Consider the following 57,318-nt stretch of genomic DNA (forward strand, 5'->3'; position numbering starts at 1 on the left):
CCCCCCCCCCCCCCCCCCCCCCCCCCCCCCCCCCCCCCCCCCCCCCCCCCCCCCCCCCCCCCCCCCCCCCCCCCCCCCCCCCCCCCCCCCCCCGCGTCCGGGCGGGCAGACTGGCCGCATGACACGGACGGAGCACGTGAGGGCGGACGACGGCGCGCGCCTGTGGGCGTCCCGGTCGGGCGAGGGCACCCCCGTGGTGCTGTGCCACGGCGGCCCCGGCCTGTGGGACATGTTCACCGACGTCGCCGCGCTGCTCGCCGACCGGGCCACGGCGATCCGCTGGGACCAGCGCGGCTGCGGCCGCTCCGAACGGTGCGACGGGCCGTGGACGAGCGAGCGGTTCGTCGCCGATCTCGACGCCGTACGCCACCACTTCGGCCTGAAGCGCATGACACTGCTCGGTCACTCCTGGGGCGCACAACTGGCGTTGAGCTACACGCTGGCCCACCCCGAGCGGGTCGACACGCTCATCTACGTCTCCGGGACCGGCATCGGCCCGGACGCCGACTGGAACCCCGCGTACCACGCGAACCTCCGCGCCCGGCTCGGCGAACACCCCGAACGCCTCGGCCGCTGGCAGGAGTTGACCGACCGTCCCACACTGACCGAGCCCGAGGAACGGGAACGCGCGGTCCTCCAGTGGTCCCTCGAGTTCGAGGACCGCGAACGGGCCCTGGACCATGCCGCCCACATGGCCGACCCCTGGCTCGGCATCAACGCCGAGTGCAACACGACCCTCAACGCCGAGCGCCGGCGAGCCTGGGGCACCCCCGAACTGTCCGCCGCCTGCCAAGCCCTCGACGTGCCCGTGCTGATCGTCGACGGCGCCCGCGACATCCGCCCACGCTCGGCGGTGGACTCGCTGGAGCGGGCCCTGCCCCGGGGGCGACGGGTGATCCTGCCGGACGCCGGCCACCTGCCCTGGGTCGACGACCCCAAGGGCTTCCGCGAGGCGGTGGCGCGGGCACTGTGACGGCATACCGGCCGCGCCGACCGGCCGGTGATACTTGGCCCATGGCCCTCGACCTGCGCACCGCCCACACCGCCGACCTCACTCCCGCCGAACTCGGCTCCGTGCGCAGCCTGTTGTACGACGCCTTCGACGCCGACTTCGGCGACGAGGACTGGGACCACACCCTGGGCGGCGTACACGCCCTCGCGTACGACGAGCGCGGGCTCGCCGGGCACGGCGCGGTCGTCATGCGGCGCGTGCGGTACCGGACCCGATGGCTGCGCGTCGGCTACGTCGAGGGAGTCGCCGTCCGCCGGGACGTCCGGCGCGCCGGGGTCGGCGGCCGGATCATGGGCGCCCTCGAAGGAGTCGTCACCCGTGCCTACGCCCTCGGGGCGCTCTCGGCGAGCGACGAGGGTGCCCTGCTGTACACCTCCCGCGGCTGGCGGACCTGGGCCGGACGGATCTGCGCGCTCGGCCCCGACGGCGTGGTCCGGCTGCCCGAGGAGGAGGGCAGCACCTTCGTGTGGCCCGGACCGGCCGACGTGGACGACCCCGAGGCCGAGCTGGTCTTCGACTGGCGTGACGGGGACGTACTCTGACACCACGTCAGACCGGGGCGCAGCGGCTCACCGGCGTCCCGGCCACCCTCCGGATCACAGACCCCGACCCCGAGCGCCCCACCCGTCACGTGGGTTACGTGACCACACCGGAACCCGCCTCGACTGCGGCTGTACGGGCCCTCGTCAGGGAGCTGAGGACGACAGTAAAAGGCCAGGTCAGCCCGGTGCGACTCGATTCACCGTCTCATATAGTAGGAAGCCCAAGTAATTGTGGAGACAGGCTCGCTCTCCTCGCTTATTTTTGTAGAAGCCGAACGTCTCGCTCGACCAAGCGAATGGCGGTCGTGAGCCGGGCACCGCGCAGGCAACCCCTGCGGCCCGAAGCTCCCCGCCCCTTCCGGCGTCTCTTGTCCGCCTTCCGGGTTTTCGAAGGAGTCGATCCCCCATGGCCGAGACGACCGTCCGCCGCCGAGTCCGCCACGTCTCCCGTACGAGCGAGTCCGACCGCAGGAACGCCGCCGCCGCCCTCCAGCGGGCCCTCGACCGCCGCGACAACGGCGGCGAGACCGGCCACTGAGCCCAGCCCGCCCGGGCCGCACCACGACGGGAGCCGCACCCGCGCGGGGTGCGGCGCGGTCTCACCGGCCGCGCCGCACCTCGAAGTGGTCGACACGCCGACCGGTGTCGGTGAACGCCGACACCTTCAGCAGGGGATCGGACCCACCTCGCGCCTCCACGGACAGCACGGAGAAGCCCCGGTAGCGCACCCGCGACCACTCCACGGTCTCCGGACTGCTCTGTCGTGACTTCGTCCAGTGGAAGGTGTCGACGGACTCCCGCTCGCCGACGTGCCCCTCGTAGCTCTCCTGCACGCCCGCCGGGAAGCCGTACAGGTCCTTGCCGCCCCCGCCGGCCGTGACGTACACGATCCCGTCCCGGGTCGGGTCAGTGGAGCCGCCGATCGGCACCGGCCTGCCCACCTCGCCGTTCTTCACGGCGTCGGTCCGCTCGTAGACGTGGTTGTGCCCGTTGATCACCAGGTCCACCTGGTGCCGGGCGAACAGTGGCAGCCACTCCGCGCGGACACCGCCGTCGGAGGCGTGGGCGGAGGTCGAGTAGGCGCAGTGGTGGAAGAAGACCACGACGAAGTCGACCCCCTTCGCCGCCCGCAGCTCACCCAGCTCGGTGTCCAGCCACGCCGTCTGCTTGCCCTCCGAGTAGCCGAAGTTGGCGGGAATCTCGTACGACACGTCGTTCGCGTCCAGCGCCACGACACCGACGTTGCCGTACGTGAACGCGTACACGCCCGGTGCCGTGCGAGGGTCGAAGCCGCTGTCCGGGAGGGAGAAGCGGGCCAGCTGGCCGCCGTAGCCGTCGGGTGAGTACCAGGCCTCCATGTCGTGGTTGCCGGTCGTCACCATCCACGGCACCGACTTGGCCACCGGCTCGGTCTGCTTCAGGAACAGGTCCCAGAAGCGGGCGTCGTAGCCGTCCGACTCCTTGCCGGTGCCGTTGGTGTTCGCGTAGCAGATGTCGCCCGCGTGCAGATGGAAGGCGGGCTTCTCCCGCAGCAGCACCTGATCGTTGGCGGCCGCCGCCTTCCCGACGCCCTGGTCGCCGAACGCGGTGAACACGAACGTCTCCGGGTTCGCGGGCGCCGTACGGAACGAGGCGATGGCGGAGCGGTGCTCCGGGGCGGCCGGGTCGAAGCCGTCGTGGCCGACGCCGTAGTAGTACGTCGTGCCGGGCAGCAGGTCGTCCAGGGCCGCGTGCAGGTAGTACTGCTCGACGGCGGGCCGCACGCCCCCGACCCCCGGGGTGTGCAGGTCGCGCACCTCCGCCTCGATCCTGCGGCCCAGGTCGTCCGGGCGCGCCCCGACGCGCACGTAGGGCTTCTTGACGGTGGCCGGCACCTGCCAGGAGATCCGCATCTGCGTCCTGGGGTCGGCGCCGAACGCGAGATGGCGGCCGAAGGGGGTGACGGCGGAACCGGGGGCCTTGTCCAGGGACGAGGCCGAGAGGGTGGGAGTCGCCCCGGCGGACGGTTTCGACCCTCCCGAGCAGCCGGTCAGCAGCCCGCCCGCCACCGCGCCCGCCGTCACCAGCGTGCGGCGCCGGGACAGCTTGGTGCGCAGGTACTCGTACTGTTCCGCCATGCTCATCCGGCTCGCGAGCCTGGGCGGGATGCCGAAGTCCGGGGTCTCCATGAGGGTGAACTTCCCAGCAAACCCCAACACCCGTCCAACGCACGGGTGAACGCAACCCGACGGGATGAAGCCGTCCCCCGCGCGCATGTCCGGATGGCGGACACCCTGTGTCATCCCATGGGACGAGGAGTAGGGTGCCCGCATGTCTCGCAGCCTCAATCTCGCAGTGATCCCCGGTGACGGCATCGGCCAGGAGGTCGTGGCCGAAGGTCTGAAGGTGCTCTCCGCCGTCCTTCCGCAGGATGTGAAGCTGGAGACCAAGGAGTACGACTTCGGCGCCCGGCGCTACCACGCCACCGGTGAGACCCTCACCGACGCCGACCTCGACGCGCTGAAGAAGCACGACGCCATCCTGCTGGGCGCCATCGGCGACCCGTCGGTGCCGTCCGGCGTCCTGGAGCGCGGCTTCCTGCTCAAGCTCCGCTTCGCCTTCGACCACCACGTCAACCTGCGCCCGTCGAGGCTCCTGCCCGGTGTCGCCACCCCGCTGGCCGGCGAGCCGAGCATCGACTTCGTCGTGGTCCGTGAGGGCACCGAGGGCCCGTACACCGGCAACGGCGGCACGATCCGCAAGGGCACCGAGCACGAGGTCGCCACCGAGGTCTCCGTCAACACCGCGTTCGGTGTCGAGCGCGTGGTCCGTGACGCCTTCGCCCGCGCCCAGGCCCGCCCGCGCAAGAAGCTCGCACTGATCCACAAGAACAACGTGCTGACCTTCGCCGGTCACCTGTGGACCAACATCTTCAACAAGGTGGCCGCGGAGTTCCCCGACGTCACCACCGAGTACATGCACGTCGACGCGGCCACCATCTACCTGGTGACCCAGCCCGAGCGGTTCGACGTCATCGTCACCGACAACCTGTTCGGCGACATCATCACCGACCTCGCCGCGGCCGTCTCCGGCGGCATCGGCGTCGCCGCGAGCGGGAACATCAACCCCTCCGGCGCGTTCCCCTCGATGTTCGAGCCCGTCCACGGCTCGGCCCCGGACATCGCCGGCCAGGGCAAGGCCGACCCCACCGCCACGGTCCTGTCCGTCGCCCTCCTCCTGCGCCACCTCGGCTACGACGCCGAGGCCGCCCGCATCGACGAGGCCGTCTCCGCCGACCTCGCGGAGCGCACCGGCAAGCCCGCCCGCTCCACTTCGGAGATCGGCGACGCCCTCTCCGTACGAGTAGCCGGCTGACCCGCCGAGTCACTCGAAACCTTTCGAAGCCGCCGGGTCGCATCCGCACCCGGCGGCTTTTCGTATGCCTCGCCGGGTGCCACCATCATCCCCTGGGCCGAGTTCACCCCGTTTTCTTCCGCCGCCAGGCTCGCGAGATAATCGAACGCGGAGCCGCGGTGTGAGGGAATGCTCGGACGCCCTAGCACTGACGACTGGCAGTACAGGCGTGAGCGCGGCCCGTCACTACAACCGGTGAAGGACAACCACTCATGACGACGCCCACGATCGAGCTCAAGCCGTCCGCCCACCCGCTCTCCGCCACGGAGCGCGAGGCGATCCTGGACAATCCCGGGTTCGGCCGCCACTTCACCGACCACATGGTGACGATCAAGTGGACCGAGGGCCGCGGCTGGCACGACGGCCAGCTCGTTCCGTACGCGCCGATCCCGCTCGACCCGGCGACCAACGTCCTGCACTACGCCCAGGAGATCTTCGAGGGCCTCAAGGCCTACCGCCGCCCCGACGGCTCCGTCGCCACCTTCCGCCCCGACAAGAATGCCAAGCGCTTCCAGGCCTCCGCCCGGCGCCTCGCCATGCCCGAGCTGCCGGTCGAGACGTTCATCGAGGCGTGCGACGCCCTGGTGGGACAGGACAAGGACTGGGTCCCCGCCCACGGCGGCGAGGAGTCCCTCTACCTGCGCCCCTTCATGATCGCGACCGAGGTCGGCCTGGGTGTGAAGCCCGCCAACGAGTACCTCTTCATCGTCATCGCCTCCCCGGCCGGCGCCTACTTCCCCGGCGGCGTCCAGCCCGTCTCCATCTGGGTCTCCGAGGACCACGTCCGCGCCGTGCCCGGCGGCATGGGCGACGCCAAGACCGGCGGCAACTACGCGGCCTCCCTGCTCGCCCAGGCCGAGGCCGCCGCCCAGGGCTGCGCCCAGGTCTGCTACCTGGACGCGGTCGAGCGCAAATGGGTCGAGGAACTCGGCGGGATGAACCTGTACTTCGTCTACGGAAACAAGATCATCACCCCCTCCCTCACCGGCTCCATCCTGGAGGGCGTCACCCGTGACAGCCTCCTGGCCGTCGCCCGTGACCTCGGCTACGAGGCCGAGGAGGGCCGCGTCTCCGTCGACCAGTGGCAGCGGGACTCCGCCGACGGCACGCTGACCGAGGTCTTCGCCTGCGGCACCGCCGCGGTCATCACCCCCGTCGGCACCGTCAAGCGCACCGGCGCCGAGTGGCAGCAGTCGGGCGGCGAGCCCGGCAAGGTCACCCTCGAGCTGCGCCGGGCCCTGCTGGACATCCAGCGCGGCACGGCCGAGGACAAGCACGGCTGGATGCACGAGCTGGGCTGACCCGCACCGTAGGGGCCGCTTCGGACTCGGGTCCGGAGCGGCCCGTTATTCAGCGGCGGCCCAGGGTGCAGGCCGTATAGAACGTACGAGTGAACGTACTGCTCTGCGCCGCCTGTGGGCGCCAGTTGACCGAGCCCGTCCGGCAGCTCGGCGAGATGCCCCCGTATCCCGGCTGGGACGGCCTTCCCGGTCCGGACGGCCGGCGGCACGGCCCCCCGAGCGTCCCGCGCGGGACGTACGTCGTCGATCCGCTTCCCTTCGGGGCGCCGTTCGAGCCGGTCGGGGCCGACGCGGAGGACGAGTACGACGGCATCGTGCCCGGTGGCATGTGGATGTCCGACGAGCGGGGCCTGCTCGTCTCGGCGGGCCCGCGCGGCACCTACGTCCTGCATCCGGACGACGTCGTGGACCTCGCCTTCCACCCGGACACCTCCCGCCTGGGCGGCTGCTGCGGTGCCGACCCCCACCGCGGCGTCAACCGGGTCTGTTCCTGCGGGGCCGAGGTCGCCATCGAGGGCAGCGATTGCTCGGGCGGCTACGAGACGCGACTCGTCCCGGACGCCGTCCGTGTGGAGGCGGCCGTGTGACCACCCGTAGTGCGGGCCGAGACGGCCCATGCCTCGCCGGCGCGGCCCAGCCCCGGCCGGCGCAAGTCCTCCCGGCCAACAACCCGTCCGTCAACGTCGGCCACAACGCCGTCACCGTCGCCTTCGACTCCGCCTCCCCGGACCTCGTCCCGGGCGACACGAACGACACCGTGGACCTATTCGTACGAAAACTGCTCGCATCCTGAGACGGGCGTGAGACGGGGGCAGGGCTGTGCCAGACTGCCTCCGTGCTCTCGTTCGCCACGATTATTGGCAGCAGGCGCGCCGGTCCGCAGTGACCGCCACGTACGACCAGGTACGGGCGGCCATCGTGTCCTCGACCCGCGCGCAGACCTCTCGCACCCGCGAGAGGTTTTTCGTTTTCCTGGCCCACCTTCAGCCGGGAAGGGAGCGCGAGGGACCAGGGGGGACGGTGGAGCCGGTCATTCCGGTAGACCGAGATTTCATACAGGAGCCTTGACACCATGACGGAAACCAGCGAGCTCGACGACTCCTTCCACGTCTTCGACACCACCCTCCGCGACGGCGCCCAGCGTGAGGGCATCAACCTCACCGTCGCCGACAAGCTGGCCATCGCACGGCACCTGGACGACTTCGGCGTGGGCTTCATCGAGGGCGGCTGGCCCGGCGCCAACCCCCGCGACACCGAGTTCTTCGCCCGCGCCCAGCAGGAGATCGAGTTCCGGCACGCCCAGCTGGTGGCGTTCGGCTCCACCCGCCGCGCCGGCGCCAAGGCGTCCGAAGACCCCCAGGTCAAGGCACTCCTGGACTCGGGCGCCCCGGTGATCACCCTCGTCGCCAAGTCCCACGACCGGCACGTGGAACTCGCCCTGCGCACCACGCTCGACGAGAACCTGGAGATGGTCCGCGACACAGTGTCCTACCTGCGCGAGCAGGGCCGCCGCGTCTTCGTCGACTGCGAGCACTTCTTCGACGGCTACCGCGCCAACCCCGAGTACGCGAAGGCGGTCGTCCGCACCGCCTCCGAGGCCGGCGCGGCCGTCGTCATCCTCTGCGACACCAACGGCGGCATGCTCCCCGCCCAGATCCAGGCCGTCGTCTCCACGGTCCTGGCCGACACCGGCGCCCGCCTCGGCATCCACGCCCAGGACGACACGGGCTGCGCGGTCGCAAACACCCTGGCCGCCGTGGACGCCGGCGTGACCCACGTCCAGTGCACCGCCAACGGCTACGGCGAGCGCGTCGGCAACGCCAACCTCTTTCCGGTCGTCGCCGCCCTGGAACTCAAGTACGGCAAGAAGGTCCTCCCCGACGGCCGCCTGCGCGAGATGACCCGCATCTCCCACGCCATCGCCGAGGTCGTCAACCTCACCCCCTCCACCCACCAGCCCTACGTCGGCGTCTCCGCCTTCGCCCACAAGGCGGGCCTGCATGCCTCCGCCATCAAGGTCGACCCCGACCTGTACCAGCACATCGACCCCGAACGCGTCGGCAACACCATGCGGATGCTGGTCTCCGACATGGCCGGCCGCGCCTCCATCGAGCTCAAGGGCAAGGAACTCGGCATCGACCTCGGCGACGACCGCGAACTGGTCGGCCGGGTCGTCGAGCGGGTCAAGGAACGCGAGCTCAAGGGCTACACGTACGAGGCGGCCGACGCGAGCTTCGAGTTGCTCCTGCGCACGGAGGTCGACGGCAGGCCGTTCAAGTACTTCGATGTCGAGTCCTGGCGCGCCATCGTCGAGGACCGCCCCGACGGCACCCACGCCAACGAGGCCACGGTCAAGCTCTGGGCCAAGGGCGAGCGCATCGTCGCCACCGCCGAGGGCAACGGCCCGGTCAACGCCCTCGACCGCGCCCTGCGCGTCGGCCTCGAGAAGATCTACCCCCAGCTGGCCAAGCTCGACCTGGTCGACTACAAGGTCCGCATCCTGGAGGGCGTCCACGGCACCCAGTCCACGACCCGCGTCCTGATCTCCACCACGGACGGCTCGGGCGAGTGGTCCACGGTGGGCGTCGCCGAGAACGTCATCGCGGCGTCGTGGCAGGCCCTGGAGGACGCGTACACGTACGGTCTGCTGCGGGCGGGCGTGACACCGGCGGAGTGAGCCGGGTGGGGTGACTCGGGTGGGGTTTCCCGGGCGGGATGCGCGTTGAACCCTGGACCACCCTGGACCAAGAATCGCCCCACATGTCTGATATTGGGGTACTTCGGGTAGCTTCGAAGTATGAAGGTCGTGACACCGACCCGAGGCCTCGCCGGACTGCTGATCGCGCTGGCGCTCGCCGCCCTGACCCTGTTGTCGGCGGGCGCCCCGCGTGCCGGTGCTGTCACGAGCGTCTCGACGATCGCCGCGGCCCTCCGCGAGAGCCCGGTCTACGTCGACCCCGCCGCCTCCGGCCAGCTGTCGCGGGCGGACGCGAACGCCTTGGAGAAGCAGATCAAGGACGCGGACAAACCGCTGTTCATCGCGGTGCTGCCCGAGAGCTACCCGAAGCAAAACCTCTTCACGGACCTGCGCACGGCCACCGGCGTCACCGGCCTGTACGCGATCCGCCTCGGCGACGAGTTCAGCGCCCGCGCCGACTCCGCCGTCCTGTCCAACGCGGCCGTGCGCAACCTCGTCAACAGCGTCAGCGATGAGCCGAACGCCAAGACCCAGCTGGACGACTTCACCGACCGCGCCCTGGTCAACATGGGCGGCTCGGCCCCGACCGGCTGGGGCTCCACCGGCGGCAACGGCGGAGTCTCGACCACCGGCCTGATCGCCGCGGGCGCGATCCTGGTCGCGGGCAGCGCGGGCGCGTACACCCTCGTACGCCGCAACCGCCGCCGCCACGAGAACGAACAGCGGGCCGCCCTGGAGCGACTGCGCGTGGTCGTGGACGAGGACATCACGGCCTTCGGTGAGGAACTGGACCGCCTGGACTTCCATCCGGCCGAGACGGGCGCCGACGACGCGATGCGCGCGGACTACGAACGCGCGCTGGACGCCTACGACAAGGCGAAGACGCAGATGGGGGAGGCCCGCAGACCGGAGGACGTCCGCGAGGTCACCCAGGCCCTGGAGGACGGCCGCTTCTCGCTCGCGCAGCTCGCCGCCCGACGCGAGCACCGACCCCTGCCGGAACGTCGTCCGCCCTGCTTCTTCGACCCCCGTCACGGCCCGTCGGTGGCCGACGCCACCTGGACGCCGCCCGGCGGCGCCTTGCGCGAGGTCCCGGTCTGCGCGGCCGACCGCACCCGCCTGGCCGACGGCCGCGACCCCGTCATCCGCGAGGTGGACAGCGACTACGGCCGCCGCCCCTACTGGGACGCCGGCCCGGCCTACGGCCCCTGGGCCGGCGGCTACTTCGGCGGCGGCCTCCTGCCCGGCCTGCTCGTCGGCACCCTGCTCGGCAGCATGATGGCGACCCCGTCCTACGCCGCCGACTACGGCTCCGGTTACGGCGACTTCGGGGGCGGCGGCTACGAGGGCGGCGACGTCTCCGGCGCGGACTTCGACTCGGGCGACTTCGGGGGGTTCGGCGGGGGAGGGGACTTCGGAGGGGGCGGGGACTTCGGTGGCGGGTTCTGAGGCCGGGTGGAGATGAGCTTGGGCAGGCGCACGGGCCCGGCGCGGGGAGCGCCGGGCCCGTGGACGTGATACGGGATGAGACCTCATACGGGATGAGATGGCGTGCTCGATGAGGCGGGTGCGTCGAGGCGGGTGCGTCGTCAGAGAGTGGACGCCGCCGAGGCGATGGCGGAGGCGAAGGTGGAGACCTCCGTGTAGACGCCGGGGGCGTTGGGCTGGGCGCAGCCGTCGCCCCAGCTGACTATGCCGACCTGGATCCAGGCGCCGGCGTTGTCCTTGCGGAACATCGGGCCGCCGGAGTCGCCCTGGCAGGTGTCGACGCCGCCCGCGGCGAAGCCGGCGCAGATCTCCTGGCTCGCGACGAGGCCGCTGTAGAGGCCGCCGTACGCCTTGCAGGTGGCGTCACTGATGAACGGCACCGTGGCCTTGAGCATGTAGCGCTGCTGGGCACCGCCCTCGCGCGCCGCTCCCCATCCGGCGACGGTGAAGTCACCGGTGTTGTACTGCGTGGAGGTGGCGATCTTCAGCGTCGGCAGGTTGATCGGCTGGGCGAGCTTGATGAGCGCCCAGTCCTTGCCGGTGCCGTTGTAGCCGGGTGCCTGCAGGACCTTGGTGGAGCGGACCTGGACGCGGCCGCTGCTGGACTGGAGGTCCACGACTCCGGCGGTGGCCGTGATGCTGGTGGTGGCGCCGGAGCCGTTCACACAGTGCGCGGCCGTCAGCACGATCTGCTGGGTGTAGAGCGCGCCGCCACACCCCATGGACAGCCGGACCATGAACGGGAACTCGCCCTGCGCGGCGCGGGTTCCGCCGACCACGGGCGAGGGGGCCGCCTGGGCGGCGGAAACGGGCTGAAGGCTGGCGATCGCGAGGGCGGCGGCGCCGATGGCAGCGCATCTCTTGAGGGCCGTGAGGAGCTTCTTCAACGTGATGCCTTCCGTGGGGGGCAGACATGAAGGGAATGACCTGTTCATGTCAAGGCAAGATCCGCAAACACTTGATCGCCTGCTGACATGGTCTGGTCAAATTCTGCTGCTGGATTATGAGAACGCCACAAGCGCCCGCACAAGGGGCGAGATCCAGCCACCCGCTGCCGCCGTGTCTCCTCCGTCACCGCAGTCGATGTGAACGACCTTGGCGCCTGCGCAGCCCACGGCGCCGACACGCCGAGCGCCCGCCCTCCCCAAGGCGGGGGAGTGGAGGGCGGGCGCGCTCAGGGGGCGTCAGTGCAGCGCCGTAGGGCGGAACCTCACGCGTTGCGGATCGCCGAGATGTCGAAGTTCAGCTTGATCTTGTCGGAGACCAGGACGCCGCCCGTCTCCAGCGCCGCGTTCCACGTCAGGCCCCACTCGGAGCGCAGGATCTCCGCCTGGCCCTCGAAGCCGACGCGCTCGTTGCCGAAGGGGTCCTTCGCAAAGCCGTTGAACTCGAGGTCGACGGTCAGGGGCTTGGTGACGCCGAGGATGGTGAGGTCGCCGGTGATGCGGTAGTCGTCGCCGCCCAGCGCCTGCGCCGAGGTCGAGCGGAAGGTCATCGTCGGGAACTCGTCCGTCTTGAAGAAGTCCGAGCTCTTGAGGTGGCCGTCGCGGTCGGCGGAGCCCGTGTCGATGCTCTCCATCTTGGCGTCGATGGACGCGGTGGACGCGGACGGGTCACTGCCGTCCAGGTGCAGCGAACCGGTGAAGTCGAGGAACTTGCCCTTGACGTTGGTGACCATCGCGTGGCGCGCTACGAAGCCGAGCGTGGAGTGCGCCGCGTCGATCGTGTAGTCGCCGGTCAGCGCGGCCAGCTCGGGGTTCACCGCGGCGGCGTCTGTGGCTGCGGCGGTCGTGTCGGGGGTGTTCTTGCGGCCGAAGATGCCCATGACGTGCTCCTGGGGGACGGGTCCTGAACGGGTCCAGAGCGGGTCCAGTAGGTTGCTGAACCCGTGTTGTTGAATCTTCAATCGATCCGACAGTCGTGACCCTAGACCCATTCTGTTCAATATTCAACATCATCCGCAGCGCATCGGCGGCACTACTTTCCGTTCCCATGCGTCGCTCCACGTGATAGACGCCGAAGCATGCCCCCTACCCGTCGCGCCCTCCTCCGCACCGCCCTCCTCGCCACCACCCCCGGCCTTCCGGACCCCACGCCCGACCCCCACACCCCCCTCCGCCACCGCTGGCTCACCCTCGCCCTCGGCGCCCGCCACGACTACGACCCCACCGCCGAGCCCTACGCCTCCCGCCTCTCCGACACCGGCCGACGCGCCCGTGCCCACCGCGCCGCCATGGCCCCCGCACTCACCTCCCTGTGGCCGGACCGCCCCTACGACCCCCCGTCCGGCCTCACCCACAGCTACAGCCGTCTGTGGACCATGACCCAGGCCTACGTCCAGCCCGCGACCGGCTCCACCGGCGACCCCGCCCTCCTCGCCGACATCCTCCGCGGCCTCGACCACCTCTCCGACACGGTCTACAACCCCTCCGCCACCCGCTACGGCAACTGGTGGGAATGGCAGATCGGCAGCCCCCGCCTCCTGATGGACATCACGGTCGCCCTCCACGACCACCTCACCGACGGACAACGAGCCGCCGCCTGCGCCGCAGTCGACCACTTCATCCCGGACGCGATGCTCACCGACTACTCCGGTACCTCGACCGGCGCCAACCGCGTCGACCTGTGCCGCTCCGTCGCCCTGCGCGGCATCGTCGGCCGGGCCGGAGACCGGATCGCCCTCGCCAGGGACGCGCTCTCGCCGGTCTTCCCGTACGTCACCCGGGGGGACGGGCTGTATGCCGACGGCTCGTTCGTCCAGCACAGCTGGGTCGCGTACTCGGGGACGTACGGCCAGGTCATGCTGGACGGGCTCGGCCGCCTCCTCGCCCTGCTCGCCGGATCCCCCTGGGAGGTGACCGACCCGAACCGGCGGATCGTGCTGGACAGTGTCGAGCGGGCCTACGCGCCGCTGATCCACGACGGGTTGGTGATGGACTGCGTCAACGGTCGGGCCATCAGCCGGGGGCATCTGAAGAGCGACGACCGGCAGGTGATGCGCAGTGACCACTTCCACGGGCAGGCGCTCATCGCCGCCCTCGCCCTGCTTGCCGAGGGGGCCGACCCGGGCGAGGGGGAGCGCGAGCGCTGGCACGGTCTGATCAAGGGGTGGATCGAACGGGACGATGTGAGCCCCCTCCTGACGGCGCCCCAGTTCGGTGTCGCCGACCTCGCGCGGCTGCACGCCGTCGCCGACTCCGCCGTACCGGCCGCCCGGGAGCCCGTCGGCCACCACCTGTTCGCGGCGATGGACCGCGCCGTCCACCGTCGTCCCGCCTTCACGGCGAGCATCTCCATGGCGAGCGACCGCATCGCCCACTACGAGTGCGGCAACGGCGAGAACCCGCGCGGCTGGCACACGGGAGCCGGGATGCTCTCCTGGTGGGCCGGGCGCACGGATCAGTACAGCGACTGGTTCTGGCCCACGGTCGACTGGTACCGGCTGCCCGGCACCACCGTCTCCACCCGGCGCCTCCCCGACCGCGCGGGCGGCGAGTGGGGCGAACCGAAGCCGGATGTGCGGTGGGTCGGCGGTACCACCGACGGGGAGTACGCGGCGATCGGGCAGCACCTCAAGGGGCTCGGTTCCACGCTCCAGGCCCGCAAGTCCTGGTTCTGCGTGGCCGACGCGGTGATCTGCCTCGGCGCGGACATCACCTGCGCCGACGGGGTGCCGGTGGAGACGGTCGTGGACAACCGGAACCTGGGTGAAGGCGGCACCCAGGCCTTCGTGCGGGGGCGGAACTGGGCGCACCTGGAGGGCCACGGCGGTTGGATCGTGCTGGACGGCGAGTTGCGGGCGCTGCGCGAGGACCGTGCCGGCGCCTGGGCCGACATCAACGTCGGCGGTACGACCGAGCGGCGCACCCGGCGCTGGCAGACGCTCTGGCTCGACCACGGCACGGACCCGGCCGGGGCCACCTACGCCTACCTCCTGCTCCCCGGTGCCTCCCGCCGGACGGTCACGGCCCGGGCAGCCGCGGGGGGCCGGCTGTCGGTCCTCGCCAACGACGGCGACCGGCAGGCGGTGACCGTGCCCTCGCTCGGTCTCACGGCGGCCAACTTCTGGCGGGGTGGCACGGCGGGCCCGCTGTCCGCCTCGGCGGGCGCGAGCGTGCTGGTCCGGCGCAGGGGGCGTACCGCTACGCTCTGCGTGAGTGAGCCGCTCCGGACGGGTGAGCCGCTGGAGATCCTCTGGGATCACCCCGTGGCCGGGGTGGTGCGGGCGGACCCGTCGGTCGACGTACGCTCGACGGGCCGCCGGACGAGACTCCGTGTCACTCCGGGGGCGGTATGCGCCACACATGTCTGTGAGCTGGCTCTCAGCCCCTGACTTTGTGTGACTCCTACAACGGGCAGGCCCTCTGAGCAGTCAGAAGGGCTGCATGGCGGTGTGGTTCTGTTCAGTGGTACCAGGAAAACGCGCCGGAGACTGTGAGGAGTCGACGGCCCGCTTTCCTTGCTTGTCTTCGTAAGGTCGCTACATGACCGTTTTGGAAGAGACGACGGGTGAGTCGACCGACGGGCCGACAGAGGAGCCGACGGACGCTCGCGGCCGCGTCGCCGAGTTGCACGGGATCCGTGCGCAGGCGCTGGCCGGGCCGAGCGAGAAGGCGACCCAGGCGCAGCACGCCAAGGGCAAGCTGACCGCCCGGGAGCGGATCGAGCTGCTGCTCGACGCCGGCTCCTTCCAGGAGGTCGAGCAGCTGCGCCGGCACCGGGCGACCGGGTTCGGTCTGGAGGCCAAGAAGCCGTACACGGACGGTGTCATCACCGGCTGGGGCACGGTGGAGGGCCGCACGGTCTTCGTCTACGCCCATGACTTCCGCATCTTCGGTGGTGCGCTGGGCGAGGCCCACGCCACCAAGATCCACAAGATCATGGACATGGCCATCGCGGCCGGTGCCCCGCTGGTGTCCCTGAACGACGGCGCCGGCGCCCGTATCCAGGAGGGCGTCTCCGCTCTCGCCGGGTACGGCGGCATCTTCCAGCGCAACACCAAGGCGTCCGGAGTCATCCCGCAGATCTCGGTGATGCTCGGCCCGTGCGCGGGCGGCGCGGCCTACAGCCCCGCCCTGACCGACTTCGTGTTCATGGTCCGCGAGACCTCGCAGATGTTCATCACCGGCCCTGACGTGGTCAAGGCGGTGACCGGCGAGGAGATCACCCAGAACGGCCTCGGCGGCGCCGACGTGCACGCCGAGACCTCCGGCGTCTGCCACTTCGCCTACGACGACGAGGAGACGTGCATCGCCGAGGTGCGCTACCTCCTCTCCCTCCTCCCGCAGAACAACCGCGAGAACCCGCCCCGCGTGGAGGCCACCGACCCGGCCGACCGTCGCGGCGACGTCCTGCTCGACCTCGTCCCGGCGGACGGCAACCGGCCGTACGACATGGTCAAGGTGATCGAGGAGATCGTCGACGACGGCGACTACCTGGAGGTCCACGAGCGCTGGGCGCGCAACATCATCTGCGCGCTGGCCCGCCTCGACGGCCAGGTCGTCGGCATCATCGCCAACCAGCCGCAGGTGCTGGCGGGTGTGCTGGACATCGAGGCGTCGGAGAAGGCCGCGCGCTTCGTCCAGATGTGCGACGCTTTCAACATCCCGATCGTCACCTTCCTGGACGTCCCCGGGTTCCTCCCCGGTGTCGACCAGGAGCACGGCGGCATCATCCGGCACGGCGCGAAGCTGCTGTACGCCTACTGCAACGCCACCGTGCCGCGCATCTCGCTGATCCTGCGCAAGGCCTACGGCGGTGCGTACATCGTCATGGACAGCCAGTCCATCGGCGCTGACCTCACGTACGCCTGGCCGACCAACGAGATCGCCGTGATGGGCGCGGAGGGCGCGGCCAACGTCATCTTCCGCCGCCAGATCGCCGACGCCGAGGACCCCGAGGCCATGCGTCAGAAGATGGTCAAGGAGTACAAGGCCGAACTGATGCACCCGTACTACGCGGCGGAGCGCGGCCTCGTCGACGACGTCATCGACCCGGCCGAGACCCGCGAGGTGCTGATCAAGTCCCTGGCGATGCTGCACACCAAGCACGCCGACCTGCCCTCGCGCAAGCACGGCAACCCCCCGCAGTAACCCGGCGGACAATTCCCGGTACTTCCGCGGAAACCTCTCTCACGGAGACTGACACCCATGGAAACCCCTGACATCCGCGTCGAGAAGGGCCACGCCGAGCCCGAGGAAGTCGCCGCCATCACGGCGATCCTCCTGGCCCGTGCGGCGGCCCGCACCTCCGAGCCCACCCCGACGCACCGCGGCCGCGCCAAGGCCGGCTGGCGCCGCCTGGAGCGCGAGGGCGGCTTCCGCGCCCCGCACAGCTGGCGTTAGGCTGCGCCGCTCAGCTGTTCCCCTGCACACCAAGAAGGGCCCCTCTTGCCAGAGGGGCCCTTCTTCGCGTCCCCAAGGGGCGCGGGGAACTACGCGACTGGCCACTGACCGCCCGCAGACGGCCTACGACCGTCCGGGGCAGCTCAGTGGCCGTCGGTTCGCTACCGAAGACGCGCCATCAGCGCGTGCTCCACGAGAGTGATCAGCGCCGACTTCGCGTCAGCCCTGTGCCGGGCGTCCGTCGTGATGATCGGGGTGTCCGGGCCGATCTGGAGCGCTTCGCGGACCTCGTCGGGGTTGTACGGCTGGTTGCCGTCGAAGCCGTTGAGGGCGATCACGAAGGGAAGGCCGCTGTTCTCGAAGTAGTCGACGGCCGGGAAGCAGTCGGCCAGGCGGCGGGTGTCCACGAGGACGATCGCGCCGATGGCGCCGCGCACCAGGTCGTCCCACATGAACCAGAAGCGGTCCTGGCCCGGCGTACCGAAGAGGTACAGGATCAGGTCCTGGTCCAGCGTGATGCGACCGAAGTCCATGGCCACCGTGGTGGTGGTCTTGTCTCCGGTGTGGGTGAGGTCGTCGATGCCTGCCGAAGCAGACGTCATGACGGCCTCGGTACGCAGCGGGTTGATCTCCGAGACGGCCCCGACGAACGTGGTCTTGCCCACGCCGAAGCCACCCGCCACCACGATCTTCGCTGAGGTGGTGGAGCGGGAAGGACCGCCGCTAGAGCTTGCGAAGTCCACTGAGCACCCTTTCGAGCAGTGTCACGTCTGGCTGGCCGCCGGCGTTCTCGTCGCCGCCGGGCTGATGGATGGCGACCAGGCCCGCCTCCGCCAAGTCGGCGACGAGGATCCTGGCCACGCCGAGAGGGATCGTCAGGAGCGCCGAGATCTCGGCCACCGACTTGATCTCGCGGCACAGGTTGCAGATCCGCTGATGCTCGGGCAGCTGGCCCTGCATCTGATGCGGCTGCGCGGTGGTGTGCACCAGCGCCTCGATGGCGAGCTGGTACCGAGGCCTGGTGCGGCCGCCCGTCATGGCGTACGGGCGCACCAGAGGGTTGTTCGACGCCCCGGCGGGCGCGGGCTCGGGGCCTCGGCGCTGCGGCTGCACGGGCTGGATGCGCGGCGCCGACGGCTGGTCGTACGGCGACGGCCCGGGGCCCTGGGGACCCTGGGGCGCGTACGGCTGCCGCCCGTGGCTGGGTGCGGAGGGGAAGTTGTACCGGTTCGCCGAGCCGTCGCCCTGGCCAGGGCCGTACGACCAATTGCCCGAAGACGAACCGCCTGGGGGTGTTGCCACTTTCTCTCCTCCTCCGACTGTGCCGGGCACCCATCGCTGTGGAAGCCGCGTCCCGAAACTTTACGGCCACGGGACGCCAAAACGCACCGTCCGATTGTTAGTTGAGCAGGCTCCCCTGGAGCTCCGCACGAAGGTCGGGCGTCAGGACCGAGCCGGCGCGGTCCACCAGAAGGGCCATCTCGTACCCAATGAGACCGATGTCCGCCTCGGGGTGGGCGAGAACCGCGAGCGAGGAACCGTCGGATACGGACATGATGAAGAGGAATCCCCGCTCCATCTCCACAACCGTCTGGTTCACGGCGCCCCCCTCGAAGATCCGCGAGGCGCCCGCCGTCAGTGACGTCAGACCGGATGCGACGGCCGCGAGCTGGTCGGCGCGGTCGCGGGGAAAGCCTTCGGACATCGCCAGAAGGAGTCCGTCGGCGGAGACCACCACCGTGTGGGACACCCCCGGGGTGTTGTCCACGAAGTTGGTGATCAACCAGTTCAGGTTCTGTGCCGCCTGGCTCATCGGGCTCACACTAACGCTCCTGGTTGTAGGTGCTGTCAGGACCGAAGCCCTGGCCGTTCGTTTCACTGCCTGCGCTGCGTCCGCGCTGGACGCCCCGACGCAGGTTGCTCAGCCTGCCCCGGACGTCCTCCGGGGCGCGGGAGATCTGTGGACCGCCCTGGGGGGTGGTCTCGGCGGCTCCCTCGACCAGGTTGGCCTTGGGCACCCGCCGCGGCAGACCGGACGAGGTGACCCCGCCTGCCTTGGGCTTCCGGAGCTGCGAGGCCTGCTGCCAGCGCGCGTCGTTCGCCGAACGCCAGTCGCCGTCGCCGTTGCTCTCCGACGTGGGGGCCGGGGCATCCTGGCGCGCGGGCCGCGTGCCGTTCGAACCACTCGTGTTCGAACCACTCGCGAAGGACCCGCGGCGAGGAAGCCCGGAGTCGGTCAGCTGGTGACCGGCGGAGGGGGCCGGTTCCGGACGGTCGAAGCCTACGCGGTCCTGCTCACCTGCGTCAGCGGCCTGCGTGGATTCCGCTTCCGGAGCGTACTGGTCCGGGTAGCCGTTCTGGAAACCGTTCTGCTGCGGCTGCTGAGGCCAGTCGTCCTGGTAGGGCTGCTCCTCGTAGGCCTGGTAGCCCTCCGGCGCTGAGGCGCGGGCCGACGCGGGCTCCTCCTGGGCCGGCTCCGGATAGGAGGGCTCAGGGTAGCCGCCGTTCGACGAGAAGGACTCACCGCCGTTCGGCGTGAAGGTGTCGCCCTGCGGCAGACCGCCGTTCGGCGCGAAGTACTGCTCGTCGTACGACGGGCGCTGTTGCTCCTCGTACGCGGTCTGCTGCTGCTCGTCGTACGCCGTCTGCTGGTCGTACGCGGTCGTCTGCTCCGGGTAGCCGCCGTGGCCGTTGTCGTAGGCGGGCTGCTGTGCCTCGAACTGGTCGGGGTATCCGGGTGTCTCGGGGGACTGCTGGCCCTGCGTCTGGGCCTCCAGGGCCGCGCGGCGCTCCTCGCGCATCAGGGAGCGGCCCACGGGGTCCAGCTCCCGGATGTCGTCCGGGACCTCGGTGTAGCGGCTGTCGTCGAAGCCGAGCTCCGCGGCCGTGCGCATGGGCGGCAGCTGGTTGAAGTTCTCGCCCTGGAAGGACTGCTGCTCCGGGATGATCTGCGAGACGGTGAACTCGTCGGAGCCCAGCGCGGTCTCGCCGCCACCGCCGTGCGTGATCGCGTCCGGCAGCATGACCAGCGAGGTGGTTCCGGCCTGCTCACCCGAGGGGCGCAGCTGGACGCGGATGCCGTGCCGGTCGGACAGCCGGCCGACCACGAAGAGGCCCATGCGCTGGGAGATCGCGGCGTCGACGGTCGGCGGGTTGGCCAGCTTGTGGTTGATGTCCGCGAAGTCCTCGGCCGTGAGGCCGATGCCCTTGTCGTGGATCTCGATCATGATGCGGCCGTCGGGGAGACGGGTCGCGGTCACGCGGACCTTGGTCTGCGGGGAGGAGAACGTCGTGGCGTTCTCCAGGAGCTCGGCGAGCAGGTGCACGAGGTCGGTCACGGCGCGGCCGTGGATCTCGGCCTCCGGGACGCCGGAGAGCTCGATGCGCTCGTACTGCTCCACCTCGGAGGAGGCGGCGCGCAGCACGTCGACCAGCGGGACCGGCTGGTCCCAGCGGCGTCCGGGCTCCTCGCCGGCGAGGACGAGGAGGTTCTCGCCGTTGCGGCGCATACGGGTCGCGAGGTGGTCCAGCTTGAAGAGGTTCTCCAGCTGGTCCGGGTCGGCCTCGTTGTTCTCCAGGTCGGTGATCAGGGTCAGCTGGCCCTCGATCAGCGACTGGTTGCGGCGCGAGAGGTTGGTGAAGATCGCGTTGATGTTGCCCCGCAGCAGCGCCTGCTCGGAGGCGAGCCGGACGGCCTCACGGTGGACCTGGTCGAAGGCGCGGGCGACCTCGCCGATCTCGTCCGTGGTGGTGATCGGGATGGCCTGTACGCGGGTGTCGACGCGGCCGGGGTCGGTGCGGGAGAGCTGGTCGACCAGCATCGGCAGACGCTGCTCGGCGATACCGAAGGCGGCGTTGCGCAGCTGGCGCATCGCGCGGCTCATCTGGCGGGCCATGAGACCGGCGATGATGAACGCGGCGAGCAGGGCGACGACGACGATGGCGCCGTTGATGTAGGCGTCGCGCTGGGCGTCGGAGGCGATCTGGCCGGCGTCGGTCACGGCCCGGTTGATGAGCTCGGTCTCGACCTGGTTGTAGCCCTCGAACTTCGCGGTCGCGGCCGCCATCCACGTGGAGGGGGTGATGCCCTGCTGTTGCAGCTGGGCGGGCGTGCGGCCGCTGCCGATCGCGGTGATCATCTCGGTCATCGAGGGCGGCGCCACGACCGTCTTGCCCGCAGCCTCCTCCTTGGCCTGGGCCGACGCGAACTGCTTCTTGGCCTCCTCGGTCTTCTGCTTCATGACCTCGGTGAGCCGGGCGGCGTCCTGCGTGGTGCCACCGGAGACGTACTCCTGGACGGCGACGTTCTCCAGGTAGGCGTACGAGGTGAAGGCGGTGACCTGCTGCCGGTAGATCTTCTGGTCGCTGCTGGGCCGGACCAGCAGGTGCATACCGATGGAGCGCTGCAGGGACTCGGCGCCCTTGGCGAGGGCGACCGCGTAGACCGTGCGGCCGTAAGCCGTGATGTTGCCGGTGCCGAGGCCGAGCTCGTTGGAGAACTCCATCAGCAGGTGCTCGACCGCGACGTAGCCCTCTTCGGTCTTCGTCGGGTCCATGGACTCGGTGTAGGCGGCCTGGCGGATCTGCTCCAGGGACGGCTCGGCCTTCTCCACCAGGTTCAGCCGGCGCTCCAGGCCCTGCCCGGCCGGCATGCCGACGACTTCCTTGTGGAAGGCGGCGGCCTTCTCGTCGGTGAGGGAGCGGGCGTCCTTGACGACCTGGCTGTTGCGGTCGCCGCTGAGGAGGGGCTGGGCGGAGACGTCCCGCTCGTTGAGGAGGGCCTCGGCGTACCCACCGGCGGCGGCCACGATCTTCGCGACCTTCTCGGCGTCGCGGGCTTCCTGCCAGGTGTCGATCGAGTTCTTCACCTGGAAGCCGCCCATGACCAGGCCGACCAGCACGGGTATGAGCAGGATCGCGTTCAGCCGGGTGGGCACCCGCCAGTTGCGCGGGGAGAGACGGCCGCCGCTCTTGGCTGGTGGGGCCGTCGGCTCCGAACCGGGCACAGGGGCGGGCGCCGCTCCGCGCGGCGGCGGGGTGAAGTTGCCCCGCGCCGCCGGCTCGGGACTGTTCTTGCTTCGCCTCACTCGACCAACAACCTCTCGGCGGTCGGCACCTTCGTCGTGCCGCAGTGTCTCAGAGCCCGGTCCGCCATCGACCAACCAGTACCTAGTACAAGTACGTCTTTGACTATTGGGCAGTTCAGGCATTCCAGCACGAGGGCCTGCGCTCTTCCAAACATGGGAAAGAGATGGTTCCGAGTGATGTAAGCCCCAGATAAAACGGTCATAAAGAACGAGCCCCGCCAAATGACGGGGCTTATGTGGACGCAGCGAGACCGGTTGAACGCGACGCGTGTCGGTACCACCCGATTCCTCTGCCGAAACGTTATGAACACCGGAGCCGACCGTGTCAAAGGCCACAGCCGACTCCGGAACGTCTACGACAACTGCCGTACCGCTCTGATCACTTGAGAGCTATCTCAGCCGTGCCATCAGGGCGTGTTCCACCAGCGTGATCAGCGCACTCTTGGCGTCCGCGCGGTGGCGGGCGTCCGTCGTGATGATCGGGGTGTCGGGCCCGATCTGCAGGGCCTCGCGCACCTCCTCCGGCGCGTAGGGCTGCTGCCCGTCGAACCCGTTGAGGGCGACGACGAACGGCAGGCCGCTGTTCTCGAAGTAGTCGACGGCCGGGAAGCAGTCGGCGAGACGGCGGGTGTCCACCAGGACCACCGCGCCGATGGCGCCGCGCACCAGGTCGTCCCACATGAACCAGAAGCGGTCCTGGCCCGGCGTACCGAAGAGGTACAGGATCAGGTCCTGGTCGAGCGTGATGCGGCCGAAGTCCATGGCGACCGTGGTGGTCGTCTTGTCCCCGGTGTGGGTGAGGTCGTCGATGCCCGCGCTCGCGGACGTCATGACGGCCTCCGTGCGCAGCGGGTTGATCTCGGAGACGGCGCCGACGAACGTGGTCTTGCCCACGCCGAAGCCGCCCGCCACCACGATCTTCGCGGAGGTGGTCGCCCGGCCCGCGTCAGAGCTTGCGAAGTCCACTGAGCACCCTTTCGAGCAGTGTCACGTCAGGTGCACCGCCGTTGTTCTCGTCGCCACCCGGCTGGTGGATGGCGACCAGGCCGGCCTCGGCGAGGTCGGCCACCAGGATCCGCGCCACACCGAGCGGCATGGCGAGCAGCGCCGAGACCTCGGCGACCGACTTCACCTCACGGCACAGGTGGCAGATCCGCTGGTGCTCGGGAAGCAGCCCCATGAGCGCTGCCGGGTCGGCCGTGGTGCTGATCAGCGCCTCGATGGCGAGCTGATAGCGCGGCCGGGTCCGCCCGCCGGTCATCGCATACGGACGTACCAGCGGCTGGTCGCCCTCGTCCCCGTACGGCTCCGCGTACGGATCATGAGAGGCGGTGGGCGGGGTCATGAATCCTCCGGGCGGGACAGCAAGTGGGTCAGTCAAGCCGTCTGACGAGGCCGGTGGGGGGATTGTGGCGGCCGGACGGTGATTTGGTGAGGTGGGTGGTGCCGGAACTGATCAGTGGAGCAGACTGCCCTGGAGCTCAGCGCGCAGGTCGGGCGTGAGCACGGCGCCCGCGCGGTCGACCAGAAGCGCCATCTCGTAGCCGACGAGGCCGATGTCGCACTCGGGGTGGGCGAGGACGGCCAGCGACGAACCGTCCGAGACGGACATCAGGAAGAGGAACCCGCGTTCCATCTCGACGACCGTCTGCGCCACGCTGCCACCCTCGAAGATCCGGGAAGCCCCGGCGGTCAGCGAGGTGAGCCCGGACGCCACCGCGGCGAGCTGGTCCGCGCGGTCGCGCGGGAAACCTTCGGACATCGCCAGAAGGAGACCGTCGGCGGACACGACGACGGTGTGGGACACACCCGGGGTGTTGTCCACGAAGTTGGTGATCAACCAGTTGAGGTTCTGTGCCGCTTGGCTCATCTGGCTCAACTAACGCTCCTGCTGGTGAGTGGGGCTCGGGAAGCTTCCGGTCTGGCCGTTGCCGGCTTGGCGACCCTGCGCGATACCCCGACGGAGATTGGTCAGCCGGCCGCGAACGTCGTCAGGCGCACGCGAGACCTGCGGACCGGTTTGGTGCTGTTGCTGCTGAGCCGTGCCCGGGACGAGGTTGGCCCGGGGTACTCGACGCGGCAGGCCGGAGGTGGTGATGCCACCCGCGGCGGGCTGCCGGACGCGTTCGGCTTGCCGGACGAGTTCGTCGTTCGGCGATGTCCGCCAGCCGGAGGGTGTGGCGGGACGTTGAGGTGCGGCGGGTGCCGGAGCGGGAGCGGCCGGGGCGGGCGGCTGCGGGGCCTGCGCCGAACCGTTGCCGTTGTCCGGCTGCTGCTGGCCGCGGAACCAGTTGGTCTCCAGCGTGTCGTACAGCGGCGTACGGCCGTCACCGGGACCCGAGGCCGGCGGCAGCGCCTCCGGCTCGGGGCGGGCGGCGGGCCGCTGTTGCGGCGCCGGCGGCTGCGGGTAGCCGTAGCCGCCGCGGGAGCCGTTGACCTGGGGCCGCTCGAACTGCCCGGTGGAGGCGGGGTTCTGGCGGCCGGGCAGGGAGTGCTGGCCGGTGGCGGAGGCGTCGTAGCCCGTCGCCTGCTGACCCGTGGACGAGTTGTCGCGGCCCGGCGCGGGGAACTGGCCCGTGGAGCCGTTGTCGTAGCCCTGCGAAGCCGGGAACTGGCCCGTGCCGCCCGAAGTCCCGAAGATGTCGTTGCGGACGAACTGGCCGCTGTCCTGCGAACCGTTCACCGCCGGACGCGGGGCGTCGGCGTCGGGGCGCGGGAACTGGCCCGTGCCCTGCGGCGCGCTCGTACCCGGGCGGTTGAAGTCCTGGCGGGCGTTGGGGCCCTGTCGGTCGTCGAGCCGGGGGACCGCGGGGAACTCGGAGGTCGCGCCCGGGCCCTGCCGGTCGTCGATGCGGGGCATCGGCGCGGTCTGCGAGACGTCCGGCTCCTCGTGGCCGCGCGGGGCGTCCAGCGAGGCGCGCGGCACCGGCGGCTGCGCGTTCTCGTCGCCCCAGCTGGGCGTGCGGGGCTGCTGCTGGTCGCCGCCCGGCAGCTCGGCGCGCGGCCCACCGCGGCCGGGGAGCTGCGGCCGACGGCGCGTACGGCCGCCCTGCTGCTGCTCGCCGTCGTTGCCGGGGCGCTGCGGGGAGACGGGGTTGCGGGGCGCGAAGGCGTCCTGGCCCGACCCACCGGTACCGGCCGCCTGCAGGCCCTGCGGCGCACCCGGCGCCTGGCCGAAGGCGCCCGTGCCGGCCGGAGCCGGACGGCCCTGCTGCGGCGGGGTCTGGGGTCCGCGCGGGGCGCCCGGACGGCCGCCCTGGCCCGCGCCGGGCAGCGCGGCCCGCGGGCCCTGACCGGCGCCGAGAAGACCACCGCCGGAGGCGGGAGCGCCACCGAGGGCACCGCCCGGCGCACCGCCGCCGAAGGCACCACCACCGGCCTGACCGGCCTGGCGACGGGCCGCGGCCGCGCCGGCGGCGGCCTGCGCAGCGGCCGGACCGCCGGACACGCCGCCCTGACCGGGCTTGGGCTGCGGCTTCTTGCCGCCCTGGGCGACGTCGACGGGCAGCATGACCAGCGCGGTCGTGCCACCGGAGTCGGACGGGCGCAGCTGGATGCGGATGCCGTGGCGCTGCGACAGACGACCGACCACGAAGAGGCCCATGCGTCGGGAGACGGAGACGTCCACGGTGGGCGGCGAGGCGAGCCGCTCGTTGATCGCCGCGAGGTCCTCGGGGGAGAGGCCGATACCGGTGTCGTGGATCTCGATCAGGACGCGGCCGTCGGGCAGCGCGTGACCGGTGACCTTGACCTTGGTCTGCGGCGAGGAGAAGGAGGTGGCGTTCTCGAGCAGCTCGGCGAGCAGGTGCACGAGGTCGTTGACGACCCGGCCGGCCACTTCGGTGGTCGGCACGGCGGCCAGCTCGATGCGCTCGTACTGCTCCACCTCGGACGCGGCGGCGCGGAGCACGTCGACCAGCGGGACCGGGCGGGTCCAGCGACGGCCGGGCTCTTCACCGGCGAGGACGAGGAGGTTCTCACCGTTACGGCGCATGCGGGTGGCGAGGTGGTCGAGCTTGAACAGCGAGGACAGCTGGTCCGGGTCGGCCTCGCGGGACTCCAGTTCGGAGATGAGCGACAGCTGACGCTGGATGAGGCCCTGTGAGCGGCGCGAGAGGTTGGTGAACATCGCGTTGACGTTGCCCCGCAGGAGGGCCTGCTCGGCGGCGAGGCGGACCGCCTCGCGGTGCACGTCGTCGAAGGCCGCGGCCACCTGGCCGATCTCGTCCCGGGAGTGCACACCGACGGACTCGACGGAGGTGTCCACGTCCTGCGGGTCCGACTCCGACAGCTGCTTGACCAGCTCGGGCAGACGGTCCTGGGCGACCTTGGTGGCGGTCTCCTGGAGGCGGCGCAGCGAGCGGATCATGGAGCGGGCCACGACGAACGCGCCGACCAGCGAGACGCCGAGCACGAGCAGGATCAGCGCACCGGAGATGATCGCTTCGCGCTCCGACTCGCTGCGCAGCTCGCGCGCCTTCTGCTCCATGTCGTCGAGCAGCGTGTGCTCGATCTTCTGCATCTCCTCGATCTTGGTCGAGGCGTCGTCGACCCAGTCCTTGTACGACCGCTTGTCCAGCGACTGCAGACCGCCCTGGGCGAAGGCACGGGTCGCGTAGGTGTCGGCGGCCTCGATGGTCGGGTTGCCGTCTTCGATGGGCTTGAGCAGTTCCTCGGCGCCGTCGTCGCCGTAGATGCTGCGGAAGCTGGAGAGCTCGGACTCCTCGCTCTCCAGGGCCGACTCGGCGTAGAGCCGGTCGTTGTCGGAGAGGTTGCCGTAGGTGGTGTTGCTGGCGGGCAGCGCCGCCGCGAGGACCGCGCGCTGGATGGACGCGTACTCCTTGGCGGAGGAGAACGCGGCCAGCGCACGCGTGCGGCTGATCATCTCCGGGTTGCTGGTGGCCTCGGCCATGTCCTGGGAGAGTTCCAGCAGGTGGGTGATGAGCCGGTGGTACGACTCGACCGTCTGCGTGGAGTTGCCCTTGGCCTGGTAGGCGGTGTTGCGGAACTTCGCGATGTCGCCGATCTCACCGACGAGGCCGACGAGGCTCTCGCGGACGCCCTGGAGGTTGCCGTCCTTGCTGGAGGCGTCGATCTCCTCGGAGGCGTTGATGAAGTTGTCGGCGGCCCGGTCGGTCTTGTCCCGGTACCCCTTGATCGTGTACTTCGTCGACGTCGAGCCGTGCGCCAGCGGACCGGCCGACTGGTCGCGCTCCTCCTGGAGCGCGGTGGCCAGTGCGGTGGCCTGCTTGGTCATGTCCGTCAGCAGCTTCATGTTGTCGAGCTGCTGGATGTCGTCCATGGACTGGTTGATGCGAATCGCGCCCAGGGTGGTCGCCGCGACCACGGGCAGCGTGAGCAGCGCCACCAGACGCGTGGAGATGCGCCAGTTGCGCAGAGCTATTCGCGAACCGGGGCCAGTCGGGCCCACGGGCGCCTTGACCGTCGGTGCCGAGGGGGTCGGTGACGTGGGCGCGCCGGAGCGACCCTTGCGCTCGCCGCTGTCACCGGTCGGGGCCGGACCCGGGTTCTGGGCGTGCTGGGGCGAGGAACCGCGGTCGGTCCCGCCATGCGGCTCCGGCTCCGCCGAAGCACTGCCATCCCTCTTGAAACGTCCCTGCACTAGCGTCGCAACCTCTGGACCAGGCGCCCCTCCGCGTGAACGGAAGGACGGGTGTCGGCGTGTTGGGGGGCGCCCTGAATGCGCTCCCCGGGTGGTCTTGAGTGACCGGCGCTGGCTCCCCCTATCTCGCCGCCACTCGGCGCTGCTGAGCGCCCCCTGCGCGCCGGCTCGATCCTGCGGCGGTCCGTGAGATTCCAGCACAGTGCAGGATCTCCAACAAGGCCAGTTGGCCAGGCTGTGACATCCGTGACACCGCGTGAGAGGTATGTTACGAACCGTAGAAGCCGATCTCGTCCATAAAGGACGTATGGCAGCATACCGACTCGACCCGGCGCGTGTCCCAGTCGCCATGATCAGGAGCGGAATGACGCATTCAGGGTGTCAATGTCCGTTTTGCAGTGGTCAGTTGAGGGCCTGATTTGACCGCTTTGGTCGAGGATTCGTGAGGAAACTCACATGCTGATCATGGGGCCGTCACGTCTTCCCGGGGAATCGCATGTTTAGCCTGAGGCTTTACAGAGATGGCAAATCCGACAACCCGCGCTGAAGCGAAGGTCCCTGGACCCTCCACGCGCCCGAACACGACAGGGTCATTACAACCGTGAAGACGACGACGATGTTCCGCACCATAGCCAACCCGCGACGCACGACGCTGGTCCACCTCGAGGACGCCGACGCGCTGCAGACGCCGGAACAGCCGGAGCACTCCGTCGACCTCCCCTCCCAGACCGCCAATCCCAGGCGCACCGTCCTCATGGAGGCCCCGGTCGCGGCCGCCTCCGCGCAGTAGTACGCACCCGGGCCGCCAAACGCTCAAGGCGGCCCGATACGGAGATCAAGGGCGCCCCCGACCGCGGGGGCGCCCTTCCTCCGTCCCGGGCACGCCCTCCCGCCGGGGAGGCACCCCCGTGTAATGCGCGGGGCACGGCCCCCCTGCCGCGTTAGCCTGGACCGTCAGACTCCAGCCAGCTCAGTCAAGGGGCCATACAACCCGTGCGCATCGCCAGGTTCTCCATCGACGGGAACGTCGCCTTCGGCGCGGTCGAGGGCGAAAAGCAGGACGAGCTCGTCCTCGACATCATCAAGGGCATCCCGTTCGCGGACCACGAGCTCTCCGGTACGAAGGTCCCGCTGAGCAAGGTCAGGCTCCTGCCGCCGGTGCTCCCCAACAAGGTCGTCGCCTTCGGCCGCAACTACGCCGAACACGCGCGGGAGCTGGGCAACGAGGTGCCCGACGCCCCGTTCGCCTTCTTCAAGCCCGCCACCTCGGTCATCGGCTCCGGTGACGAGATCCAGTACCCGTCCTTCTCCGAGGAGCTCCACCACGAGGCCGAGCTGGCCGTGGTCATCGGCCGCATGTGCCGCGAGGTCCCCCGCGAGCGCGTCAAGGACGTGATCTTCGGCTACACCTGCGCCAACGACGTCACCGCCCGCGACGTGCAGAAGCGCGAGAAGCAGTGGGCCAGAGCCAAGGGCTTCGACACCTCCTGCCCGCTCGGCCCGTGGGTGGAGACCGACCTGGACCCCTCGGACGTGACCATCCAGCTCACGGTCAACGGCCAGCAGCGTCAGCTCGGCCGCACCAGCGAGATGATCCACTCCATCGAGGACCTGATCGTCAACATCACCGAGGCCATGACGCTGCTCCCCGGCGACGTGATCCTCACGGGCACCCCGGCAGGGGTCGGCCCCCTCAACGTCGGCGACGAGGTCGCCGTCACCATCGAAGGCATCGGCACTCTCACCAACAAGGTTGTCAAGCGTGGCTAGCGCACCCGGCTCCCCCGTACGCGTCCGTTTCTGTCCGTCGCCCACCGGTAACCCCCACGTGGGCCTGGTCCGCACCGCCCTGTTCAACTGGGCGTTCGCCAAGCACCACCAGGGCAGCGGTGCTCAGTTCGTATTCCGCATCGAGGACACCGACGCGGCCCGCGACTCCGAGGAGTCCTACGAGCAGCTGCTCGACGCGATGCGCTGGCTGGGCTTCGACTGGGACGAGGGCCCGGAGGTGGGCGGCCCCCACGCGCCGTACCGCCAGTCGCAGCGCATGGACCTCTACAAGGACGTCGCCGCCAAGCTCCTGGACGGCGGGTACGCCTACCACTGCTACTGCTCCCAGGAGGAGCTGGACACCCGCCGCGAGGCCGCCCGTGCCGCCGGCAAGCCCTCCGGCTACGACGGCCACTGCCGCGACCTGAGCGCCGAGCAGGTCGAGGACTACCAGGCCCAGGGCCGCACGCCCATCGTCCGGTTCCGCATGCCCGACGAGACGATCACCTTCACGGACCTGGTCCGCGGCGAGCTGACCTTCACCCCGGAGAACGTCCCGGACTACGGGATCGTCCGCGCCAACGGCGCGCCTCTCTACACGCTCGTCAACCCGGTCGACGACGCCCTGATGGAGATCACCCACGTCCTGCGCGGCGAGGACCTGCTCTCCTCCACCCCCCGCCAGATCGCCCTGTACAAGGCGCTGACCGAGCTGGGCATCGCCAAGAGGACCCCGGAGTTCGGGCATCTGCCGTACGTGATGGGCGAGGGCAACAAGAAGCTGTCGAAGCGCGACCCGCAGTCGTCGCTGAACCTCTACCGGGAGCGCGGCTTCCTGCCGGAGGGCCTGCTCAACTACCTCTCGCTCCTTGGCTGGTCGCTCTCCGCCGACCAGGACATCTTCACGATGGACGAGATGGTCGCGGCCTTCGACATCAAGGACGTGAACCCCAACCCGGCCCGCTTCGATCTCAAGAAGTGCGAGGCGATCAACGCCGACCACATCCGGCTGCTCGATGTGAAGGACTTCACCGAGCGCTGCCGCCCGTGGCTGAAGGCCCCGTTCGCCACATGGGCGCCGGAGGACTTCGACGAGACCAAGTGGCAGGCGATCGCCCCGCACGCCCAGACCCGCCTGAAGGTCCTCGCCGAGATCACGGACAACGTCGACTTCCTGTTCCTGCCGGAGCCGGTGGAGGACGACGCGAGCTGGACGAAGGCCATGAAGGAAGGCTCGGACGCGCTCCTGCTCACGGCCCGCGAGAAGCTGGACGCGGCCGACTGGGCCTCCCCGGAGTCGCTGAAGGAGGCCGTCCTGGCCGCCGGTGAGGCACACGGTCTCAAGCTCGGCAAGGCCCAGGCCCCGGTCCGCGTGGCCGTCACCGGCCGCACGGTCGGTCTGCCCCTCTTCGAGTCCCTCGAGGTCCTGGGCAAGGAGAAGACGCTGGCGCGCATCGACGCGGCGCTGGCGAAGCTGGCCGCGTAGCGCGTTCACGCAAGGGCGGCGTCCGGTTCCGGCGCCGCCCTTCGCGTGTCCATCCAGCCGTCACCCGGAGTTCACCCCACCGGTCAACTGCCGCTTGCTGAGGGCATGTTGGATTCCCCCGTGCACATGAGGTGCGTGTGCAGCCACGAAGACTTGCCAAGGTGGCCCTCAGCGGGGCGGTGGCCCTGACGTGCGCCCTGCCGGTCGCGCCCGCGCAGGCCGCGGGATCGCCAGTGGGCACGATCCGGCTCAGCTCGGAGAAGCGGCAGGAGATCAGGTACACGTGGGCGGACGCGTCCGGATTCCGGTACGCCCCGGCCGTCGGCGGCACCACCACCTGGGTCGGCTACCCGGACTTCGTCCCGCCCGCACACCCCGGGCCGGACGACCTGGCCACCGGCACCGACGTCGTGACCACCGTGAGCGGTTCCACCGTCACGCAGAAACACCTCTCCACGGGCGTGACCGTCACCCTCACGATCCCGCCCGGCCATACCTACCGGGGCGCCGCAGGCTGGAGCGTGCTCACCCGGGACACCAGCAGTGCCCTGCACGTGCTGCGCGCCGCACCCAGACGGTCGCCACCGTCGCCACGGGCGCCGCCCGCACCCCGACCGACATCCAGGCCGTCAACACCTGGCTGTACTGGTCCTGCGGCTCCACCGCGGGCGTCTACGACCGGGCGACCAGCCGAAGGATCACGGTCCCGGCCGACAACGGCCCGGCCCGCCTCGCCGACGGCTTCCTGCTCCGCGAGAACCGCACCACCCACGAACTGCTGCTCACCGACTTCCACACCGGAACGGCGGCCACCCGCACGCTGGTCAAGCTGCCCACCGCGGACCAGAACACCGGAGGCAGCAACGGCCGCTGGGCCGTCGACCGCTTCGGCGGCCACATCGCCTACCTCAACGGCACGTACGGAGAGGTCTCGATCGTCCCCAGCGGCGTCCCCGCCTCGGCGCTCGCGCAGATGGAGTCCCAGACCGACGCCGTGCCGGGCGGCCCGACGAAGGCGAAACCCGGGCAGCCCGTCTGGCAGCTCAACAAGCCCGCCACCTGGACGCTCACCCTGAGCAACAGCGGCGGCACGGTGGCCCGCACCCTCACCGGCAGCACCAAGGGGGCCGCCGTCCGCGCCGCCTGGGACGGCTACGGGGGCGAGGCCGCCGCGTCACCGGCACGTACACCTGGAAACTGACCGCCGAGCCGCGCGACAACGAGGGTCCCGCCCTCACCACGACCGGCACGACCACGGTCAACTGACGGACAGGCTCCCGCCGTCCGGGTTACCGTCGGACCATGAGCATTCGGGCCGTGGTCTGGGACGTCGACGACACCCTTTTCGACTACACCACCGCGGACCGTGTGGGCATGCGCGCGCACCTGCTGGCCGAGGACCTGCTCGACGGGTACGACAGCGTCGAGCAGGCCATCGCGCGCTGGCGGGCGATCACCGACGCCCAGTGGGCGCGGTTCTCCGCGGGGGAGGCGACCTTCCAGGGACAGCGCCGCGACCGGGTGCGGGTGTTCCTCGGCGAGGAGCTGACCGACGCCGAGGCCGACGCCTGGTTCGAGCGGTACATCGGGCACTACGAGACCGCCTGGACCCTCTTCCCGGACGTCCTGCCGGTCCTGGACGCCCTCGCGGCCAGCCACCGGCACGCGGTGCTGTCCAACTCCAGCATCCACGTCCAGGACCGCAAGCTGCGCGTGCTCGGCGTGTACGACCGGTTCGAGGCCGTCCTGTGCGCGGCCGAGCTCGGCGTCTCCAAGCCGCAGGCCGGCGCCTTCCACGCCGCCTGCACCGCGCTGGAGCTCGCCCCGCACCAGGTGGCGTACGTCGGCGATCACCCGGAGATCGACGGGCGGGGTGCCGCGGAGGCCGGGCTGTTGTCGGTGTGGATCGACCGTGACGGCGCGTACACCTGCGTCGACGCCCCCGGCGGACCGCACCGGATCGCCACCCTCGCCGAACTCCCCGCGATCCTCGGCACGGATAGTCGTTTTGGAGCCCCGTCCACCTTCGGGTAATGTTCTTCCTGCGCCGCCGGAGAGCGGGCCGAAAGGCCGGGACCGGAGGTGCAAACTAGAACAAGATCCCCTCAGGGGCTTGCGTTCCAGTGGCCTATGGTGTAATTGGCAGCACGACTGATTCTGGTTCAGTTAGTCTTGGTTCGAGTCCAGGTAGGCCAGCTCGCAGAGCTCATCTGCACCCGCCCCCGTTGTGTAGCGGCCTAGCACGCTGCCCTCTCAAGGCAGTAGCGCCGGTTCGAATCCGGTCGGGGGTACTGATCTCGATCAACTCGGGATCGCTAGGGCCCCCGTTGTGTAGCGGCCTAGCACGCCGCCCTCTCAAGGCGGTAGCGCCGGTTCGAATCCGGTCGGGGGTACGACTGGTCTAAACCACATTGGTCTATGGTGTAATTGGCAGCACGACTGATTCTGGTTCAGTTAGTCTTGGTTCGAGTCCAGGTAGACCAGCTCGGACCTGCGGAAACGCAGAGTCCAGGCCCCCGTTGTGTAGCGGCCTAGCACGCCGCCCTCTCAAGGCGGTAGCGCCGGTTCGAATCCGGTCGGGGGTACGCACAGGGAAGGCCCTCCACTTCGGTGGAGGGCCTTCGCCGTTACTCGAAGCCGTATCTCCGCGCCGACTCCTCCTCCTGCGCCAGCCGGTGCAGCGACTGAAGCATCGGCTGGACGAGGACCGCTCCCAGAACCGCGATCTCGACCTTCTCGGCCTCCGTCGGAAACGTCTCCATGAAATCCAGGTCGAGAACGGCCGCCTGGTGCATCAACCGGGCGTAGGAGGAGAGGAGTTCGGGACTCCAGTCGTAGCCGAGCCGGCGCATCGCGGCCACCGCCACCACCAGCGAGCGGTAGGCGGGCGAGATGGTGACCAGCGCCTTGGCGTTCGACCAGCCCAGCGTCTCCAGCAGCTCCTCCGTCTCCTCGTGCGCGGTCCGGACGTACTCGTCCTCCGCGTCCGGCTCGGGAATCTGCGGCAACGCCCACAGCGCGGCGCCGAGGCGGACGGTACGGCCCAGGGAGTCGTCGTCGACGTGCCCGAGCACCTCGCGGACCGTCGCCACCGGGACCCGGCCGACCTGGATCATCGCGCGCACCAGACGGAGCCGGCGCAGATGCTCCTCGTCGTACTCGGCGGTGGTCGTGTTGATCTGGCGGCCGGGCGTCAACAGCCCTTCGCGCAGGTAGTACTTGATCGTCGCCGTGGACACCCCGCTGCGCTCACTCAGCTCCGCCAGCCGCATCTCTTGCGCCTCTCCTTGGGAAGTGCCACTATCCAAGCATCGCCTCAGAGGATAGTGCCGCTATCCGACAGGAACGGGGGACTGTCATGTTCGTGAAACCGGTGCTGGGTCGTACGACCGCGGCTGCCGAAGGGGATGTGGTGGTCCTGCTGATCGGGATGCGCGTCAACCACTTCTGGGCGGTGCACCAGTGGGTGCCGGTCTTCCTGGCGATGTTCCGCATGCTGGCGGAACTCGCGCGGGACCCGGACCGGGGGCTGCTGGGGCGCGTACTGCTCACGGCTTCACCGCGGACGTACTACGTCGTCCAGTACTGGGAGTCCAAGGAGAAGCTGTACGCGTACGCGGCCTCGCCCGACATGTTCCATCACCGGGCGTGGTCGATCATCAACCGCAAGGAGCGGGCGGGGAAGGTGCGCGGGCACGTGGGGCTGTGGCACGAGACGTATGTCGTGACTGAGGGGTCCTACGAGGCGATCTACGCCGACATGCCGCCCTTCGGCCTCGCGGCAGCCACGGGGGTGTTGCCGATCGAGCGTCGGGGGCGGCGGGCGCGGCAGCGCTTCGCGTACCGGGGAGACGCACAAGCGCCGTGAGGGTTGTGCCGGGCGGGGGGCGGGCCGTTCGTGGTTGATCGCGCCCACGCGGCGGAGCCGCATATTGATACGGTCCCGCGCCACCCGGGTGGGTCACCGAACCGTCGGGAAGAGACTGCCGCGGCGTTGAGGCTGCCTCTTTCCGGCGGTGTTCGTCGTGACCGTCAGCCCGTACGGCGCAGGGCCTCCGACAGGCGGGTCGCGGCGTCGATGACTGCCTGGGCGTGCATGCGGCCGGGGTGGCGGGTCAGGCGTTCGATGGGGCCGGAGACCGAGACGGCGGCCACGACGCGGTTGGAGGGGCCGCGGACGGGCGCGGAGACGGACGCGACGCCCGGCTCGCGCTCTCCGATGGACTGGGCCCAGCCGCGGCGCCGTACGCCCGACAGGGCCGTCGCCGTGAAGCGGGCGCCCTGCAGGCCGCGGTGCAGGCGCTCGGGCTCCTCCCAGGCCATGAGGATCTGTGCCGACGAGCCGGCCTTCATGGTGAGCGTCGAGCCGACCGGGACCGTGTCCCGAAGTCCGGACAGGCGCTCCGCCGCGGCGACACAGATGCGCATGTCGCCCTGGCGGCGGTAGAGCTGCGCGCTCTCGCCCGTGATGTCACGGAGGTGGGTGAGCACCGGTCCCGCGGTCGCGAGGAGGCGGTCCTCGCCGGCGGCCGCAGCCAGCTCGGCCAGACGCGGGCCGAGAATGAAACGGCCCTGCATGTCGCGCGCCACCATGCGGTGGTGTTCCAGGGCCACGGCCAGGCGGTGGGCCGTGGGTCGTGCCAGTCCGGTGGCCGCGACCAAGCCCGCGAGGGTGGCCGGACCGGACTCCAGAGCGCTCAGGACGAGGGCCGCCTTGTCCAGAACGCCGACGCCGCTACTGTTGTCCATGCAACGATACTCACGTCTCACTCTGTGAAACGCAAGTTCAATTTTCCGTGGAACACGCCACCCTGGAATACACAGCGGCCCGCAGACCGACGGGCGCGGTGGCGGACGCCCGAAAACTGGGGCGCGGGCGGAACCGTCTCCTCAAGATCTCTAGTTGTGGCCGGTGCACTTTTTCCGGCCGGAGGGAAAGCGATGGGTAGGACACTCGCGGAGAAGGTCTGGGACGACCACGTCGTCCGGCGCGCCGAGGGCGAGCCCGACCTCCTCTTCATCGATCTGCACCTGCTGCACGAGGTGACCAGCCCGCAGGCCTTCGACGGTCTGCGTCAGAACGGTCGCCGGGTCCGCCGCCTCGACCTCACCATCGCGACCGAGGACCACAACACCCCGACCCTCGACATCGACAAGCCGATCGCCGACCCGGTCTCCCGCGCCCAGCTGGAGACGCTGCGCAAGAACTGCGCCGAGTTCGGCGTCCGCCTGCACCCGCTGGGCGACGTCGAGCAGGGCGTCGTCCACGTCGTGGGACCGCAGCTGGGTCTGACCCAGCCGGGCATGACCGTCGTGTGCGGCGACTCCCACACCTCCACGCACGGCGCCTTCGGCGGTCTGGCCTTCGGTATCGGCACCTCCCAGGTCGAGCACGTGCTGGCCACGCAGACGCTGCCGATGGCCCGGCCCAAGACCATGGCCATCACCGTCAACGGCGAACTGCCCGAGGGCGTCACCGCCAAGGACCTGATCCTGGCGATCATCGCCAAGATCGGTACGGGCGGCGGTCAGGGCTACGTCCTGGAGTACCGCGGCGAGGCCATCGAGAAGCTCTCGATGGAGGCCCGGATGACCATCTGCAACATGTCGATCGAGGCCGGCGCCCGCGCGGGCATGATCGCCCCCGACGAGACGACCTTCGCGTACCTCAAGGGCCGCGTCCACGCCCCGCAGGGCGAGGACTGGGACGCCGCCGTCGCGTACTGGAAGACGCTGAAGACGGACGAGGACGCCGAGTTCGACGCCGAGGTCGTCATCGAGGCCGCCGAGCTGTCGCCGTTCGTCACCTGGGGCACCAACCCCGGCCAGGGAGCGCCGCTTTCGGCGTCCGTCCCCGACCCGGCTTCGTACGAAGACGCTTCGGAGCGCTTCGCCGCCGAAAAGGCCCTGGAGTACATGGGGTTGGAGGCCGGGCAGCCGCTGCGCTCCATCAACGTGGACACCGTCTTCGTAGGCTCCTGCACCAACGGCCGCATCGAGGACCTGCGCGCCGCCGCCGAGCTGATCAAGGGCCGCAAAGTCGCCGACGGCGTACGGATGCTGGTCGTGCCCGGCTCCGCGCGGGTCGGTCTGCAGGCCGTCTCCGAGGGCCTGGACGTCGTCTTCAAGGAGGCCGGCGCCGAGTGGCGGCACGCGGGCTGCTCGATGTGCCTGGGCATGAACCCCGACCAGCTGGCCCCGGGTGAGCGCTCCGCGTCCACCTCCAACCGCAACTTCGAGGGCCGACAGGGCAAGGGCGGTCGTACGCACCTGGTGTCGCCGCAGGTCGCCGCCGCGACGGCGGTCCTGGGCCACCTGGCCTCCCCGGCCGACCTGTCCGACGTCGCCACCCGTACGCCCGCTGGAGTCTGATCAGTCATGGAAGCATTCACCAAGCACACCGGCCGGGCCGTCCCGCTGCGCCGCAGCAACGTCGACACCGACCAGATCATCCCTGCTCACTGGCTCAAGAAGGTCACGCGCGACGGGTTCGAGGACGGGCTGTTCGAGGCCTGGCGCAAGGACGAGTCCTTCATCCTCAACCGGCCCGAGCGCCAGGGCGCGACCGTCCTGGTCGCCGGCCCCGACTTCGGCACCGGCTCCTCCCGTGAGCACGCCGTCTGGGCGCTGCAGAACTACGGCTTCAAGGCGGTCATCTCCTCCCGCTTCGCCGACATCTTCCGCGGCAACTCGCTCAAGAACGGCCTGCTCACGGTGGTTCTCGAGCAGAAGATCGTGGACGCGCTGTGGGAGCTCACCGAGCAGGACCCGCAGGCCGTGATCACGGTCGACCTGGAGAACCGCGAGGTGCTCGCCGAGGGCATCACCGCCTCCTTCGAGCTGGACGAGAACTCCCGCTGGCGGCTGCTGAACGGGCTGGACGACATCTCGATCACGCTCAAGAACGAGGACGACATCGCCGCGTACGAGGCCAAGCGCCCGTCCTACAAGCCGCGGACGCTCCAGGCATGATCCGACCGGCGTGAGCGACATTTGATCGCTCTGCGCAAGTCCAGATTCGGCCACCTCAACACCCCCGCTGTACCCCCGATCAGCCCGATCGGGGGTACAGCCGTTTCTGCACCCGAACGGCCCCGCCCGCCCTCGCGTGCCAAGTCAACTTCCCACGTTAGAGGCCCCGTTGCCGGGGTACGCGAGTGTGGAGGACGTGACTTCCGACAGCGCCGAAAGGGCCGTTAGAGGCAGGAGTTGCACCCTGAGCGGGCGACAACTCGCCCCAGATGGCACAATCTGTGCATGGAACACGACGGCCAACTCGAGCTCTATGCGGCAGTCGCGGTCCAACTCAAGGAAGCGCACGCAAGGGTGCGCGCACTGCAAGTCCCGGAGGGCGTACGGATGGCGCTGACCCGGAAGCTGCTGGTCATTACGGCCGCGGCCAAGCACGATCTCGCCGATGCGACAAGGCGTCTGGAGCGGTTCATGAAGGACCTGGACGAGGGACGAATCCCCGACGAGGAACGCTGAACACACCAGAACCGTCGCGTTCGCTGCGGCGCAACGGGTGATTAGCCCGTTTCGTGTTTGATTTGCGGTATATATCTGCCTAACGTGCGAAAAGCTTGAACACTTTCGTTCTGGCGATGTCTCCGAAGGGGAAGACGTGAACAAGGCGCAGCTCGTAGAAGCGATTGCCGACAAGATGGGTGGCCGCCAGCAGGCCGCCGATGCTGTCGACGCGGTCCTGGACGCCATCGTCCGGGCGACCGTCGCGGGGGAGAGGGTCTCGGTCACCGGCTTCGGTTCGTTCGAGAAGGTCGACCGCCCGGCCCGCTACGCCCGCAACCCCCAGACGGGCGAGCGGGTTCGTGTCAAGAAGACCTCGGTGCCGCGATTCCGTGCGGGCCAGGGCTTCAAGGACCTGGTCAGCGGCTCGAAGAAGCTCCCGCGCGGCGGCGAGGTCGCCGTCAAGAAGGCGCCCAAGGGCAGCCTGACCGGCGGTGCTTCCGCGACGGTCAAGAAGGCCGCCGCGAAGAAGGCCACCACCAAGGCGGCGGCCGCGAAGAAGACCACGGCGAAGAAGACCACGGCCAAGAAGACGACCGGGGCCGCCGCGGCGAAGAAGACCACGGCGAAGAAGACGACCGCGAAGAAGACCACCGGAGCGGCCGCCAAGAAGACCTCCGCGGCGAAGACCACGGCGGCGAAGAAGACCACGGCCAAGAGCGCCCCGGCGAAGAAGGCGACGGCCAAGAAGGCCCCGGCCAAGCGGTCGACGGCCCGCAAGACCACCACCGCCAAGAAGGCCACCGCCCGCAAGTCGTAAGGGCACGGGGCCACAAGGGCACTCACGCGCCGGGCCGGACTCCCTCGGGAGCCCGGCCCGCGGCGTGTTCGGGGTCGGTCACTCAGAGTGTCTGGAGCGTCACCAGGGTGATGCGGAGGTCGTCCTTCGCGCCCTCCACCTCGATCCGCACGCGCTGCCCGGGCCGCAGCAGCCTCAGACCGCCCGCGTCGAACGCCGGCGCGTCGAAGGGCACCGGGGTGCCGTCGTCCAGCAGCACCTGCCCGCTGCGGGTTTCGGGGTCGTACGTGTATGCGGTGGCCTGCATGGCGGCAGCCTACTGCCCCGGGATCAACAGGCGCGCGGTCGCCGCCGCCGTCCGGGGACCCACGCCCAGAGCCAGCGCCGCGCGCAGGTCGTCGCCGGTGTCCACGTCCTGTCGTACCGAATCCACCGCGTCCAGCCGGAGTTCCACCGCCCCGGACGCGCGGTGACGGGCCCGGGAATCGGTGCCGAATGCCGGGAGCAATTCGCGGCCCGGGGCGGCGGCCAGCAAGGTGGTGCCGATTGCGGCCGCATCGGGGAGAAAAGCCCGGGGGAATTCCGCGGCCGCCTCCAGGACGCGGGCCAATTCCAGCGGGCGCAGGGCGGGCAGATCGGCGTTCAGGGCCGCCACCGGGCCTTCGGGACGTGAAGCGCGTACGACCGTCGCCGCGTGCGCCAGAGCGGCGTTCAGGCCGCCGCCCGGCTCATCGGGGACGATCCGGGCGCCCAGCGCCGCCAGCTCGCGACGCGCCAGGGCATCGTTCGTGACTACTGCCACATCCGCCACCGGCGGCGCGGCCAGGGCGGCCGCCACGGTGTCCTGGGCGAAGGCGAGGGCCAGCCCCGGACGCAGCCCGTCGGAAGCGGTGTCCGAGAGCCTGCTCTTGGCTCGCGCCAGAGGCTTCAGGGGTATGACCAAGGTCCACTGCACCGACGTACCGTCCCTTACTCGTCGCGGACATTGTCACCCGGGCCATCGGGTCGCGCGGGGGTCGGGGCGTACGGTGTTCTCGACAGACCGGCGGCCTGGGGCGACACTTGTGCGGCCCCCCCGGCCCTAGAGGAAGGTGTTCGCGTGCCCCGCCGCAGAATCGGCTTCTGGTACCGCTTCGCCGCGGTGATCTGCAAACCGCCGCTGGTGGCTCTGATCAAGCGGGACTGGCGCGGAATGGAGCACATTCCGGCCGAGGGCGGATTTATCACCGCGGTGAACCACAATTCGCACGTGGATCCCTTCGCATACGCGCACTACCAGTACAACACCGGACGGGTTCCGCGATTCCTGGCGAAGAGCGCCCTTTTCCGCAAGGGATTCGTCGGCGCCGCCATGCGCGGCACCGGGCAGATCCCCGTCTACCGCGAGAGCACGGACGCGCTCAGCGCCTTCCGGGCCGCGATCGACGCCGTGGAGCGCGGCGAGTGCGTCGCCTTCTACCCCGAGGGCACCCTCACCCGCGACCCCAACGGCTGGCCCATGACCGCCAAGACGGGCGCCGCGCGCGTGGCCCTGCAGACCAAGTGCCCGGTGATCCCCGTGGCCCAGTGGGGCTGCAACGAACTGCTGCCGCCGTACGCCAAGAAGCCCCACCTCTTCCCGCGCAAGACCCACCACGTGCTGGCGGGGCCGCCCGTGGACCTCTCTCGCTTCTACGGCAGGGAGATGACCGCGGACGTCCTCAAGGAGGCGACCGAGGTCATCATGGCCGCGATCACCGCCCAGCTGGAGGAGATCCGCGGCGAGAAGGCCCCTGAGACGCCCTACGACCCGCGCCGGGAGCGGATCGAGCAGCGGCGCCGCACCGAGGCGGAGACGGGGCAGACACAGACACACGCGGGGGCACAGGCACAGACCCCGGGTACGCAGGTGGAAGGGCAGGGCACGTGAGCAACCCGGTCAAGGCGGCGGTCCTCAGCGCCGGTTCGTGGGGCACTGCCTTCGGCATGGTGCTCGCCGACGCGGGGTGCGAGGTCACCCTGTGGGCGCGGCGGGCGGAGGTCGCCGAAGCGATCAACTCCACTCGGGCGAACCCCGACTACTTCCCCGGTGTCGAGCTGCCGCAGAACATGCGGGCCACCACGGACGCGGCCGAGGCCACCGCGGGCGCCGACTTCACGGTCCTGTCCGTCCCCTCGCAGACGCTGCGCGCCAACCTCGCCGAGTGGGCGCCGCTGCTGGCGCGGAACACCGTCCTGGTGTCGCTGATGAAGGGCGTCGAACTCGGTACGACCATGCGGATGAGCGAGGTCGTCGAAGACGTCGCCAAGGTCCCCGCGGAGCGCGTGGCCGTGGTCACCGGCCCCAACCTGGCCCGTGAGATCGCCGCCCGTATGCCGGCCGCCGCCGTGGTCGCCTGCACCGACGAGGGCGTCGCCCAGCGGCTCCAGGCCGTCTGCCACACGCCGTACTTCCGCCCGTACACCAACACCGACGTGGTCGGCTGTGAACTCGGCGGCGCCGTCAAGAACGTCATCGGTCTCGCCGTCGGCATCGCGGACGGCATGGGCCTCGGCGACAACGCCAAGGGCTCGCTCATCACGCGCGGCCTCGCCGAGACCACCCGCCTGGGTCTGGCGATGGGCGCGGACCCGCTGACCTTCTCCGGACTCGCGGGTCTGGGAGACCTGGTGGCGACCTGCTCCTCGCCGCTGTCGCGCAACCACACCTTCGGCACCAACCTCGGCAAGGGCATGACCCTGCAGGAGACCATCGCGGTCACCAAGCAGACCGCCGAGGGCGTCAAGTCCTGCGAGTCCGTGCTGGATCTGGCCCGTCGGCACGGCGTCGACATGCCCATCACCGAGACGGTCGTCGGCATCGTGCACGAGGGCAAACCTCCGGTGGTGGCGCTGAAGGAGCTCATGTCGCGCAGCGCGAAGCCGGAACGACGCTGAGCGACAGTCGGCGGAGGCGTGGGGCGGGACCGGGCGACGCCCGGGTGACGCGGCCCCGCGCACGCTGTATCCCGGCACTACCAACGGGTACTCTCAACGCGATATGAGCACCGAGAACCTCCCCCAGAGCCCTGAGCAGCAGCCGTCCCGCAAGCCGCGCGTGGCCGTCGTGTTCGGCGGGCGCAGCTCCGAACACGGGATCTCCATGGTCACCGCCGGCGCCGTCCTGCGGGCCATCGACCGGACGAAGTACGACGTCCTGCCGATCGGCATCACCCGAGGCGGGCGCTGGGTGCTCACCGCCGACGAACCCGAACGCATGGCGATCACCGAACGCCGTACGCCGAACGTCGAGGAACTCGCCGAGTCGAACGAGGGCGGCGTGGTGCTCCCCGTCGACCCCGCCAACCGCGAAGTCGTCTACAGCGAGCCCGGATCGGTGCCCAAGGCGCTCGGCGAGGTCGACGTGGTCTTCCCCGTCCTGCACGGCCCGTACGGCGAGGACGGCACCCTCCAGGGCATGCTGGAGCTCTCCGGTGTCCCGTACGTGGGTTCGGGCGTGCTCGCCTCGGCCGTGGGCCAGGACAAGGAGTACATGAAGCGGGTGTTCACCTCGTTCGGCCTCAAGGTCGGGCCGTACGTGGTGATCCGGCCGCGCGAGTGGGAGCAGGACCAGTCGGCCGCCCGCAAGAAGATCATCGACCTTGCCGGCGAGCACGGCTGGCCCCTGTTCGTGAAGCCCGCGCGCGCGGGTTCGTCGATCGGCATCACCAAGGTCGACGACCTCTCCGGCCTGGACGACGCGATCGCCGAGGCCCAGCGGCACGACCCGAAGATCCTCGTGGAGGCGGCGCTGCGCGGCCGCGAGATCGAGTGCGGGGTGCTGGAGTTCGAGGACGGCCCGAGGGCCTCGGTCCCCGCGGAGATCCCGCCGCCGGACGCCCACGCCTACTACGACTTCGAGGCCAAGTACATCGACTCGACCCCAGGCATCGTCCCGGCGCCCCTGACGCCTCAGGAGACGGCCGAGGTCCAGCGCCTCGCGGTCGACGCCTTCGAGGCGGCCTCCTGCGAGGGCCTGGTCCGCGCGGACTTCTTCCTCACCGAGGACGGCGAGTTCGTGATCAACGAGATCAACACGATGCCCGGCTTCACGCCGATCTCCATGTACCCGCAGATGTGGCAGGCGAGCGGGATCAGCTACCCGGAGCTGGTGGACAGGCTGGTGCAGGCGGCACTGACGCGGTCCACCGGGCTCCGGTGAGAGCCGAATCGTTCAGTCGGCATCGTCGAGTCGGAGTCGTTCAGCCAGTGCCGTTCAGTCGGCGATCCCCTCGGGGATCGCCTTCTTGACGGCTGACGCCAGGTCGATCAGCGCACCCGAGCTGTCCTGCCCCTTCGGCACCGTGACCTCGACGTACGCCTGGCGGCTGGCCGTGGTGTAGCGATACGCCCCGTCGTCCTGCTGCTCCATGAGCCAGTCGACCCCGTTCACACCGCCCGCGACCGCGTCCGGGTCGCGCCCCTCGGCCACCTTCGGGTCGATCATCTTCGGCGGTCGCGGAACACCGCAGCGCAGTATGATCGGCGGGTTCCCCCAACCCGCGGTCAGCGCGGACTCGGGCTCGGGGTCCTGGCGACCCTGACCGTCGACCTTGGACGGCAGCGCCTCGTCCAGGTTCCGGCACAGCTTCACGGCCTTCGCGGACGGACTGGGAACCGCCGTAGACGCACTGTCGTCTGCTGAGGAGCAGCCCGCCGCAGCGATCAACAGGGCGAGCGCGGGCAGTCCGAAAGGCCGGTGACGGAGGAAGATTCGCACCGGCCAAGGGTAGACGGGGGCTACAGATGCACGACCGGGCAGGTCAAGGTGCGGGTGATGCCGTCCACCTGCTGGACCTTCGCGACCACCATGCGGCCGAGGTCGTCGACGGTGTCGGCCTGGGCCCGCACGATGACGTCGTACGGTCCCGTCACGTCCTCGGCCTGGACGACCCCAGGAATCTTGCTGATCGTCTCGGCGACGGTCGACGCTTTGCCGACCTCCGTCTGGATCAGGATGTACGCCTGTACCACGGAACCTCCAGGGCGGCCACGAGGATCATGTGGGGAAAAGGAACGCCACGGTATCGCGTCGCCGCTCGCCGCGGGGAGACCTACGGGGACCGAGACGTGCGCGCCGGGGTGCGGGCATGACAGAAGTTGACGGTCACTTCGACCGTATCGAGGACACTGGTCGCGCGCGACCGGGCACGGACAGGGACAAGAAGGGGAGAAAGGGCAATGAAGGGCACTGTTGGTGAGCTCGGGGAGTTCGGGCTCATCAGGGAGCTCACCTCCCGTCTCACCACCACCCCGGCGGTCCGGGTCGGCCCCGGCGACGACGCCGCGGTGGTCGCCGCGCCCGACCGGCGGGTCGTGGCCAGCACCGACATCCTCCTGGAGGGCCGGCACTTCCGACGCGACTGGTCCACGGCCTACGACGTCGGACGCAAGGCGGCCGCGCAGAACCTCGCGGACATCGCCGCCATGGGCGCCGTGCCGACCGCGCTGCTGCTCGGCCTGGTCGTCCCCGCCGAACTGCCGGTGACCTGGCCGACCGAGCTGATGGACGGCCTGCGCGACGAGTGCCAGGTCGCGGGTGCCTCCGTGGTCGGCGGCGACGTCGTACGGGGCGACACGATCATGGTGTCGATCACCGCGCTCGGTGACCTGCGCAACCAGGAGCCGATCACCCGGGGCGGCGCCCAGCCCGGCGACCTCGTCGCGGTGACCGGCTGGCTGGGCTGGTCCGCCGCCGGGTACGCGGTGCTCTCCCGGGGCTTCCGCTCACCGCGCGCCTTCGTCGAGGCGCACCGCCGCCCCGAGCCGCCGTACCACGCGGGTCCGGCCGCCGCCGGGCTCGGCGCGACCGCGATGTGCGACGTCAGCGACGGGCTGATCGCCGACCTCGGCCACATCGCGGAGGCCAGCAAGGTCCGCATCGACATCCGCTCCGGCGCGATCGACATTCCCACCCAGATGAACGACATCGGGCAGGCGGTCGGCGTCGACCCGCTCCAGTGGGTGCTGACCGGGGGAGAGGACCACGCGATCGTGGCGACCTTCCCGCCGGACGTGAAGCTCCCGGCCCGCTGGAAGGTGATCGGTGAGGTGCTCAATCCGTCGGCGCTGCCCCAGGTCACGGTCGACGGGGCGCCGTGGACCAAGAAGGGCGGCTGGGACCACTTCGGGGACATCGAGGCATGAGCGTCTTCGACGGACCGCCCAGGGTGCTGACCGTGGCCGGCTCCGACTCCGGTGGGGGCGCGGGCATCCAGGCCGACCTGAAGACGATGCTGGCGCTCGGCGTGCACGGCATGAGCGTCGTCACCGCGGTCACCGCGCAGAACTCCCTCGGCGTGCAGGGTGCTTGGGAGCTTCCGGTGCAGGCGGTGCGGGCCCAGTACCGCAGCGTGGTCGACGACATCGGCGTACAGGCCGTGAAGACCGGGATGCTCGCCTCCGCCGAACTCGTCGAGGCCGTGGCCGAGTTGATCGCGGCGACGGACGCGCCGGCCGTGATCGACCCGGTCGGCGTCTCCAAGCACGGGGACCCGCTGCTGGCGTCCTCCGCGCTGGACTCCGTACGCACGAAGCTGCTGCCGGTCGCCACCGTCGCCACGCCGAACCTCGACGAGGTGGCCCAACTCAGCGGTGTGCGGGTCGAGTCGGAGGCCGGGATGCGGGAGGCCGCAGCGGCGGTGCTCGCCTTCGGACCGCGCTGGGTGCTGATCAAGGGCGGCCACCTCCCCGGCGACGCCGTCGACTTGCTCACCGACGGGGCCGCCGAGCACTGGCTGCGCGCGCCGCGCCACGACAACCGGCACACGCACGGCACGGGTTGCACCCTCGCCTCGGCGATCGCGTCGCAGCTGGCGAAGGGGCAGTCCGTGCCGGAGGCGGTGACGGCGGCGAAGGAGTACGTCACCGGGGCGGTCGCGGCCGGGTTCGCCCTGGGCGGCGGCATCGGGCCGGTGGACCACGGGTGGGCGCTCACACGGGGTACTCCCGGAGCTTGATGTCCTGCGCGGCCTTCTCGGTCAGCCGCTTGAAGTAGCCGGACAGCAGGCGTGAGCTCAGCAGACGGTACATGCGGTCGCGGCTGCGGATCCTGCGCTCGGTGGGCGGGGCGAAGAAGGGGCCCGCGTTGCCGGAGATCTTCTGGCAGCCCTTGGCGAAGTCCCGGATCCGCGTCTCGTACTCGGCGAAGGCGGTGCGGTGGTCGCCGCCCGCGAGGGCCAGTTCACCGGCCAGGACCCATGCGCCGACGATCGCCACGCCCGTCCCCATGCCGCCCATGGCGGCCCCGTGGCCGGCGTCCCCGAGGAGCACCACGCGGCCCTTGGTGAGCCGGTCGACGTGGATCTGGGCGATGGCGTCGAAGTACAGGTCATCGGCCTGCTCCAGGGCCTTGAGCACGTTCGGGGTCTCCCAGCCCATCCCCGCGAACCGCTCGGCGAGGATCCGCTTCTGCGCGGCGACGTCCCGGCGGTCGTACGTCAACCGTTCGGAGCGGAAGACCAGCAGGGCGCCCGCGCGGTCGGGGTCGCCGTCGTAGTTGCTGAGGGCGAGAGCGCGGCCGGGCTCGGTGTAGAGGCGGCCGGTGCGGTTCAGGCCCAGGTCGTTGGGGACGCCGAAGCCGGCCACGTAGTGGTCGAGGAAGCGCAGGTAGCGGGACTCGTCGCCGAAGACCAGACGCCGGGTGTTCGAGTGCAGACCGTCGGCGCCGACGACGAGGTCGAAGCGCCGGGGAGCGCTCCTTTCGAAGGTGACGTCCACGCCCGCACCGTCGTCCGTGAGCGTGGCGATCGAGTCGTCGAAGACGTACTCGACGCGGTCCTTCGTGCGCTCGTACATGATCTTCGCGAGTTCGCCGCGGAATATCTCCACGTCACCGCTCATCATCTCCGAGGGCAGGTCCACGCGCGCGTGCCCGTCCTTGTCGACGACGCTCTGCCGGCCCATGTGGGTCTGGCGGGCGTGGATCTCGTCCCAGAGGCCCATCGCGGTCAGCACCGTGCGGTGGACATGGCCGCGGAAGTCGACGGCGAAGCCGCCCTCGCGCAGCGCCGGGGCCTTCTCGACGACCGTGACCCGGGCGCCGCGCCGGGCGAGGTTCAGGGCGAGGGCGGGGCCGGCGACGCTGGCCCCGGAGATCAGGACGTTCAGGTGACCGAGGTGGTGTGTGTTCGTCATGGCCATGAGCCTGCGGGCAGGCGCTGACCGTCTCCCTACCGTTCGCTGACCGCCGCTGACCGCAGACTCCGCCCCCGCGTGAACGCCTCGCCGTACGCCTGCGCGGACAGCTTCGCCCGTACGTCGTCCCGCGTCCGTACGACGTCGGGGTCGCCGTCGAGAGGTTCTCCCCGCAGCCCCACGGCGGCGCCCAGGAGTTCGGCCGCCCGTGCCGGGTCTTGGGCGACCGAGGCGAGGGCGTCGGCGATGTCGGCCAGGGCGAGGGCGTCCGACGACTCCCGGGTGTGCGCGTGGGCCTGGGCGAACCAGTCCCGGGCCTTGCCGGTGTCGCCCTCCCCCGCCGCCGTGCGGCCCAGGCCGATGAGGATCCGTACCGTCTCGCCGGCGCTGAACCAGTTCGCCGCGCATGCCTCCAGGGCGTTTTCGTAGTGCACGCGTGCGTGCGCGGTGTCTCCGGAGAGCCGGGCTACGTCACCGAGGCCCCGCCGGGCGGCCGCGACCTTGTCCGAGGCGCCGACGCCGCGCGCGAGGGCGGCCGACTGCTCGTAGTGGACGGCCGCCGCCTCGGTGTCGCCCCGGTGCAGCAGCACGGTCCCGCGCGTGCGCAGCAGATCCGCGGTCTCCTCGGGGGCCTCCAGCTCCTGTACGTACGTCAGGCCCTCGTCGAGCAGTTCCAGAGCCTCGTCGTACGCGCCGCGCCGGGCCGCGAAGCCGCCCAGCGGGTCCAGGCAGTTGGCCATGCCCCAGCGGTCCCCGGTCACACGGAAGCCGGTCAGGGAGCGGGCGAAGGCGGCCTCCGACTCGGCGGGGTTCCCCCCGAACTGCGCCTGGTAGCCGAGCCCCAGGTCAAGCAGTGCCCGCCCCCACGGGTCGTCGCCGACCTGGACGGCCCGCAGCGCCTGGTCCGAGGCGAGCAGCGGGCCGCCGGTGAGCGACCACAGGACCATGGTGAACGGCAGCCGCATCGGCTTCTCCAGGGCCCGCAGGACGTCGGCCACGCGGGCGATGCGGTCGGGTTCCGCCGGGTCGTCGCCACGCCCGGTGACCGTGTTCATCGCACACAGGGCGTACTCCTCCTCCAGTCCCGCGGGCGCCTCGTCGCCGATCGTCGTCAGCAGCGCGCGGGCGAGCGTGGCGTGTTCGTCGTGCGGGCCGCGCAGCCGCCAGAACCAGGACAGGTGCGCCATGAGGCGCAGGGCGTCCATGGGGGCCGCGCGCACGAGGTGCCGCAGCGCCGCGTCCAGGTTGCCGTGCTCGGCGGTCAGCCGGGCCAGCCAGGGCAGCTGGCCGCCGCCCCTGAGGTACGGCTCCGCACGCTCGGCCAGCCGCAGGAAGTACCCCGCGTGGGCGTCCCGCGGCCCGTCCGCGCCGGTGAGTCGCTCGGCGGCGAACGCGCGGATCGTCTCCAGCATCCGGTAGCGCCTCTCGGACACCTCCAGGAACGACTTCTCGACCAGCGAGGCCAACAGGTCCTCCGGGTGGGCCGTCGCGCACACGGCCTCCACCGCGTCGAGGGTCGCCCCGCCCGGGAAGACGGTCAGCTCCGCCGCCAGTTCGCGCTCCTCGTCGTCCAGCAGGTCCCAGCTCCACTCCACGACCGCGCGCAGGGTGCGGTGCCGGGGCGCCTTGGAGCGGTCGCCGCGGGTCAGCAGCCGGAACCGGTCGTCGAGGCGGTCGGCGAGCTCGTCCGGGGTGAGGGTGCGCAGCCGGGCCGCCGCCAGCTCGATCGCCAGCGGCAGTCCGTCGAGAGCCCGGCAGATGTCAGCCACGCGCGCGTGGTGGTCGAAGTCGGGGCGTACGGCCCGCGCGCGGTCGAGGAAGAGCCGCATCGCGGGCTCCGGCGGCAGCGGTGGCACGGGGACCAGGACCTCACCGGTGATGCCGAGGGACTCCCGGCTGGTGGCGAGGACCCGGACGCCCGGGCAGGCGCCGAGCAGCAGCGCCGACAGCCGGGCCGCCTCCTCCACCAGGTGCTCGCAGTTGTCGAGCACCAGCAGCAGCTCACGGTCCTCCAGGGCGGCCAGCAGCCGGTCCGTGGTGTCCGTGGCGGGCGTGCGGAAACCTTCACGCACGCCGAGGGCGGCGAGGACGGCGTACGGGATCCGGGTGCCGTCGCTGAGGGGGGCCAGCTCGACGAAGCACGCGTCGGACCGGGAGACGGCCCGGGTGCGGGCCGCCTCGATCGCCAGCCGGGTCTTGCCGACGCCACCCGGGCCGGTGAGCGTGACCAGGCGGGAGTCGGACAGGCCTCGCGCGATCCGCGCGAGCTCGGGGGCACGGCCGATGAACGGGGTGAGCTGGACCGGGACGCGCGGCCGCGCGGGTGCGCTTGTGCCGCCGCCCCGCAGTAACTCCAGGTGAAGCGCGGACAGCTCGGGCGAGGGGTCGGCGCCCAGCTCGTCGGCGAGGATGCGCCGGGCCTCCTCGTACACGGTGAGCGCCTCAGCGGGCCGTCCGTGCGCGTGCAGGGCCCGCATCAGCTGCCCGTACAGCCGCTCGCTGAGCGGATGCGCCGACAGCAGCGCCCGCAGCTCCGCGACCAGCTCGGGCCCGCCGCCGAGCGCCAGGTCCGCCTCGATCCGGTCCTGTACGGCGGCCAGCCGCAGCTCCTCGAGCCGCGCCCTCTCGGCGTGTGCCTCCGGGAGGTCGGGCAGCGCGGGCCCGCGCCACAGGGCGAGCGCTTCTCGTAGCCGGGCCGCCGCGCGCGTGTGGTCCCCGGCGGATAGGGCGCCACGGCCCTTGCTGGACATCCGTTCGAATCGATGGGTGTCGACCAGCTCGGGGGAGGCGGTGATGCGGTAACCGGCCGGAGTGGCTTCGATCTCCGTGTGCGGCGCCAGGCGCCTGCGGAGGCGGGAGATCTGCGACTGGAGGGCGTTGGCGGCTCCTGCGGGCGGCTGGGCGCCGTACAGGCCGGCTGTCAGGCGGTCCGTGGAGACGGTGCGGCCTGCGTCGAGGAGCAGGAGCGTGAGCAGGGCGCGGGGGCGGGGGCCACCGGGGTCCACGGGGGCGCCGTCGTCGGTGCGTATGTCCAGCGGACCCAGGATGGCGAAGCGCATTCGCCAGATTCTGGCAGCTCAGCGGCGTGCGCGTATGCAAAAAGCCGGTCCACACGAGGTGGACCGGCTCTGTGCAGCGAACCAGCAGTGGCCGCGCGCTCAGCTGTTGGCGTCAGCGCGAGACCTTGCCGGCCTTGATGCACGAGGTGCAAGCGTTCACGCGCTTCGGCGTCCCGCTCACCACGGTACGCACACGCTGGATGTTCGGGTTCCAGCGGCGGGACGTACGGCGGTGCGAGTGCGAGATGTTGTTGCCGAAGCCCGGCCCCTTGCCGCAGACGTCGCAGTTGGCAGCCACGGGTCACTCCAAAGACTTCAGATGCACTTACGGTGGATCCCGGCATGCCGGGATCAGGATCGAAGATCTGAGTGGCGCTGCCAGGGGAATGGCCCGATCGGGATCGGGCAACCGGAGCAGCATACAACGACTGCGCCAGTACAACGAAACTACCATGACCGGTCCGGTGCCCACTCCCGGCCCTCTTCCGGCGGAGACGGGCCCGGGGTCTACGCTGCGTCCAGTCCAGCAGCTCAGGGAGGCGCAGGTGGCGCGGGTGCCGCAGACGTTCTTCGATGCTCTCGCGGTGCGCACCTGGTGCGGTCTGGCGCTCGGGGCGCTGGGGCGGGCACGCGAGGAGATCGACGCGATCAACGTGTATCCGGTCGCGGACGGGGACACCGGCACGAACCTCTACCTGACCGTCGAGTCGGCGGTGACCGCGGTCGAGGCGGTGTTCGCGGGGCACGGGGCGCGCTCGGGCGCCGGTTTCGGTGACAGTTCCCGTGATGGCTCGGGTGCCGACGGGCCCTCTCCGGACGGGCCCTCTCCGGACGGGCCCTCTCCGGACGGGCCCTCTCCGGACGGGCCCTCTCCGGACGGGCCCTCTCTGGCCGACACCGTGCGCGCGATGGCGCACGGCGCGCTCATAGGCGCGCGCGGGAACTCCGGGACGATCCTCGCGCAGCTGCTGCGCGGCATGGCCCAGGTGCTCGCCGCCGACGAGGACACCGCGCACACCGACGGACCGGGGCTGCGGCTGGCCCTGCGGCAGGCCGCCGACTCCGCCCGGCAGGCCGTGGCCCACCCCGTGGAGGGCACGGTCCTGTCGGTCGCCTCGGCCGCCGCCGACGCGGCCCAGGAAGCGGAGGGCGACTGCGCGACGGTCGCGCGGGCGGCCTACGAGGGGGCCCGTACGGCCCTGGCCGCGACCCCCGCCCAGCTGACCGTCCTGGAGCGGGCCGGTGTGGTCGACGCGGGCGGGCGGGGACTGGTGGCGGTCCTCGGGGCGCTGGTCGAGACGTTCACGGGGGAGGCGCCGGGGGTGGTGGCCACGGCGGGCTTCACAGCGCAGGCGCGCGTGAAGGGGGACCCGGGGGACGTGACGGAACCCCGCGCCGCGTCCCTCGACGCCGTCGGTGAGTGCCCGGACGGCCCGGCCGAGCTGGAGGAGGGCGGACCCGCTTTCGAGGTGATCTACCTCCTGGAGGCCGAGGACGCGGCCGTGGTGCGACTACGGCAGCGGCTCGACGACCTGGGGGACTCGCTCGTCGTGGTCGGCGGCGACGGGCTGTGGAACGTCCACGTGCACGTGAACGACGCGGGAGCCGCCGTGGAGGCGGGCGTCGAGGCCGGGCGGCCGCACCGGATCCGCATCACGCACTTCGGGCAGGGAGACGTGCACACGCGCGGAGGCGAGCGGCCGCCCCGGGAGCGAGCCCAGCGAGCCGTCGTCGCCGTCGTGCCCGGCGAGGGCCTGGCCGGGCTGTACGCCGAGGCGGGCGCGACCACCGTGCTCGCGCGTCCCGGGGAGGCGCCCGCGAGCGGGGAGCTCGTCGAGGCCGTACGGCGTGCCCACGCGCGCGAGGTCGTGCTGCTGCCCAACGACGCCGAGCTGCGCCACACCGCGGCCGCCGCGGCCGAGCAGGCCCGCGCGGACGGCGTCCGCGTCGCCCTGATCCCCACCCGCTCCGCGGTCCAGGGCATCGCCGCGCTCGCCGTCCACCAACCGGACCGCCGCTTCGACGAGGACGTCGTCGCGATGACCTCCGCGGCCGGCGCCACCCGCTACGCCGAGGTCGCCGTCGCCGAACGCCAGTCCTGGACCATGGCGGGCATCTGCCAGGCCGGAGACGTCCTCGGCCTCGTCGACGGTGACGTGGCCGTGATCGGCTCGGACGTCGCCGCCACCGCGGCGAGCGTCCTGGACCGCATGCTCGCGGCCGGAGGAGAGCTCGTCACCCTCGTCCTCGGCGACGAGGCGCCCGAAGGCGTCGCCGAGCACCTGGAGGCACGGGTGCGGGAGGCGTACCTGGCCGTCGACACGGTGGTGTACCGGGGTGGACGGCAGGGGGCGCTGCTCCTCATCGGCGTCGAGTGAGTCCTTCTCGGCTCCGGGTCTGAGTGAGCCCGCCTACTCCACCGCCTGCTCCACCGCCTGCTCCGCCACCACCTGCAGCAGCTGCTCGGCCTCCGCGCGCCGCGCCCCCGCCGTCCCGTCCGCGTCGTCCGAGTCGGCCGCAGCCCCGTACGCCGCCAGGACCGCACGCGCGCGTGCCTCCGCCTGTGCCGGGTGGCCCAGGTCGGCCTCCAGCCAGCCCGCGGCGAGTTCGGCGCCGGTGCGGCTGCCGAGCGCCCCGTCCCCGAGGGAGGCGAAGACGTCTATGGCCTCCGCCAGCCGTGCCAGACCCTCCTGGAACGCGTCCTGGATCGAGCCGTCCTCGGCGTCCTCGGCGACGGAACGGGCAAGCAGGTCGCCGAACTGGCGGTGGGTGTGCCCCAGTTCGTCGGTGAGCCGCTGCCGGGCCTCCTCGTCGTCCGCCGCGTCCCGCGCGGCCACGCACGCGTGGACGGCGGCCGTCATCAACTCCCGTGCCCCGTCCAACCCGTCCTCCGTGCGCAGCGCCAGCCACGCGCGGGCGCGCAGGGAGCGGACCAGGCCGTGGACGTTGCCGAGCGCATGCCACAGGTGACCCGCGCGCGCGTACGCCTGGTCCGCCTCGGCGTGCAGCCCCGCCTGACCCAGTGACTCGGCGGCCAGGTGCGCGAGGGTCGCGTGGTCGTGCTGCTCCGGCCAGTGCCGGGCGATTTCGGCGGCCTGGAGCCGGCGCTCCGCGGACCCGCGGTGCTCGCCGAGCTCGCTCAGGCAGTCGCCGAGCCACCACTGCGTCTGGACGACCGCGCCGTCGCCGTGCGTCTCGGCGCTCAGGTCGGCCAAAGCCGACTCCAGCACCTCCGCGGCCTCGGCGAACCGTCCCAGGCGCAGCAGGAGCCCGCCGAGCTGCTGCCGCGCCCACGCGCCGAGCGTCGGCCCCTCGCCCGCCTCGTCGGCCCAGTGCGCCGCCTCCAGGGCGTGCTCCGCCGCCTCGTCCGCCCGGCCCAGGCCACCCACGACCTCGGCGAGCTGGAGATGCAGCTGTGCCCGTCCGATCGCCTCCAGGTGCGGCCCGCCGTGCTCCAGGGCCGCCCGCAGCGCCCGCTCCGCCTGCACCGTGTCACCGAGGTGGTGCGCGAGACCGGCCAGCCGGGCCTCGTACTCCACCGCGAACCACGGCAGCCCCGCCTCGACGAACACCGACGCAGCCCGCGCGAACAGCTCCGCGCCCGTCTCCGCGTCCCCCTCGTGCGCCGCGACCTCCGCGAGCATCGCCTGAGCCTCCGCGACCCGCGAGGCGAGCCGCACGTCGTCCCCGGCCCGCCCGTCGACCAGCGCCAGCACCTCACGCGCGGCCCCGCGCGCCTCGGCCAGGACGCTCCCCGCCACCGGGCCCTCGGCCTCGTGCACCCGCCGCATCACGATCCGCGCCCGCGCCATCAGCACCGACGCCGTCTGCCGTACGCCCGTGCCCTCGTCGGCGTAGAGCGCGAGCACCTGGTTGTACGGCTCGACGATTGCCGCGAGCGCCCCGTCGACATCGCCGGCCAGGGCGCGGACGTACGCCGCCCGCGCGTGTGCCGCCAGGGCCTCCCCGGGGTCGCCCGCCTCCGCGTACAGCTCGGCGGCGCGCTCGAACAGCTCGGTGCCCTCGGGGCCGAGGTTTATCGCCTGGTGATCGGCGATCTCCGCGCGGTCGCGCGCCTGAAGCTCCACGCCCTGCGCGGCCCGCGCGACCGCCGCCCACGCCTCGACGGCGTTCGGCTGCAGGGTGTCCGACCGGCGCCGCGCCTCCGCGATCAGGGCGGGCAGGTCCGGTTCGGCGGCCTCCTCCGGCAGCGGGGGAGGCGGCACGACCGCCACCGGGCCGGCAGGCCGCACCGCGCGCACGCCCAGCGGCAGCCGCTCCACCAGGGGCTCCTGCGCCATACGCGCGCGTGCCCGCTCACTGACGTACGACGTGCCGTTGCGCGCGTCGAAGCGCCCGGCCAGCGCGAGGGCCTCCACGCGCGCGTGCTCGGCGAGTTCCCGCGCCGTCCAGGTGCGGCCCGCGGGACCGGACACCTGCTGCTCGCTCATCCCGAGCGCGGACAGGCGGTCCATGAGCAGGACCACCACGCTCAGGAACTCCAGCTTGCTGCGGGGATGCCCGTCGTCGGTGAAATACGCGGGCCGCTCCGCCAGCAACTCCAGACCGCGCGCCTCGTTGCCGGTCAGCGCGCAGAACTCCACATGGTCCGCGTAGGCGCCGCGCATGCTCTCCATGGGCCGCACCAGCCGGAAACCCCGCAGGTGGTTGCCGCGCGCCTCCTCCAGGCGGCCCAGCCGCAACAGGGGGACCAGGGAGGACGCGAGGACGGTGTGCGGCTCGTGCGCGCAACCGAACTCGCCCTCCAGCACCGGACCCCACACCTCCAACGCCTCCGCGCTACGGCCCCGCTCCGCCTGCCACCAGCCCTGCCCGTGCAGTTCGCACGCGTGGCAGTCGGCCATGCTGTCGCGGTCGGCCGCCAGCCAGGCCGCGAACGCCCGCTCGGCCCGCGCCACGTCCCCGACATGGGCGGCCACGCTGAACTCGGCGCTGCGCACCGCCCGCTCGGAGTGCCCGGCCAGCCGGTAGCGGTGCTCCATCTCGCCGAGCCACTTCTCGATGGACGCCAGCGGGATGTGCGGCTGGTCGAGCATGCCGGACGACATCCACTTGAAGACCCAGTGCAGCGAGTGCGTCTCGTACTCGTCGAAGTCCTCGGGCCGCTCGTCCCACAGGCGCAGCAGGCGCGCGAAGGGGACGAACATCTTGTCCTTCTCGGAGCTGTAGTTGTAGACCTTCAGCTGGTGTCCGAGCGCCTCGATCACCGCGAGCTGGACGTCCAGTCTCTCCGCCTCGACGAGCAACTGCTCCGCGCGCGCGTTGCGGGCCGGTCCCTCCGGCTGCTCCGAGTTCTCCGCCATCGCCCGGCGGAGGGAGTCGAAGTCCGTGATCTCACTCATCAGTGGCCGTCCTCACCGTGCGTGGCCCATTCCAGCAGGCCGATGAAGGCCCGGTTCAGCAGCGCCGAATCGGCGGGCCGCAGCGGGCGCTGCGCCATCAGCAGTGCCTGCCCGTACAGCGACTCGCTCGCGGTGCCGATCAGCTCCGGGTCGCGCAGTGAACTGATCCTGCGGATCAGCGGGTTGAGATGGTTGAGCACCAGACGCGCGCGCGGGGCACTGCCGCGCAGCGAGCCGAGGATGCCCGCCCACAGGTCGTCGGCCTGCGCCTCGGCCTCCGCCCGGGCCTGCTCGTGCCGGGCCGCCCGGTCGTCCAGGTGCAGCGCGGGCACGGACAGCGGATGGAAGGCCCGCAGGACGACATCGCAGCCCAGCGGGTCCAGCTTCGCCCGCGCGGCCGCCAGGAAGCCCGACAGCGCCAGCTCCACGGCCGGATCCACCGCGTCCAGGTGCGCGGTCACGGTGTCGGCGTCCAACTCGGCGACGACCGTCCCCGGCCGCACCGACGGCAACGCCTCGACCAGCTCGCTGTCGTAGGTGTAACCGCCGTTGATCACCCCGACGCCCTGCGCGGACGCAATCGGCGCGACCTGCCGGTACTCCTCGACGGTCCGTGTGAAGTGCACGACCGGGTGCCGCTGCGCGAACTCCTCCAGGGACAGCCGCCCGTCGGACGTCTCGAAGGGCAGCCACGGCAGCATCGTGCGCAGCATCTCCTTGTCGTGCCGCGCCAGGGACTTCACGCCCAGGTGGTGCACGGACAGGAAGGCCGCGAGCCGGTCCGGATCACCCGCCGCCAGGCCCGTGAGCCAGGACCGAATCCTTTCGCCCAGCGCCTCGCGCACGGCCGCCAGCGTCTCGTCCTCGTACAGCGACTCGCGCGAGGCGGTGGGCCGAAGGCTGTCCGTGTCCAGGACGCAGCGCACGAAGAACGCCCAGTCCGGCAGCAGCTGTTCGGCGCGCTCGGTCAGCAGCATGCCCTTGAGGTGCACGCGATGACCCGCCCGCTGGGCCGGGCTGACCGCCGACGGCAGCACGTACGCCACCCCGCGGATCCCGGCGAGCGGCACGTCCAGGTCGATCGAGTCCAGCGGGGTGAACCCGAACTGCTCGTGGCAGTGCCGCGCCAGGGCCACCCGCCGGCCCGCGGGCGAGGCGTACGACCGGTCCCAGGGCGCCGGGAGGGCGGTGACCGCCTCGCCGTCGACCTGGACGTCGTACGGCAGCAGCGAACCGAAATCCCGCGCCAGCGCGCGCACCCGATGCGGCGCGAGCCACTCCGCGGCCCCGGCCCGCGCCACCAGGTACACGGTGGTGCCCGGTTCGGGACGTTCCTCGTCCGGCAGCGTCCGCACGGTGTACGAGCCGTCGTCGCGCGCCGTCCACTCCACCGGAGGCGCGCCGGGCGTCCGGGCGCTGCGGCTGACGACCCGGATCCGCTCGGCGACCACGAAACACGCCAGCAGCCCGATGCCGAACTGCCCGAGGAAGTCGGAGCGGGCCTCCTGCAGCCCCTCGGCGCGCTTGGAACTACGCCCGATGGTCGCCAGCAGGCTGTGCACGTCCGACTCGGTGAGCCCGACGCCGGAGTCCTCCACCCGCAGTCCACCGCCGTCCGCGTACAGCCGCACCCGCGCCGGGGCGTCGGGATCCTCGGCACGCCGGGCGGTGATGGCGTCCACGGCGTTCTGCAGCAGTTCGCGCAGGTAGACCTTGGGACTGGAGTAGAGGT

General features: G+C 71.0%; 50 protein-coding genes and 5 tRNA genes (1 of these 55 only partly in view). 33 read left to right on the forward strand and 22 right to left on the reverse strand.

Translation table 11 applies throughout. The annotated features are described in order from the left end of the window. The first annotated feature begins 118 nt into the window (after positions 1-118). From AC067M_RS15805 to AC067M_RS15815, 3 genes are all read left to right on the forward strand, one after another. Positions 119-973, forward strand: coding sequence for an alpha/beta fold hydrolase (locus tag AC067M_RS15805; RefSeq protein ID WP_478697574.1), 855 nt, complete (start codon positions 119-121; stop codon positions 971-973). A 41-nt stretch (positions 974-1,014) separates the two neighbouring features. Next, entirely contained in the window at positions 1,015-1,554 is a 540-nt protein-coding gene (locus AC067M_RS15810) for a GNAT family N-acetyltransferase (RefSeq protein ID WP_478697575.1), read from the forward strand. A 406-nt stretch (positions 1,555-1,960) separates the two neighbouring features. Next, positions 1,961-2,092: a hypothetical protein gene (locus tag AC067M_RS15815; protein ID WP_103811235.1), complete on the forward strand. Its 132-nt coding sequence runs from the start codon at positions 1,961-1,963 to the stop codon at positions 2,090-2,092. A 61-nt stretch (positions 2,093-2,153) separates the two neighbouring features. On the opposite strand, the gene AC067M_RS15820 is transcribed toward AC067M_RS15815, so the two are convergent. Next, entirely contained in the window at positions 2,154-3,722 is a 1,569-nt protein-coding gene (locus AC067M_RS15820) for a purple acid phosphatase family protein (RefSeq protein ID WP_478697576.1), read from the reverse strand. Between the two features lie 142 nt (positions 3,723-3,864). Between AC067M_RS15820 and AC067M_RS15825 the strand changes: the two genes are divergently transcribed. The 6 genes from AC067M_RS15825 to AC067M_RS15850 all read left to right on the forward strand — a co-directional run bounded on the left by AC067M_RS15825 (position 3,865) and on the right by AC067M_RS15850 (position 10,395). After that, on the forward strand, positions 3,865-4,908 hold the full coding sequence (locus tag AC067M_RS15825) for a 3-isopropylmalate dehydrogenase (RefSeq protein ID WP_478697577.1): 1,044 nt from the start codon (positions 3,865-3,867) through the stop codon (positions 4,906-4,908). Positions 4,909-5,159: 251 nt separating this feature from the next. Beyond that, a complete protein-coding gene (locus AC067M_RS15830; protein WP_478697578.1) occupies positions 5,160-6,248 on the forward strand; it encodes a branched-chain amino acid aminotransferase in 1,089 nt (362 codons plus the stop codon). 89 nt (positions 6,249-6,337) lie between these two features. Further along, positions 6,338-6,835: a hypothetical protein gene (locus AC067M_RS15835; protein ID WP_478697579.1), complete on the forward strand. Its 498-nt coding sequence runs from the start codon at positions 6,338-6,340 to the stop codon at positions 6,833-6,835. Beyond that, positions 6,832-7,041 (forward strand): hypothetical protein, encoded by a 210-nt coding sequence (locus tag AC067M_RS15840; protein WP_478697580.1) that lies wholly within the window; start codon positions 6,832-6,834, stop codon positions 7,039-7,041. Before AC067M_RS15835 ends, AC067M_RS15840 begins: the two co-directional genes overlap by 4 nt. A gap of 279 nt (positions 7,042-7,320) precedes the next feature. Then, positions 7,321-8,925: a citramalate synthase gene (gene cimA / locus AC067M_RS15845; RefSeq protein ID WP_478697581.1), complete on the forward strand. Its 1,605-nt coding sequence runs from the start codon at positions 7,321-7,323 to the stop codon at positions 8,923-8,925. A gap of 120 nt (positions 8,926-9,045) precedes the next feature. Beyond that, a complete protein-coding gene (locus AC067M_RS15850; RefSeq protein ID WP_478697582.1) occupies positions 9,046-10,395 on the forward strand; it encodes a hypothetical protein in 1,350 nt (449 codons plus the stop codon). Between the two features lie 140 nt (positions 10,396-10,535). Here the strand turns inward: AC067M_RS15850 and AC067M_RS15855 are convergent, their stop codons facing one another. Together AC067M_RS15855 and AC067M_RS15860 are read right to left on the reverse strand one after the other, a co-directional pair. Next, positions 10,536-11,321, reverse strand: a complete 786-nt coding sequence (locus AC067M_RS15855; protein ID WP_478697583.1) for a S1 family peptidase — start codon at positions 11,319-11,321, stop codon at positions 10,536-10,538. Between the two features lie 323 nt (positions 11,322-11,644). Further along, the gene (locus AC067M_RS15860; RefSeq protein ID WP_478697584.1) at positions 11,645-12,259 is read right to left on the reverse strand and encodes a YceI family protein; all 615 of its coding nucleotides are present in this window, start codon (positions 12,257-12,259) and stop codon (positions 11,645-11,647) included. 198 nt (positions 12,260-12,457) lie between these two features. Between AC067M_RS15860 and AC067M_RS15865 the strand changes: the two genes are divergently transcribed. The 3 genes from AC067M_RS15865 (at position 12,458) to AC067M_RS15875 (ending at position 16,778) form a co-directional block, all read left to right on the forward strand. Further along, positions 12,458-14,767: a polysaccharide lyase 8 family protein gene (locus tag AC067M_RS15865; protein ID WP_478697585.1), complete on the forward strand. Its 2,310-nt coding sequence runs from the start codon at positions 12,458-12,460 to the stop codon at positions 14,765-14,767. A gap of 151 nt (positions 14,768-14,918) precedes the next feature. After that, the gene (locus AC067M_RS15870; protein WP_478697586.1) at positions 14,919-16,526 is read left to right on the forward strand and encodes an acyl-CoA carboxylase subunit beta; all 1,608 of its coding nucleotides are present in this window, start codon (positions 14,919-14,921) and stop codon (positions 16,524-16,526) included. A 57-nt stretch (positions 16,527-16,583) separates the two neighbouring features. Continuing rightward, on the forward strand, positions 16,584-16,778 hold the full coding sequence (locus AC067M_RS15875) for an acyl-CoA carboxylase subunit epsilon (protein ID WP_478697587.1): 195 nt from the start codon (positions 16,584-16,586) through the stop codon (positions 16,776-16,778). 161 nt (positions 16,779-16,939) lie between these two features. On the opposite strand, the gene AC067M_RS15880 is transcribed toward AC067M_RS15875, so the two are convergent. The 8 genes from AC067M_RS15880 to AC067M_RS15915 form a co-directional block, all read right to left on the reverse strand. Continuing rightward, positions 16,940-17,521, reverse strand: coding sequence for a GTP-binding protein (locus AC067M_RS15880; protein WP_026248371.1), 582 nt, complete (start codon positions 17,519-17,521; stop codon positions 16,940-16,942). Then, positions 17,502-18,080, reverse strand: a complete 579-nt coding sequence (locus AC067M_RS15885; protein WP_478697588.1) for a DUF742 domain-containing protein — start codon at positions 18,078-18,080, stop codon at positions 17,502-17,504. Before AC067M_RS15885 ends, AC067M_RS15880 begins: the two co-directional genes overlap by 20 nt. Before the next feature lie 97 nt (positions 18,081-18,177). Further along, the gene (locus tag AC067M_RS15890) at positions 18,178-18,591 is read right to left on the reverse strand and encodes a roadblock/LC7 domain-containing protein (RefSeq protein ID WP_007384910.1); all 414 of its coding nucleotides are present in this window, start codon (positions 18,589-18,591) and stop codon (positions 18,178-18,180) included. 10 nt (positions 18,592-18,601) lie between these two features. Next, positions 18,602-21,865, reverse strand: a complete 3,264-nt coding sequence (locus AC067M_RS15895) for a sensor histidine kinase (RefSeq protein WP_478697589.1) — start codon at positions 21,863-21,865, stop codon at positions 18,602-18,604. A 390-nt stretch (positions 21,866-22,255) separates the two neighbouring features. After that, on the reverse strand, positions 22,256-22,831 hold the full coding sequence (locus AC067M_RS15900; protein ID WP_133930189.1) for a GTP-binding protein: 576 nt from the start codon (positions 22,829-22,831) through the stop codon (positions 22,256-22,258). Continuing rightward, complete coding sequence (locus tag AC067M_RS15905; protein WP_019058642.1) at positions 22,812-23,210, reverse strand: DUF742 domain-containing protein; 399 nt, start codon at positions 23,208-23,210, stop codon at positions 22,812-22,814. Before AC067M_RS15905 ends, AC067M_RS15900 begins: the two co-directional genes overlap by 20 nt. Positions 23,211-23,321: 111 nt before the next feature. Further along, positions 23,322-23,735: a roadblock/LC7 domain-containing protein gene (locus AC067M_RS15910; RefSeq protein ID WP_003993189.1), complete on the reverse strand. Its 414-nt coding sequence runs from the start codon at positions 23,733-23,735 to the stop codon at positions 23,322-23,324. 9 nt (positions 23,736-23,744) lie between these two features. Continuing rightward, positions 23,745-27,488, reverse strand: a complete 3,744-nt coding sequence (locus AC067M_RS15915) for a sensor histidine kinase (protein ID WP_478697590.1) — start codon at positions 27,486-27,488, stop codon at positions 23,745-23,747. Positions 27,489-28,089: 601 nt separating this feature from the next. On the opposite strand from AC067M_RS15915, the gene AC067M_RS15920 reads away from it, so the two are divergent. The 10 genes from AC067M_RS15920 to AC067M_RS15965 all read left to right on the forward strand — a co-directional run bounded on the left by AC067M_RS15920 (position 28,090) and on the right by AC067M_RS15965 (position 33,329). Next, positions 28,090-28,278, forward strand: coding sequence for a hypothetical protein (locus AC067M_RS15920; RefSeq protein ID WP_478697591.1), 189 nt, complete (start codon positions 28,090-28,092; stop codon positions 28,276-28,278). A gap of 203 nt (positions 28,279-28,481) precedes the next feature. Further along, positions 28,482-29,258 (forward strand): fumarylacetoacetate hydrolase family protein, encoded by a 777-nt coding sequence (locus AC067M_RS15925; protein WP_478697592.1) that lies wholly within the window; start codon positions 28,482-28,484, stop codon positions 29,256-29,258. Continuing rightward, a complete protein-coding gene (gene gltX / locus AC067M_RS15930; RefSeq protein ID WP_478697593.1) occupies positions 29,251-30,744 on the forward strand; it encodes a glutamate--tRNA ligase in 1,494 nt (497 codons plus the stop codon). The genes AC067M_RS15925 and gltX overlap by 8 nt, the downstream gene beginning before the upstream one ends. Before the next feature lie 283 nt (positions 30,745-31,027). Further along, entirely contained in the window at positions 31,028-31,945 is a 918-nt protein-coding gene (locus AC067M_RS15935; protein WP_478697594.1) for a hypothetical protein, read from the forward strand. Positions 31,946-32,046: 101 nt separating this feature from the next. Beyond that, on the forward strand, positions 32,047-32,778 hold the full coding sequence (locus AC067M_RS15940) for an HAD family hydrolase (RefSeq protein WP_478697595.1): 732 nt from the start codon (positions 32,047-32,049) through the stop codon (positions 32,776-32,778). A gap of 90 nt (positions 32,779-32,868) precedes the next feature. Then, positions 32,869-32,940 (forward strand) — tRNA-Gln (locus AC067M_RS15945). 22 nt (positions 32,941-32,962) lie between these two features. Further along, positions 32,963-33,035, forward strand: a tRNA-Glu gene (locus tag AC067M_RS15950). 29 nt (positions 33,036-33,064) lie between these two features. Continuing rightward, positions 33,065-33,137, forward strand: a tRNA-Glu gene (locus AC067M_RS15955). 19 nt (positions 33,138-33,156) lie between these two features. Continuing rightward, positions 33,157-33,228: transfer RNA gene (locus tag AC067M_RS15960), tRNA-Gln, on the forward strand. 28 nt (positions 33,229-33,256) lie between these two features. Further along, positions 33,257-33,329 (forward strand) — tRNA-Glu (locus AC067M_RS15965). A 42-nt stretch (positions 33,330-33,371) separates the two neighbouring features. Here AC067M_RS15965 and AC067M_RS15970 read toward each other — a convergent pair. Next, positions 33,372-34,016, reverse strand: coding sequence for a MerR family transcriptional regulator (locus AC067M_RS15970; RefSeq protein ID WP_478697596.1), 645 nt, complete (start codon positions 34,014-34,016; stop codon positions 33,372-33,374). An 86-nt stretch (positions 34,017-34,102) separates the two neighbouring features. On the opposite strand from AC067M_RS15970, the gene AC067M_RS15975 reads away from it, so the two are divergent. Beyond that, positions 34,103-34,612 (forward strand): DUF4188 domain-containing protein, encoded by a 510-nt coding sequence (locus AC067M_RS15975; protein ID WP_478697597.1) that lies wholly within the window; start codon positions 34,103-34,105, stop codon positions 34,610-34,612. A gap of 164 nt (positions 34,613-34,776) precedes the next feature. Here AC067M_RS15975 and ndgR read toward each other — a convergent pair whose 3' ends face one another. Beyond that, positions 34,777-35,493, reverse strand: a complete 717-nt coding sequence (gene ndgR / locus AC067M_RS15980) for an IclR family transcriptional regulator NdgR (protein WP_478697598.1) — start codon at positions 35,491-35,493, stop codon at positions 34,777-34,779. Between the two features lie 192 nt (positions 35,494-35,685). On the opposite strand from ndgR, the gene leuC reads away from it, so the two are divergent. The 4 genes from leuC (at position 35,686) to AC067M_RS16000 (ending at position 39,031) form a co-directional block, all read left to right on the forward strand. Then, the gene (gene leuC, locus AC067M_RS15985; protein WP_478697599.1) at positions 35,686-37,116 is read left to right on the forward strand and encodes a 3-isopropylmalate dehydratase large subunit; all 1,431 of its coding nucleotides are present in this window, start codon (positions 35,686-35,688) and stop codon (positions 37,114-37,116) included. Between the two features lie 6 nt (positions 37,117-37,122). Further along, positions 37,123-37,716: a 3-isopropylmalate dehydratase small subunit gene (leuD, locus tag AC067M_RS15990; RefSeq protein ID WP_478697600.1), complete on the forward strand. Its 594-nt coding sequence runs from the start codon at positions 37,123-37,125 to the stop codon at positions 37,714-37,716. Positions 37,717-38,001: 285 nt separating this feature from the next. Next, positions 38,002-38,232, forward strand: coding sequence for an SCO5555 family protein (locus tag AC067M_RS15995; RefSeq protein WP_133930198.1), 231 nt, complete (start codon positions 38,002-38,004; stop codon positions 38,230-38,232). Positions 38,233-38,368: 136 nt separating this feature from the next. Then, entirely contained in the window at positions 38,369-39,031 is a 663-nt protein-coding gene (locus tag AC067M_RS16000; protein WP_478697601.1) for an HU family DNA-binding protein, read from the forward strand. Between the two features lie 82 nt (positions 39,032-39,113). Here AC067M_RS16000 and AC067M_RS16005 read toward each other — a convergent pair whose 3' ends face one another. After that, a complete protein-coding gene (locus AC067M_RS16005; protein WP_389423552.1) occupies positions 39,114-39,317 on the reverse strand; it encodes a hypothetical protein in 204 nt (67 codons plus the stop codon). Between the two features lie 9 nt (positions 39,318-39,326). Continuing rightward, positions 39,327-39,965, reverse strand: coding sequence for a 2-phospho-L-lactate guanylyltransferase (cofC, locus tag AC067M_RS16010; RefSeq protein ID WP_478697602.1), 639 nt, complete (start codon positions 39,963-39,965; stop codon positions 39,327-39,329). A 144-nt stretch (positions 39,966-40,109) separates the two neighbouring features. Between cofC and AC067M_RS16015 the strand changes: the two genes are divergently transcribed. From AC067M_RS16015 to AC067M_RS16025, 3 genes are all read left to right on the forward strand, one after another. Next, positions 40,110-40,919, forward strand: coding sequence for a lysophospholipid acyltransferase family protein (locus AC067M_RS16015; RefSeq protein ID WP_478697603.1), 810 nt, complete (start codon positions 40,110-40,112; stop codon positions 40,917-40,919). Beyond that, complete coding sequence (locus AC067M_RS16020; protein WP_478697604.1) at positions 40,916-41,926, forward strand: NAD(P)H-dependent glycerol-3-phosphate dehydrogenase; 1,011 nt, start codon at positions 40,916-40,918, stop codon at positions 41,924-41,926. The genes AC067M_RS16015 and AC067M_RS16020 overlap by 4 nt, the downstream gene beginning before the upstream one ends. Positions 41,927-42,029: 103 nt before the next feature. After that, on the forward strand, positions 42,030-43,190 hold the full coding sequence (locus AC067M_RS16025) for a D-alanine--D-alanine ligase family protein (RefSeq protein ID WP_478697605.1): 1,161 nt from the start codon (positions 42,030-42,032) through the stop codon (positions 43,188-43,190). A 54-nt stretch (positions 43,191-43,244) separates the two neighbouring features. Here AC067M_RS16025 and AC067M_RS16030 read toward each other — a convergent pair whose 3' ends face one another. Together AC067M_RS16030 and AC067M_RS16035 are read right to left on the reverse strand one after the other, a co-directional pair. Next, positions 43,245-43,748 (reverse strand): DUF3515 domain-containing protein, encoded by a 504-nt coding sequence (locus AC067M_RS16030; RefSeq protein ID WP_478697606.1) that lies wholly within the window; start codon positions 43,746-43,748, stop codon positions 43,245-43,247. Positions 43,749-43,768: 20 nt separating this feature from the next. Beyond that, the gene (locus tag AC067M_RS16035; protein ID WP_037677600.1) at positions 43,769-44,002 is read right to left on the reverse strand and encodes an Lrp/AsnC family transcriptional regulator; all 234 of its coding nucleotides are present in this window, start codon (positions 44,000-44,002) and stop codon (positions 43,769-43,771) included. Between the two features lie 207 nt (positions 44,003-44,209). Here AC067M_RS16035 and AC067M_RS16040 point away from each other — a divergent pair, with 207 nt between their 5' ends. Together AC067M_RS16040 and thiD are read left to right on the forward strand one after the other, a co-directional pair. After that, positions 44,210-45,175 carry a thiamine-phosphate kinase gene (locus AC067M_RS16040; RefSeq protein ID WP_478697607.1) on the forward strand — a complete coding sequence of 322 codons (966 nt, stop codon included), beginning with the start codon at positions 44,210-44,212 and terminating at the stop codon, positions 45,173-45,175. Further along, the gene (gene thiD / locus AC067M_RS16045) at positions 45,172-45,987 is read left to right on the forward strand and encodes a bifunctional hydroxymethylpyrimidine kinase/phosphomethylpyrimidine kinase (RefSeq protein WP_478697608.1); all 816 of its coding nucleotides are present in this window, start codon (positions 45,172-45,174) and stop codon (positions 45,985-45,987) included. Before AC067M_RS16040 ends, thiD begins: the two co-directional genes overlap by 4 nt. On the opposite strand, the gene AC067M_RS16050 is transcribed toward thiD, so the two are convergent. The 3 genes from AC067M_RS16050 to rpmB all read right to left on the reverse strand — a co-directional run bounded on the left by AC067M_RS16050 (position 45,962) and on the right by rpmB (position 50,521). Further along, positions 45,962-47,164, reverse strand: coding sequence for an FAD-dependent monooxygenase (locus AC067M_RS16050; protein WP_478697609.1), 1,203 nt, complete (start codon positions 47,162-47,164; stop codon positions 45,962-45,964). The genes thiD and AC067M_RS16050 overlap by 26 nt on opposite strands. A 35-nt stretch (positions 47,165-47,199) precedes the next feature. Continuing rightward, a complete protein-coding gene (locus AC067M_RS16055) occupies positions 47,200-50,223 on the reverse strand; it encodes an AfsR/SARP family transcriptional regulator (RefSeq protein ID WP_478697610.1) in 3,024 nt (1,007 codons plus the stop codon). A 112-nt stretch (positions 50,224-50,335) separates the two neighbouring features. Continuing rightward, positions 50,336-50,521: a 50S ribosomal protein L28 gene (gene rpmB, locus AC067M_RS16060; RefSeq protein ID WP_003973430.1), complete on the reverse strand. Its 186-nt coding sequence runs from the start codon at positions 50,519-50,521 to the stop codon at positions 50,336-50,338. A gap of 247 nt (positions 50,522-50,768) precedes the next feature. Between rpmB and AC067M_RS16065 the strand changes: the two genes are divergently transcribed. Further along, entirely contained in the window at positions 50,769-52,601 is a 1,833-nt protein-coding gene (locus AC067M_RS16065; RefSeq protein WP_478697611.1) for a DAK2 domain-containing protein, read from the forward strand. Between the two features lie 33 nt (positions 52,602-52,634). On the opposite strand, the gene AC067M_RS16070 is transcribed toward AC067M_RS16065, so the two are convergent. Beyond that, positions 52,635-55,586 (reverse strand): tetratricopeptide repeat protein, encoded by a 2,952-nt coding sequence (locus tag AC067M_RS16070; protein ID WP_478697612.1) that lies wholly within the window; start codon positions 55,584-55,586, stop codon positions 52,635-52,637. Next, on the reverse strand, positions 55,586-57,318 hold the 3' portion of the coding sequence (locus AC067M_RS16075; RefSeq protein WP_478697613.1) for an HSP90 family protein. Its footprint extends 94 nt past the window's final position; 1,733 of the gene's 1,827 nt are visible here — the last part of the coding sequence; the start codon falls outside the window, past its right edge — the gene reads right to left on this strand; the stop codon is at positions 55,586-55,588. The genes AC067M_RS16070 and AC067M_RS16075 overlap by 1 nt, the downstream gene beginning before the upstream one ends.

It is taken from the genome of Streptomyces sp. NPDC043427, assembly GCF_056436655.1.

Excerpts from the sequence above, each read along its gene's own strand:
- AC067M_RS15805 (WP_478697574.1), top strand. The coding sequence starts at position 119 with ATGACACGGACGGAGCACGTGAGGGCGGACGACGGCGCGCGCCTGTGG.
- AC067M_RS15810 (WP_478697575.1), top strand. The coding sequence starts at position 1,015 with ATGGCCCTCGACCTGCGCACCGCCCACACCGCCGACCTCACTCCCGCC.
- AC067M_RS15815 (WP_103811235.1), top strand. The coding sequence starts at position 1,961 with ATGGCCGAGACGACCGTCCGCCGCCGAGTCCGCCACGTCTCCCGTACG.
- AC067M_RS15820 (WP_478697576.1), bottom strand. The coding sequence starts at position 3,722 with ATGGAGACCCCGGACTTCGGCATCCCGCCCAGGCTCGCGAGCCGGATG.
- AC067M_RS15825 (WP_478697577.1), top strand. The coding sequence starts at position 3,865 with ATGTCTCGCAGCCTCAATCTCGCAGTGATCCCCGGTGACGGCATCGGC.
- AC067M_RS15830 (WP_478697578.1), top strand. The coding sequence starts at position 5,160 with ATGACGACGCCCACGATCGAGCTCAAGCCGTCCGCCCACCCGCTCTCC.
- cimA (WP_478697581.1), top strand. The coding sequence starts at position 7,321 with ATGACGGAAACCAGCGAGCTCGACGACTCCTTCCACGTCTTCGACACC.
- AC067M_RS15850 (WP_478697582.1), top strand. The coding sequence starts at position 9,046 with ATGAAGGTCGTGACACCGACCCGAGGCCTCGCCGGACTGCTGATCGCG.
- AC067M_RS15860 (WP_478697584.1), bottom strand. The coding sequence starts at position 12,259 with ATGGGCATCTTCGGCCGCAAGAACACCCCCGACACGACCGCCGCAGCC.
- AC067M_RS15865 (WP_478697585.1), top strand. The coding sequence starts at position 12,458 with ATGCCCCCTACCCGTCGCGCCCTCCTCCGCACCGCCCTCCTCGCCACC.
- AC067M_RS15870 (WP_478697586.1), top strand. The coding sequence starts at position 14,919 with ATGACCGTTTTGGAAGAGACGACGGGTGAGTCGACCGACGGGCCGACA.
- AC067M_RS15875 (WP_478697587.1), top strand. The coding sequence starts at position 16,584 with ATGGAAACCCCTGACATCCGCGTCGAGAAGGGCCACGCCGAGCCCGAG.
- AC067M_RS15890 (WP_007384910.1), bottom strand. The coding sequence starts at position 18,591 with ATGAGCCAGGCGGCACAGAACCTGAACTGGTTGATCACCAACTTCGTG.
- AC067M_RS15905 (WP_019058642.1), bottom strand. The coding sequence starts at position 23,210 with ATGACCCCGCCCACCGCCTCTCATGATCCGTACGCGGAGCCGTACGGG.
- AC067M_RS15910 (WP_003993189.1), bottom strand. The coding sequence starts at position 23,735 with ATGAGCCAAGCGGCACAGAACCTCAACTGGTTGATCACCAACTTCGTG.
- AC067M_RS15940 (WP_478697595.1), top strand. The coding sequence starts at position 32,047 with ATGAGCATTCGGGCCGTGGTCTGGGACGTCGACGACACCCTTTTCGAC.
- AC067M_RS15970 (WP_478697596.1), bottom strand. The coding sequence starts at position 34,016 with ATGCGGCTGGCGGAGCTGAGTGAGCGCAGCGGGGTGTCCACGGCGACG.
- AC067M_RS15975 (WP_478697597.1), top strand. The coding sequence starts at position 34,103 with ATGTTCGTGAAACCGGTGCTGGGTCGTACGACCGCGGCTGCCGAAGGG.
- ndgR (WP_478697598.1), bottom strand. The coding sequence starts at position 35,493 with ATGGACAACAGTAGCGGCGTCGGCGTTCTGGACAAGGCGGCCCTCGTC.
- leuC (WP_478697599.1), top strand. The coding sequence starts at position 35,686 with ATGGGTAGGACACTCGCGGAGAAGGTCTGGGACGACCACGTCGTCCGG.
- leuD (WP_478697600.1), top strand. The coding sequence starts at position 37,123 with ATGGAAGCATTCACCAAGCACACCGGCCGGGCCGTCCCGCTGCGCCGC.
- AC067M_RS15995 (WP_133930198.1), top strand. The coding sequence starts at position 38,002 with ATGGAACACGACGGCCAACTCGAGCTCTATGCGGCAGTCGCGGTCCAA.
- AC067M_RS16005 (WP_389423552.1), bottom strand. The coding sequence starts at position 39,317 with ATGCAGGCCACCGCATACACGTACGACCCCGAAACCCGCAGCGGGCAG.
- AC067M_RS16025 (WP_478697605.1), top strand. The coding sequence starts at position 42,030 with ATGAGCACCGAGAACCTCCCCCAGAGCCCTGAGCAGCAGCCGTCCCGC.
- AC067M_RS16040 (WP_478697607.1), top strand. The coding sequence starts at position 44,210 with ATGAAGGGCACTGTTGGTGAGCTCGGGGAGTTCGGGCTCATCAGGGAG.
- thiD (WP_478697608.1), top strand. The coding sequence starts at position 45,172 with ATGAGCGTCTTCGACGGACCGCCCAGGGTGCTGACCGTGGCCGGCTCC.
- AC067M_RS16050 (WP_478697609.1), bottom strand. The coding sequence starts at position 47,164 with ATGACGAACACACACCACCTCGGTCACCTGAACGTCCTGATCTCCGGG.
- AC067M_RS16055 (WP_478697610.1), bottom strand. The coding sequence starts at position 50,223 with ATGCGCTTCGCCATCCTGGGTCCGCTGGACATACGCACCGACGACGGC.
- AC067M_RS16070 (WP_478697612.1), bottom strand. The coding sequence starts at position 55,586 with ATGAGTGAGATCACGGACTTCGACTCCCTCCGCCGGGCGATGGCGGAG.